The sequence below is a fragment of the Nonomuraea sp. NPDC048881 genome (assembly GCF_040649795.1).
Lineage (GTDB): Bacteria > Actinomycetota > Actinomycetes > Streptosporangiales > Streptosporangiaceae > Nonomuraea.
Window position 1 is genome coordinate 56,644 of sequence record NZ_JBEZGC010000013.1, and the last position, 55,912, is coordinate 112,555.

The 55,912-nt window shown below is 71.5% G+C and carries 52 protein-coding genes and 3 pseudogenes (1 of these 55 cut by a window edge); 19 read left to right on the forward strand and 36 right to left on the reverse strand.

The genetic code is table 11. The annotated features are described in order from the left end of the window. Nucleotides 1-426: 426 nt before the first annotated feature. Nucleotides 427-1,002, forward strand: coding sequence for a TSUP family transporter (locus AB0C33_RS36135; RefSeq protein WP_358295804.1), 576 nt, complete (start codon nt 427-429; stop codon nt 1,000-1,002). Nucleotides 1,003-1,083: 81 nt separating this feature from the next. Here the strand turns inward: AB0C33_RS36135 and AB0C33_RS36140 are convergent, their stop codons facing one another. Next, entirely contained in the window at nt 1,084-2,040 is a 957-nt protein-coding gene (locus AB0C33_RS36140) for a TetR/AcrR family transcriptional regulator C-terminal domain-containing protein (RefSeq protein ID WP_358295807.1), read from the reverse strand. Between the two features lie 65 nt (nt 2,041-2,105). Next, nucleotides 2,106-2,873 (reverse strand): SDR family oxidoreductase, encoded by a 768-nt coding sequence (locus AB0C33_RS36145; protein WP_358295810.1) that lies wholly within the window; start codon nt 2,871-2,873, stop codon nt 2,106-2,108. Between the two features lie 180 nt (nt 2,874-3,053). Here AB0C33_RS36145 and AB0C33_RS36150 point away from each other — a divergent pair, with 180 nt between their 5' ends. Both AB0C33_RS36150 and AB0C33_RS36155 read left to right on the forward strand, forming a co-directional pair. Then, on the forward strand, nt 3,054-3,248 hold the full coding sequence (locus AB0C33_RS36150) for a helix-turn-helix transcriptional regulator (protein ID WP_358295813.1): 195 nt from the start codon (nt 3,054-3,056) through the stop codon (nt 3,246-3,248). A gap of 72 nt (nt 3,249-3,320) precedes the next feature. After that, nucleotides 3,321-3,896 (forward strand): hypothetical protein, encoded by a 576-nt coding sequence (locus AB0C33_RS36155; RefSeq protein ID WP_358296294.1) that lies wholly within the window; start codon nt 3,321-3,323, stop codon nt 3,894-3,896. A 234-nt stretch (nt 3,897-4,130) separates the two neighbouring features. On the opposite strand, the gene AB0C33_RS36160 is transcribed toward AB0C33_RS36155, so the two are convergent. Further along, nucleotides 4,131-6,905: a hypothetical protein gene (locus AB0C33_RS36160; protein WP_358295816.1), complete on the reverse strand. Its 2,775-nt coding sequence runs from the start codon at nt 6,903-6,905 to the stop codon at nt 4,131-4,133. 520 nt (nt 6,906-7,425) lie between these two features. Between AB0C33_RS36160 and AB0C33_RS36165 the strand changes: the two genes are divergently transcribed. Then, nucleotides 7,426-7,821 (forward strand): DUF3224 domain-containing protein, encoded by a 396-nt coding sequence (locus AB0C33_RS36165; protein ID WP_358295819.1) that lies wholly within the window; start codon nt 7,426-7,428, stop codon nt 7,819-7,821. Between the two features lie 67 nt (nt 7,822-7,888). Here AB0C33_RS36165 and AB0C33_RS36170 read toward each other — a convergent pair whose 3' ends face one another. Next, nucleotides 7,889-8,116 carry a hypothetical protein gene (locus AB0C33_RS36170; RefSeq protein ID WP_358295821.1) on the reverse strand — a complete coding sequence of 76 codons (228 nt, stop codon included), beginning with the start codon at nt 8,114-8,116 and terminating at the stop codon, nt 7,889-7,891. A gap of 422 nt (nt 8,117-8,538) precedes the next feature. Here AB0C33_RS36170 and AB0C33_RS36175 point away from each other — a divergent pair, with 422 nt between their 5' ends. Genes AB0C33_RS36175 through hypF form a run of 5 tightly spaced genes read left to right on the forward strand, consistent with a single transcriptional unit; the run spans nt 8,539 to nt 12,643 of the window. Then, on the forward strand, nt 8,539-8,907 hold the full coding sequence (locus AB0C33_RS36175) for a helix-turn-helix transcriptional regulator (protein ID WP_358295824.1): 369 nt from the start codon (nt 8,539-8,541) through the stop codon (nt 8,905-8,907). Next, entirely contained in the window at nt 8,904-9,506 is a 603-nt protein-coding gene (locus AB0C33_RS36180) for an SIS domain-containing protein (RefSeq protein WP_358295827.1), read from the forward strand. Before AB0C33_RS36175 ends, AB0C33_RS36180 begins: the two co-directional genes overlap by 4 nt. Further along, nucleotides 9,503-9,718 (forward strand): HypC/HybG/HupF family hydrogenase formation chaperone, encoded by a 216-nt coding sequence (locus AB0C33_RS36185; protein ID WP_358295829.1) that lies wholly within the window; start codon nt 9,503-9,505, stop codon nt 9,716-9,718. Before AB0C33_RS36180 ends, AB0C33_RS36185 begins: the two co-directional genes overlap by 4 nt. Further along, nucleotides 9,715-10,377 carry an SIS domain-containing protein gene (locus tag AB0C33_RS36190; RefSeq protein WP_358295831.1) on the forward strand — a complete coding sequence of 221 codons (663 nt, stop codon included), beginning with the start codon at nt 9,715-9,717 and terminating at the stop codon, nt 10,375-10,377. The genes AB0C33_RS36185 and AB0C33_RS36190 overlap by 4 nt, the downstream gene beginning before the upstream one ends. Next, complete coding sequence (gene hypF / locus AB0C33_RS36195) at nt 10,367-12,643, forward strand: carbamoyltransferase HypF (RefSeq protein ID WP_358295834.1); 2,277 nt, start codon at nt 10,367-10,369, stop codon at nt 12,641-12,643. Before AB0C33_RS36190 ends, hypF begins: the two co-directional genes overlap by 11 nt. A 60-nt stretch (nt 12,644-12,703) precedes the next feature. Here the strand turns inward: hypF and hypE are convergent, their stop codons facing one another. The 13 genes from hypE to AB0C33_RS36260 form a co-directional block, all read right to left on the reverse strand. After that, nucleotides 12,704-13,843 carry a hydrogenase expression/formation protein HypE gene (gene hypE / locus AB0C33_RS36200; protein WP_358295837.1) on the reverse strand — a complete coding sequence of 380 codons (1,140 nt, stop codon included), beginning with the start codon at nt 13,841-13,843 and terminating at the stop codon, nt 12,704-12,706. Continuing rightward, nucleotides 13,840-14,967 (reverse strand): hydrogenase formation protein HypD, encoded by a 1,128-nt coding sequence (gene hypD / locus AB0C33_RS36205; RefSeq protein ID WP_358295840.1) that lies wholly within the window; start codon nt 14,965-14,967, stop codon nt 13,840-13,842. The genes hypE and hypD overlap by 4 nt, the downstream gene beginning before the upstream one ends. A gap of 11 nt (nt 14,968-14,978) precedes the next feature. After that, on the reverse strand, nt 14,979-15,248 hold the full coding sequence (locus tag AB0C33_RS36210; RefSeq protein WP_357707649.1) for a HypC/HybG/HupF family hydrogenase formation chaperone: 270 nt from the start codon (nt 15,246-15,248) through the stop codon (nt 14,979-14,981). A gap of 140 nt (nt 15,249-15,388) precedes the next feature. After that, the gene (locus AB0C33_RS36215; RefSeq protein WP_357707651.1) at nt 15,389-15,598 is read right to left on the reverse strand and encodes a hypothetical protein; all 210 of its coding nucleotides are present in this window, start codon (nt 15,596-15,598) and stop codon (nt 15,389-15,391) included. A 10-nt stretch (nt 15,599-15,608) separates the two neighbouring features. Beyond that, nucleotides 15,609-16,202, reverse strand: a complete 594-nt coding sequence (locus AB0C33_RS36220; RefSeq protein ID WP_358295843.1) for a DUF5947 family protein — start codon at nt 16,200-16,202, stop codon at nt 15,609-15,611. Next, nucleotides 16,199-16,735 (reverse strand): NifU family protein, encoded by a 537-nt coding sequence (locus AB0C33_RS36225; protein ID WP_358295847.1) that lies wholly within the window; start codon nt 16,733-16,735, stop codon nt 16,199-16,201. The genes AB0C33_RS36220 and AB0C33_RS36225 overlap by 4 nt, the downstream gene beginning before the upstream one ends. Beyond that, nucleotides 16,728-18,524, reverse strand: coding sequence for a nickel-dependent hydrogenase large subunit (locus tag AB0C33_RS36230; RefSeq protein ID WP_358295850.1), 1,797 nt, complete (start codon nt 18,522-18,524; stop codon nt 16,728-16,730). The genes AB0C33_RS36225 and AB0C33_RS36230 overlap by 8 nt, the downstream gene beginning before the upstream one ends. 33 nt (nt 18,525-18,557) lie before the next feature. After that, nucleotides 18,558-19,598, reverse strand: coding sequence for a hydrogenase expression protein HypE (locus AB0C33_RS36235; protein ID WP_358295853.1), 1,041 nt, complete (start codon nt 19,596-19,598; stop codon nt 18,558-18,560). Between the two features lie 56 nt (nt 19,599-19,654). After that, nucleotides 19,655-20,008 (reverse strand): hydrogenase maturation nickel metallochaperone HypA, encoded by a 354-nt coding sequence (locus AB0C33_RS36240; RefSeq protein ID WP_358295855.1) that lies wholly within the window; start codon nt 20,006-20,008, stop codon nt 19,655-19,657. Further along, a complete protein-coding gene (locus AB0C33_RS36245; protein ID WP_358295858.1) occupies nt 20,001-20,510 on the reverse strand; it encodes a hydrogenase maturation protease in 510 nt (169 codons plus the stop codon). Before AB0C33_RS36245 ends, AB0C33_RS36240 begins: the two co-directional genes overlap by 8 nt. A 20-nt stretch (nt 20,511-20,530) precedes the next feature. Beyond that, nucleotides 20,531-21,835: a hypothetical protein gene (locus tag AB0C33_RS36250; protein ID WP_358295860.1), complete on the reverse strand. Its 1,305-nt coding sequence runs from the start codon at nt 21,833-21,835 to the stop codon at nt 20,531-20,533. Between the two features lie 404 nt (nt 21,836-22,239). Next, nucleotides 22,240-22,806 carry a hypothetical protein gene (locus AB0C33_RS36255; protein ID WP_358295863.1) on the reverse strand — a complete coding sequence of 189 codons (567 nt, stop codon included), beginning with the start codon at nt 22,804-22,806 and terminating at the stop codon, nt 22,240-22,242. 145 nt (nt 22,807-22,951) lie between these two features. After that, a complete protein-coding gene (locus AB0C33_RS36260; RefSeq protein ID WP_358295866.1) occupies nt 22,952-23,449 on the reverse strand; it encodes a sigma-70 family RNA polymerase sigma factor in 498 nt (165 codons plus the stop codon). Between the two features lie 679 nt (nt 23,450-24,128). On the opposite strand from AB0C33_RS36260, the gene AB0C33_RS36265 reads away from it, so the two are divergent. Beyond that, the gene (locus tag AB0C33_RS36265) at nt 24,129-24,431 is read left to right on the forward strand and encodes an alpha/beta hydrolase (protein WP_358295868.1); all 303 of its coding nucleotides are present in this window, start codon (nt 24,129-24,131) and stop codon (nt 24,429-24,431) included. 417 nt (nt 24,432-24,848) lie between these two features. Here the strand turns inward: AB0C33_RS36265 and AB0C33_RS36270 are convergent, their stop codons facing one another. Further along, nucleotides 24,849-26,081, reverse strand: a complete 1,233-nt coding sequence (locus tag AB0C33_RS36270; RefSeq protein ID WP_358295871.1) for a hypothetical protein — start codon at nt 26,079-26,081, stop codon at nt 24,849-24,851. Between the two features lie 252 nt (nt 26,082-26,333). Between AB0C33_RS36270 and AB0C33_RS36275 the strand changes: the two genes are divergently transcribed. Beyond that, entirely contained in the window at nt 26,334-27,737 is a 1,404-nt protein-coding gene (locus AB0C33_RS36275) for a VCBS repeat-containing protein (RefSeq protein ID WP_358295874.1), read from the forward strand. A 151-nt stretch (nt 27,738-27,888) separates the two neighbouring features. Here AB0C33_RS36275 and AB0C33_RS36280 read toward each other — a convergent pair whose 3' ends face one another. From AB0C33_RS36280 to AB0C33_RS36305, 6 genes are all read right to left on the reverse strand, one after another. Beyond that, on the reverse strand, nt 27,889-28,158 hold the full coding sequence (locus tag AB0C33_RS36280) for a hypothetical protein (protein ID WP_358295877.1): 270 nt from the start codon (nt 28,156-28,158) through the stop codon (nt 27,889-27,891). Nucleotides 28,159-28,168: 10 nt separating this feature from the next. Beyond that, nucleotides 28,169-28,492: a hypothetical protein gene (locus AB0C33_RS36285; RefSeq protein ID WP_358295880.1), complete on the reverse strand. Its 324-nt coding sequence runs from the start codon at nt 28,490-28,492 to the stop codon at nt 28,169-28,171. Between the two features lie 275 nt (nt 28,493-28,767). Next, entirely contained in the window at nt 28,768-29,853 is a 1,086-nt protein-coding gene (locus tag AB0C33_RS36290; protein ID WP_358295883.1) for an LLM class flavin-dependent oxidoreductase, read from the reverse strand. Beyond that, complete coding sequence (locus AB0C33_RS36295; RefSeq protein ID WP_358295885.1) at nt 29,853-30,668, reverse strand: ABC transporter ATP-binding protein; 816 nt, start codon at nt 30,666-30,668, stop codon at nt 29,853-29,855. The genes AB0C33_RS36290 and AB0C33_RS36295 overlap by 1 nt, the downstream gene beginning before the upstream one ends. Beyond that, nucleotides 30,652-31,674 (reverse strand): glycine betaine ABC transporter substrate-binding protein, encoded by a 1,023-nt coding sequence (locus AB0C33_RS36300; protein WP_358295888.1) that lies wholly within the window; start codon nt 31,672-31,674, stop codon nt 30,652-30,654. The genes AB0C33_RS36295 and AB0C33_RS36300 overlap by 17 nt, the downstream gene beginning before the upstream one ends. Before the next feature lie 21 nt (nt 31,675-31,695). Then, complete coding sequence (locus AB0C33_RS36305) at nt 31,696-32,475, reverse strand: ABC transporter permease (protein ID WP_358295891.1); 780 nt, start codon at nt 32,473-32,475, stop codon at nt 31,696-31,698. Between the two features lie 150 nt (nt 32,476-32,625). Here AB0C33_RS36305 and AB0C33_RS36310 point away from each other — a divergent pair, with 150 nt between their 5' ends. Together AB0C33_RS36310 and AB0C33_RS36315 are read left to right on the forward strand one after the other, a co-directional pair. Next, entirely contained in the window at nt 32,626-33,252 is a 627-nt protein-coding gene (locus AB0C33_RS36310) for a TetR/AcrR family transcriptional regulator (protein WP_358295894.1), read from the forward strand. A 28-nt stretch (nt 33,253-33,280) separates the two neighbouring features. Beyond that, nucleotides 33,281-34,651 carry a hypothetical protein gene (locus tag AB0C33_RS36315; RefSeq protein ID WP_358295897.1) on the forward strand — a complete coding sequence of 457 codons (1,371 nt, stop codon included), beginning with the start codon at nt 33,281-33,283 and terminating at the stop codon, nt 34,649-34,651. A gap of 108 nt (nt 34,652-34,759) precedes the next feature. Here AB0C33_RS36315 and AB0C33_RS36320 read toward each other — a convergent pair whose 3' ends face one another. Genes AB0C33_RS36320 through AB0C33_RS36345 form a run of 6 tightly spaced genes read right to left on the reverse strand, consistent with a single transcriptional unit; the run spans nt 34,760 to nt 43,102 of the window. Further along, the gene (locus AB0C33_RS36320; RefSeq protein WP_358295899.1) at nt 34,760-35,974 is read right to left on the reverse strand and encodes an alpha-L-fucosidase; all 1,215 of its coding nucleotides are present in this window, start codon (nt 35,972-35,974) and stop codon (nt 34,760-34,762) included. Then, nucleotides 35,971-38,184, reverse strand: a complete 2,214-nt coding sequence (locus tag AB0C33_RS36325) for a right-handed parallel beta-helix repeat-containing protein (protein ID WP_358295902.1) — start codon at nt 38,182-38,184, stop codon at nt 35,971-35,973. The genes AB0C33_RS36320 and AB0C33_RS36325 overlap by 4 nt, the downstream gene beginning before the upstream one ends. Further along, nucleotides 38,181-39,551, reverse strand: coding sequence for a M1 family metallopeptidase (locus AB0C33_RS36330; protein WP_358295904.1), 1,371 nt, complete (start codon nt 39,549-39,551; stop codon nt 38,181-38,183). The genes AB0C33_RS36325 and AB0C33_RS36330 overlap by 4 nt, the downstream gene beginning before the upstream one ends. A 2-nt stretch (nt 39,552-39,553) precedes the next feature. Further along, nucleotides 39,554-41,221 carry an extracellular solute-binding protein gene (locus AB0C33_RS36335; RefSeq protein ID WP_358295907.1) on the reverse strand — a complete coding sequence of 556 codons (1,668 nt, stop codon included), beginning with the start codon at nt 41,219-41,221 and terminating at the stop codon, nt 39,554-39,556. 26 nt (nt 41,222-41,247) lie between these two features. Beyond that, on the reverse strand, nt 41,248-42,135 hold the full coding sequence (locus AB0C33_RS36340; RefSeq protein ID WP_358295910.1) for a carbohydrate ABC transporter permease: 888 nt from the start codon (nt 42,133-42,135) through the stop codon (nt 41,248-41,250). Next, nucleotides 42,122-43,102 (reverse strand): ABC transporter permease subunit, encoded by a 981-nt coding sequence (locus AB0C33_RS36345; RefSeq protein WP_358295912.1) that lies wholly within the window; start codon nt 43,100-43,102, stop codon nt 42,122-42,124. Before AB0C33_RS36345 ends, AB0C33_RS36340 begins: the two co-directional genes overlap by 14 nt. A gap of 189 nt (nt 43,103-43,291) precedes the next feature. Here AB0C33_RS36345 and AB0C33_RS36350 point away from each other — a divergent pair, with 189 nt between their 5' ends. The 6 genes from AB0C33_RS36350 (at nt 43,292) to AB0C33_RS36375 (ending at nt 52,773) form a co-directional block, all read left to right on the forward strand. Continuing rightward, on the forward strand, nt 43,292-44,311 hold the full coding sequence (locus tag AB0C33_RS36350; RefSeq protein ID WP_358295915.1) for a hydroxyacid dehydrogenase: 1,020 nt from the start codon (nt 43,292-43,294) through the stop codon (nt 44,309-44,311). Continuing rightward, nucleotides 44,308-45,387: a LacI family DNA-binding transcriptional regulator gene (locus AB0C33_RS36355; RefSeq protein ID WP_358295918.1), complete on the forward strand. Its 1,080-nt coding sequence runs from the start codon at nt 44,308-44,310 to the stop codon at nt 45,385-45,387. Before AB0C33_RS36350 ends, AB0C33_RS36355 begins: the two co-directional genes overlap by 4 nt. A gap of 112 nt (nt 45,388-45,499) precedes the next feature. Beyond that, complete coding sequence (locus AB0C33_RS36360; protein WP_358295921.1) at nt 45,500-46,834, forward strand: M60 family metallopeptidase; 1,335 nt, start codon at nt 45,500-45,502, stop codon at nt 46,832-46,834. Between the two features lie 276 nt (nt 46,835-47,110). After that, nucleotides 47,111-48,496: a M60 family metallopeptidase gene (locus AB0C33_RS36365; RefSeq protein WP_358295924.1), complete on the forward strand. Its 1,386-nt coding sequence runs from the start codon at nt 47,111-47,113 to the stop codon at nt 48,494-48,496. Continuing rightward, on the forward strand, nt 48,493-50,850 hold the full coding sequence (locus AB0C33_RS36370) for a polysaccharide lyase 8 family protein (protein ID WP_358295926.1): 2,358 nt from the start codon (nt 48,493-48,495) through the stop codon (nt 50,848-50,850). Before AB0C33_RS36365 ends, AB0C33_RS36370 begins: the two co-directional genes overlap by 4 nt. A gap of 3 nt (nt 50,851-50,853) precedes the next feature. Further along, the gene (locus tag AB0C33_RS36375) at nt 50,854-52,773 is read left to right on the forward strand and encodes a DUF2264 domain-containing protein (protein ID WP_358295928.1); all 1,920 of its coding nucleotides are present in this window, start codon (nt 50,854-50,856) and stop codon (nt 52,771-52,773) included. 794 nt (nt 52,774-53,567) lie between these two features. Here the strand turns inward: AB0C33_RS36375 and AB0C33_RS36380 are convergent. The 6 genes and pseudogenes from AB0C33_RS36380 to AB0C33_RS36405 form a co-directional block, all read right to left on the reverse strand. Next, a complete protein-coding gene (locus AB0C33_RS36380; RefSeq protein WP_358295930.1) occupies nt 53,568-53,792 on the reverse strand; it encodes a hypothetical protein in 225 nt (74 codons plus the stop codon). Further along, entirely contained in the window at nt 53,792-53,920 is a 129-nt protein-coding gene (locus AB0C33_RS36385) for a hypothetical protein (RefSeq protein ID WP_358295932.1), read from the reverse strand. The genes AB0C33_RS36380 and AB0C33_RS36385 overlap by 1 nt, the downstream gene beginning before the upstream one ends. Beyond that, a pseudogene (locus tag AB0C33_RS36390) lies at nt 53,917-54,384 on the reverse strand (transposase); the annotation flags it as partial. The gene AB0C33_RS36385 and the pseudogene AB0C33_RS36390, both read right to left, overlap by 4 nt. Before the next feature lie 81 nt (nt 54,385-54,465). Continuing rightward, a pseudogene (locus AB0C33_RS36395) lies at nt 54,466-54,579 on the reverse strand (SDR family oxidoreductase); the annotation flags it as partial. 38 nt (nt 54,580-54,617) lie between these two features. Continuing rightward, nucleotides 54,618-55,208 carry a hypothetical protein gene (locus AB0C33_RS36400; RefSeq protein WP_358295934.1) on the reverse strand — a complete coding sequence of 197 codons (591 nt, stop codon included), beginning with the start codon at nt 55,206-55,208 and terminating at the stop codon, nt 54,618-54,620. Between the two features lie 645 nt (nt 55,209-55,853). Further along, nucleotides 55,854-55,912 (reverse strand): annotated as a pseudogene (locus tag AB0C33_RS36405) (IS3 family transposase); its annotated part runs 102 nt beyond the window's last position; the annotation flags it as partial.

The following is a 55,912-nucleotide window of genomic DNA, read 5'->3' on the forward strand; positions in this document are numbered from 1 at the left end:
CGTGTCGTGACGGTGGAGGGCACCGATTCCGCTGGGCCATCGGGGTGATTCCGCCGAGCGGGGCACGCAGGCGCGGGGTCAGGGTGATCAGGGCGGCCGTCCCGCCCATTCGAGCGACGCGAACGTGGCCGCCACCCTCTCACCGCGGGTCCGCGAGAAGCGCAGCCATGACGACGGCCCCGTCCGCGGCCGTCGTCACCGCTGCTTGCCGCACTTCTTGACCGGCGCTCCGGGAGAACTCGCACCGGAGAGTACGGCGTCAGGTGAGTGTCTAGGGTTCCGCCGCCGCCCGGCCCGTTTCATGCAGGTCCGGCGGGTCTGGTCCGAGCGATACCGCCGGCGGCTCGGGAGGCCACCGGTCAACTGAAGGGACAAAAGCCTGGAGGTCGTGGTTCCCGCGAGCGTGGGAGCCGGAAAGGCCTCCTGGTGTGCCCGACCTTCGTGCTGTTCGTCCAGCACCTGCCCAGTGAGATCTCACGACAGAGCGCGTCGGCTCTTGAGCCGTCCACCGGCCTCCTCCCCACGCTGCTGACCGGCGGGCTCCTGCCGCCCTACGTGCCGGTCGAGCCGCTCAAGCGCGTTCTCGGTGCGTTCCTCATCGCCACCGTCTTCTGGCGGCGATTCCGGCCGCCGCGAGCGGTGCCGGCCGACAAGACGTTCGCTGCCGTCGGCGCCGGTTGCGGTCTCGCCTCGGCGCTGTTCGGGGCGGCAGGACCGGTCGCGGCCCCGTTCTTCATCGTCAAGGGCCTCATCGGCAGCGCGTACATCGGCACTGAAGCCGCCGCGTCCCTGATCGTTCAGCTGACCAAGATCGTCGCCTATGGCGCGGGCAGCCTGCTCTCGGTGCACGTGCTCCAACTCGGCTCGGCCCTCACCCCGGCCGTCCTCGCCGGAGCGTGGCTGGGCCGAAGAACCGTCGCCCGGATGCACGCCCAGGCCCTCGTGCTGGTCACCGAGGCCGGAGTAGCCGTCGCGGCGATCTTGTTGCTCCCCGGGATCTGAGCCAGGCTCATCCTGCATGGGGGCGGCGGCCCCACGCCGTGTGTACGGCGCTCCAGCACCTGACTCGCGCTCTCGTCCGCGTCACGCCCGCCAGGGCTCGCGGCCGGCTTGGCGCACGGGCTCGTCGATCAGCGTCACGATGCCCTCCAACAGGCGCTGGAGCCCGAACTCGAACAGGGTGTCCAGGTCGAGCGAGCGGGGTGGGACGAGTGCCAGGTTCGGGAACGCCGGGTTCTTCGAGAGCCCCATCAGGGCCGGTGTGCCCCGGGTGTCCATCCACTGCTCGTCGGTGATCCCCGAGTGGGCCGCTGCCTCAGCTTCGGCTTCCAGGCTCGAGGCCACCCCTCGGACGTACGCGGCCACGCAGACATGGATGTGCAGCCTCGTGGCTGCCTCCAGGCCGAGCCCGTCCAGGGCGCGCATCATCCATTCGCTGTGGGCCATCGCGCGGGAGGAAGGCAGGGGCCGGGTGAAGGAGACGGCCCGCGCCAGCCACGGGTGACGCTGGTACATGGCCCACTGCTGCCTGGCCGCCACCTCCAGGCAGCGGCGCCATCCGGGCGGCAAGGGCTCCGGGAGCGGGAACTGGCCGAAGGCGGCGTCGGCCATGAGCAGGATCAGGTGCTCTCTGCTGGATACGTGGCGGTAGAGCGCCATGGTGGTGACGTCCAGATCGGCGGCGAGACGGCGCATGGACAGCGCGGCCAGCCCCTCGACGTCGGCGACGGCCAACCCGGCGCCGACGATGCGGCCCCGGTCCAAGGACGCCGCCGGACGTCTGCGATCGTGCGGAGTCCTCGGGCGGGTGCCTGGGGTGTCGACGACCGTACCGATTCCGGGAACCGGCCGGGCCAGACCGGCTTGTCGCAAGGCGGTCAGCACCTTGGTGGCGGTGGCCATGGCCACGCCGAACTCCCGGACGATCTGCCGCGTGGAGGGCAGCAGATCCCCAGGGCGGAGCTCACCGCTCTCGACAGTCGGCCGGTTGGCGATGAAGGGTGTGGTCCGCCACCGCGACGAGCCGGTCTCGCGTGGCAAGGTCTGCTGAAGGCCGCAGATCCTGTGAAGTGCCCGTCAGAGGCACGGACGGGGCACGGTGGCGGTCAGCTGGGCTGGCCGGTGGGCATGATGGTGACCTGCTGGAGGTTCGCCCGAGGCGGCAGGCTCGCGATGAACCCGACGGTCTGCGCGACATCCTGCGGCGTGAGCCACTCCATCGTCTCCTTGGAGCCCTCCAGCCACGCCCGCGCGCCCTCGTCGGTGACGTGACTCTGCAGCTCGGTGCCGACGATCCCCGGCTCGATCGCCGAGACCCGCACGTTCTTGGCTCCCAGCTCGGCCCGCAGGTGCCGGGACAGGTGGGTGACGTACGCCTTGGTCGCGGAGTAGACGGCGAAGTTCGGGAAGATGTTCTGCGCCGCGATGGAGGAGGTGTTGATCAGGTCGGCCACGCCGCGCGTACCCGCGGCCTCGACGAGCTGGGGGACGAACGCGCCGATCACGTTCATCAGGCCCGTGATGTTGAGGTCGATCTGGCGCTGCCACTGGTCGGCGGCCAGCTCCTCGATGGGGGCGGGCAGCATGACGCCCGCGTTGTTCAACAGCAGGTCGGCGCCGCCCAGCTCGGCCGCGACCCGGTCGGCGGCGGCCCGCGCCGCCGCCGCGTCGGTGACGTCGGCCGCCAGTGCCAGGGCCTGGCCTCCGGCCTTCTCGATCCGGGCGACGAGGTCGTCCAGCCGTTCCGCGCGCCGCGCCACGACGACCACACGTGCGCCCAGTGCGGCCAGTCGCTCGGCCGAGGCCTCGCCGATCCCGCTGGACGCTCCGGTGACGACGGCCACGCGGCCGGCGAGAGGGGTTGCTGCGTTCATGGTGCAAGCCTTCCGAGTCGTCCGCGGCCCATCGCCGCGGTCCCTCACCAGCACACCAGCCCGCATCCCCTTCCCGGGGTGCCCGAACATGCCCTGCCCGGGCAGGTAAGCGCGAGGCAGGTACTGGCAGGGCCACCTCCGTGCACCTGGCCACTCGCTCGTCCCCGCACACTGGAGGACATGGACCGCAGTCGCGAACTCGCCGATTTCCTGCGCTCACGCCGTGCCCGGATCACCCCGGACCAGGCCGGGCTGCCCGCCGACGGCCGCGCGCGTCGCGTGTCCGGCCTGCGCCGCGGCGAGGTCGCCAGGCTGGCCGGGGTCAGCACCGAGTACTACACCCGGCTCGAACAGGGCCGCGCCGGTCACCCCTAGCCCGAGGTCGTCGAGGCGCTCGCGCGGGCCCTTCAGCTCGACGCCGCCGAACGCGAGCATCTCACCGACCTGCTGGCTCGCCCCACCCGCCACGCCCCCGTCAGCCCCCAGCGGGTCAGGCCCGGCCTCCACCTGATGCTCCAGACCCTCCATGAGGTGCCCGCCTTCGTCCTCGGCCGCCGTACGGACGTCCTGGCCGCCAACCGTCTGGCCCGCGAGGTGCTGACCGATTTCGAGGCCCTTGCCGTGCCTCAGCGCAACTTGGCCCGCTACTACCTGCTCGACCCCGAAGCCCGAATCCGTACCGGCGACTGGGAACGCGTCGCCGCGGAAACCGTCGCCATGCTCCGCCTGGAAGCCGGCCGCCATCCCGAGGATCGCCGGCTCGCTGACCTCGTCGGCGAGCTCACGCTGCGCTCGCCGGAGTTCGGCTCCTGGTGGAACGACCACCGCGTGCTGCGCCGCACGCACGGCACCAAGCACTATCGCCATCCCCTCGTCGGCGAGCTGCACTTCCACTACGAGTCCTTCCAGCCTCCGGGCGACCCCGACCAGACCTTGTGCGTCTACAACGTCGAGCCGGGCTCCCCGACCGCGCAGGCGCTCCGGCTTCTCAGCAGCTGGGTGGCGCCCACCGCCGCACCTTGACGGCGCACCTCGGGCAGTGGTGACCGCCTCCCCTTCGGGCGTTCGCCCAGGTCATCAACTGGCCGCCCATGGTGCAGCACATGTACCGCCACGTGCAGGACCGTACGAGCAAGCTGGACGTGTCCCGGAGCCGCGCGGCCCAGCTCCGCCCCGCCGCCACCGAGCCGCCACCGAGCCGCCACGGGGGTGGCCACCGAGGTGGCCACCGGGGGCGGCCACCTCGGAAGCACATGGCTAGCTCGCCAGACCCGAGTTGATCTCGGCGAGCACCTGGGTCGCCTTCGTGTAGCGGACGAGGTTGTCCAGCGTGGGCGGCTGCGCGAGGGTGGCCTGGGCGTGGCGGACGGCCTCGCCCACCGTCCGCACCCCCAGGGCCCGCGCGGTGAGGCCGTCCACGGCGGTGCCGGCGTTGATCCGGCGGCCGGCCAGGTTGAGCGTGGTGGCCAGCAGTTCGGCCCGCAGTGTGCGCGGCTGCGTCAGCGGCAGGGTGAGGACGGCGGTGGACTCCCGCAGGGAGAGCGCGCCGTTCGCGGCCGAGCCGTCGGCGCCGTCGAAGCGGTCGTCGGTGGCCTGGACGCGGGCGAGCGCCTCGGCGGTGCGCAGGTCGGGCCGCAGCGCCCAGAACGTGACCAGCCCCGGGTCGCGGCTGGGGGAGACGGTCGTGATCCGCGTTTCCACCGACGCGGCGGCGGCGCTGGTGGGGCACGGGCCGGAGCCGTCGGCGCTCAGCGAGACCGGCACGGTGACCGTCGCCGCGTCCAGGAGCAGCAGGCTCGGCCGTGCGGTGAAGCCGATCGTGCCGGTCCCCGTGCCGGCGGGCAGCGTGCCGATGGCCCAGCGCAGCGTGGTGGTGCCGTCGGTGTTCCTGCTCACGGAGCCGGGGCGGGGCCTGGCGCCCTGGTCGAGCGCGGCGCTGTAGTAGAGACCGGCGGGCAGCGTGGCGGTGAGCGTGGCGCCGGAGGCCGCGGCCCCGCCGGTGTTGCGGTAGGTCAGGGTATAGGCGGCGGCCTCGCCGGCGTTGACGGTGGCGGGCGCGGTGGCCGCCACGCCGATCACCGACCGGTGCACCGTGGTGGACACCTCGGCGGTGTTGTCGGACAGGGTGCCGGTCTCGGCGTATCCGCGCTCATTGGTCCCCGACACGGCCGCCTTGTTCGTCAGGACCGTCCCGTCCGTGGTCGCACAGGGGATGTCGTAGGTGAACGTCTCCCGCGCGGAGCCACCCGCCGGCACGTCGGACGTCGTGCGGTGGACGACGTCGCCGCCGGGCATCGTGTCGTCGATCTTCACCGCCGTGGCGGTGGCGGGTCCCTTGTTGCCCACGGCCACGGTGTAGGTGAGCCGGTCGCCGGGGGAGGCGTCCTGCCTGTCCACGGTCTTGGCGGCGGAGAGGTCGATCGGCGGGTTGAGACTCGCGGCGGCCTCGGCGGTGATCTCGGCGCTGCCCAGGCCGAGCACGCCCTTGTGCGCGCCGTCCTCGAACCAGGGGCTCTCGCGGAAGTTGAGGTTCAGGTGGTCCCAGTCGTTCCAGGAGGTGAGGGTCTGCTTGGGGGAGACGGGGCAGGACGTGGTGTCGGGGCCCATGATGATGTGGTTGACGTCCCCGGACTGGCTCGTCGCCCTGGTGCCGTCGCCATTCCAGTCGACCGGCTTGTTGGCCGGCGTGGTCAGCGCGACTCCGGGTCTCCCGGCCACCACCGTTCCGTACACGACCGTCGCGCTACCCGCTCCCGGCAGGGCGTCGCCCACCTCGTCGAGACCCTGGTCCTCGTTCATGGGGGCGCGCTCCTGGGGCTGGTAGTCCAGGGGGCGGGACGCGGTGGACGCCGTGGGGAACTGGTAGGAGTAGTTCATGACGCTCAGGTAGTTCGGCTTGCAGTTGACGCTGTCCAGGCCGCCGTGCTGCAGCCCGAGCGTGTGGCCGAGCTCGTGCATGAACGTGCCCGCCTCCGCCGCGGTCTGGCCGCCGTTGGCGGTGATCCGCGTGTTGTCCCACGCGCCGAGCGAGATGACGAAGTCGTTGCCGCCCGGCAGGGCGACGCGGGCCAGGTGGGCCAGGTCGACGTGCTGCTGGGTGTCGTCGCCCGCCTCGGCCTGGCCCGATGTGGTGCCGAGGCCGGTCAGCCCGTGCACCGACACGGCGTAGCGGAACGCCAGCCGCTTGGCGCCCAGGATGTTCTCGCAGTTGCGTGAGATCCGGTCGAGCACGTCGCCGAAGTTCCCGTCGCAGGCGATGGCGGGGTCGCCGAACTTCACATCGTCGAAGTCGTCCCAGCTGCCGGGGCTCTTGGTATCGAACGTGATCCGCTCCGCCTCGCCGGCCCGCTCGCCGGTATGGACGTGCAGGGTGATGCCGTGCGCCGCGAAGGCGGTCACCACCTGGCTGATGGCGTTCGGGTCCAACTCCCTGGAGCGCCGGCAGTACGACGCCAGGCAGAACATCGCGTCCAGCTCGACGAAGATGTCCTTCTTGTTCGGGTCGGCGCTGTACGGGGGCTGGTTCAGTGCGAGATCGACCGTGCCGTCCTGGTCGTAGTCGACGCCGTTGATCTCCCAGTCGTCCAGCAGCCCGTCCTGGTCGGTGTCACGGCCGGTGTGCACCTTCAGGGTGGTGGAGCAGGTGCCGATCGTCGTGTCGCCCGACAGCGTCGAGGTGATGTCGATCCGCAGGCCGCTCGCGTCACCGAGGCCCTCCGCGTACGCCGGCGGCAGGTCGAACTCCCCCTGCACCAGCCCCGTCTCGGCGGATAACAACTGCCGGTAGAACGGCGTGGCGTGCCAGTAGTGGAACCCGGCCTCCACCGTGGCGGTGAACCAGCCGCTCTCCTGACTGTCGTTGAGGAAGGTGATGCGGGCACGGGGCCGCTCGCCCTCCGCGAGCGACAGGGGCGAGGTCCCGAGGAACTCGCACTCACCGTGCACCGCGCTGTCGGCGTGCCCCGCGGGGGCGCCGAGCAGGGCGGCGACGACGAACAAGACGAGCGGCACGATCACGCGGCGGATACGCATGGGCCGAGTGTCGGCGCCCGCGCTCGTGCCGTCATGAGTAACCCCTACTCATCCTGTTCCGGTGGCGGCCACAAACTGGCCGCCATCCCTGCGGCGGTGGTTCCACAGCAGGGCAACAATGAAGGAGCCGAACATGTCCGTCCAGTCCGTCACTCAGCTGAACGTCCGGGGCGAGGCGAGGCGCGAGCCCGGTCGCCGCCATGTGCACCGGCGATGGCTCGACTGTCCGCGCAGGCTCCAGCAGTTCGTCAACGGCACGCCGGATCTTCCCCGGCCCACGGCTCTCATCAGCACAGCGTCATTCCTCGACCCGAACGCGAGATCCTGCTGCGCGCGTTGGTGCCGCGGTCGTTCGCGTTCGGCAAGCCGACCCGGATGGTGCAGATCGGCGAGTCGGCCGGCATCGAGCTCGCCCTCGTCGCGTCGAGCCTGCGCACCTCCGGCGTGGAGATCTACGGCGCGGCCAGGGCTTCAGGGGCCCTGGAGGGCTTGGCGGGACGGCAGGCTAGTCTTCAGCACCATGACCGACCAGCAGGAACAGCGCGTTGTCGAGGCCAGGTTCGAGATCACGGACTTCGACGAGGACGTGTACGAGACGCCTTCCGAGGGGCCCAGGATGACCCGGGTCACGATCCGCAAGCGATACCAGGGCGTGATCGACGGTATGGGGGTAGCAGAGGTGTTGACCGCTCAAGGGGATTCGGGCGGCGGTTACGTGGCGTCCGAGCGAATCGAGGGGACACTCGACGGTCGGCAGGGCACGTTCGTCATCCAGCATGCCGGGGTCGCCGACGGGGACGAGCAGAGCAGCCACGGCAGCATCGTCCCCGGCTCCGGAACGGGAGGCCTGGCCGGCATCCGTGGCCAGGCGATGGAACGCGAGTTCCAGATGCTCACCCTCACTTACACACTGTAAGACCCGTAAGGGAGTCGACAGCGGTAGGTACGGGCATGGGCTGGTACGCGCAGAGGTCTCCGGCGAATCAGTCGAGCGCTGCCCGGCCCGCGTCGGTGATGTGCCAGCGGTAACCGTTCGCAAGATCGTCCCGCTCGTCGCGGATCAGCCCCAGTTCGGCCAGCCGGGCGAAGAGCGCACGCTTTGTCAGGTCGCCCCACAAGATGTGCACGTCGCCAGTGATCACCGTGTTGTCCCGGATGCGCATCAGGAGCTGGTGCTGCCCCTTGGTGAGGTTGATCGGCGTGGCGTTCAACGCTGACCTCCGTGTCGCGTCAGTGGCGGGCCAGCGGATCGGCCACTGAAGGCAGCCTACGCCGGTGCACCGACAGGACGTCTGCGCTTTCCCCGTCGATTCCCCTGGGTCAGCCTGCAGGATTGTCCGGGGCGTCGCCGGGCCCCTCGCGCACCCGGCCGACCTTGACGTTCGCCGGGCCGACGTCGCGGTACGCACCATGCCTGCGGTACCCCCGGCGTGGGTCCGCTCGTTGCTGCGCTCGCCGTACGGGACGCAACCGATCGCCCGAGACCTAACCCTTGGCTTGCCTTCTGCCAGAAGTTGGCAAGGACGGCGTGCGGAACCGGGGAATCGCCCGGCATGGACGTTCTACTACCCCTTGGAGAGTGCGTTCCGCTGGCGGGGGAGTTCGTATGGAAGGCGGCGAGAGACGAGGATTGTTGTCCCCGATCCTGCTTCTCCTGATCTGGAACCGGCCCAGCCACGGCTACGACCTGATCGACCGGCTGGGGGAGCTGGGCGTGGCGGGGGCGGAGCCCGGCCATGTCTATCGGCTGCTGCGCGCCCTCGAACGCGACCAGTGCCTGGTCTCCTCCTGGACCGCCTCGCGTACGGGACCTCCGCGCCGGAGGTACGAGATCACCGCTTCGGGCCTGAGCGACCTGAAGGCCGCGATGATCCGGCTGCGCGACCTGGGGGACGTCCTGCGCGCCTGCGCGGCTCTGTGGGACGAGGGACACCGGCCGCCGTCCCACGACGCGGGGCCGTCCCGCTCCCGCGTCGCCTCGTGGCAAGGAGAGGTGGGATGACGCCTGTGTCGCCGGCCTTCGAGCGGCGGGTCGCCCCAGGACGGGCGCTCGCCGGGGAGGCCGCCTCGATCGCCCTGGCGTGCCGGGCCATGGCCCGGCGGTTCGCGTGGGGCGGTCGGCTGCTGGTCTTCGGCGACGGCGGCGCCTCGGCGGACGCCCAGCACGTGGCCGTGGAGTTCGTCCATCCGGTCATCGTCGGCAAGAGGGCCCTGCCCGCCCTCTCCCTCAGTCATGACGCCGCCCGGCTGACCGCCATCGCCGCGACCAGCGGGTTCGAGGAGGTCTACGCCGAGCAGGTGCGCCTGCTGGCCGCCGAGCACGACATGGCGCTCGGGTTCTCCTGGGACGGCGGCTGCGCGGACGTGCTGCGCGGGCTGGAGGCGGCACACGGGCTCGGACTGCTGACCGTCGCGCTCGTGGGCGGAGAAGGCGGAGAAGGCGGGGACGGCGGCGCCGTCGGCCGCAGCCCGGCCGTGCACCACGTCCTCGGCGTCCGGTCCGGCGACCCGTGCGTGGTGCGGGAGATCCACATGACGGTCTACCACCTGCTCTGGGAGCTGGTGCACGTCTTCCTCGACCAGCCGGAGGAGGCCCGATGACCGAGGAACCGGGGGAGCGGGTGTGCCTGACCTGTTCCGACCTCGCCCTGCCCATGCGCGTCGTCGAGTTGCTCGGAGACGGCCTGGCCATCGCGCAGGGGGCCGCCGGCGGCCCGCAGGAGATCAGCGTGGCCCTGGTCGAGGCAGGGCCGGGTGACGTCGTCCTGGTGCACGCCGGTGAGGCCATCGCGGTGGGAGGAGAGTGCGGATGAGCACGGCGGAAGGCGCCGGCGTCGAGGCCCTCTACCCGTCCCTGTACGTCCGGCCCACCGATCCGGATGCCCTGCTGGAGGAGGTGCGCCGCTCCTGCGCGGCCAAGGCGCACGAGATCGTCGCGCTGCGGGAGACGGTCGCCGGGCTGCACGGGGAGGAGCTGGCGCGCTGCGCGGCGCGGACGGCGGCGGCCTTCGAGTCCGGCGGGAGGCTGTTCGCCGTCGGCAACGGCGGCAGCGCCACGGACGCGCAGGCGCTGGCCCAGCTCTTCGCCCACCCGCCGCGCGGGCGGGCGCTCGCGGCGACCTGCCTGGCCGCCGACGCCGCCGTCGTCACCGCGCTGTCCAACGACGTCGGCTACGACTTGGCCTTCGCCCGCCAGGTCGCCGCCTTCGCCCGGCCCGGCGACGTCGTGGTGGGCCTGTCGACGAGCGGCGGCTCGGCGAACGTGCTGCACGCCTTCGCCGAGGCGCGTCGCCGCGGCGCCCTGACCGTCGGCCTGGCCGGCGGCGACGGCGGGCGGATGGCGGCCGACGGGCTGGCCGATCACCTGTTCGTCGTGCCGTCCCCGTCGGTGCACCGGATCCAGGAGGCCCAGGTGACCCTCTACCACGTCCTGTGGGAGCTGGTGCAGCGGGCGCTGACCGGTGGCGGCTGAGGGGCCCGGCCGGATCCGGATCAGGGTCGAGGGGCTGGTCCAGGGCGTGGGCTTCCGGCCGTTCGTCAGTGGCCTGGCCGGACGGCACGAGCTGGCCGGGTTCGTCGGCAACGATCCGCGCGGCGTGTTCATCGAGGCCCAGGGTGAGCCGTCGGCGCTGCGGGCCTTCGTCGCGGAGCTGGAGCGGCGGGCGCCGCCGTCCGCGCTGGTCGAGAGCGTCACCGTGGCGGACGCCGAGCCCGTCGCGGAGTCGGGTTTCCGGATCGTGGCCAGCCGCGGCGAGGGCGCCCGCCAGGTGTGCGTGCCGCCGGACACGGCGCCGTGCGACGCCTGCGCGGCAGAGATCGCCGACCCGGGCGCGCGCCGGCACGGCTACGCCTTCACCAACTGCACGGCCTGCGGGCCCCGCTTCACCATCGTCACCGACCTGCCCTACGACCGGCCCAACACCACGATGGCCCCCTTCGCCATGTGCGACCGCTGTGCGCGGGAGTACCGCGACCCCGGCGACCGGCGCTTCCACGCCCAGCCGGTGTGCTGTCCCGCGTGCGGGCCGTCGCTGCGGCTGCTGGACGCGGACGGCCGCCCCCAACCGGGCGACCCGGTCGGGGCGGCGGCGCTCTGGCTGGCGCGGGGCAGGATCCTGGCGGTCAAGGGCGTGGGCGGATACCACCTCGCGGCCGTGGCCGGGAACGAACAGGCGGTCGGCGCGCTGCGGGCCCGCAAACGCAGGGAGGGCAAGCCGTTCGCGGTGCTGGCCGCTGACCTGGCCGCGGCGCGCGAGCTGGTCCTGCTCACCCCGGCCGCCGAGCGCGTCCTGAGCGGACCGCGGCGGCCCGTCGTCCTGCTGCCGCGCCGGAGCGGGGCGCCGGTCGCCGAGGCGGTCGCGCCGGGCAACCGGGAGCTGGGGGTGATGCTGCCCGCGACGCCGCTGCACCATCTCCTGGCCGTACGGCTCGGCCGGCCAGCGGTCCTGACCAGCGGAAACCGGTCGGACGAGCCCATCGCGCACCGGGACGACGACGCCCTGGACCGGCTGTCCGGCATCGCCGACGGCTTCCTCGTCCACGACCGGCGCATCCACGTCCGGGCCGACGACTCGGTGGTGCGCCTGTTCCGCGGCCGGGAGCTGCCCGTCCGTCGCTCACGCGGGTACGTGCCCGCTCCCGTGACGCTGCGACGGCCGCCGTCCCGGCACGTGCTGGCCTGCGGCGGCGAGCTGAAGAACACCTTCTGCCTGGTCAAGGGCCGCCACGCGGTCCTGTCGCAGCACATCGGCGACCTGGAGGGCTACGAGACCCTGCGCTCGTACGCGGAGGGGATCGGCCAATTGAGCCGGCTGTTCGGCGTCCGGCCCCGGCTCGTCGCCCACGATCTGCACCCGGAGTACCTGTCCACCAAGTACGCGTCCGGCCTCGACGGCGTCGAGCTCGTCGGCGTGCAGCACCATCACGCCCACATCGCCTCCTGCCTGGCCGACAACGGCGAGGAGGGCCCGGTGATCGGCGTCGCCCTGGACGGCCTGGGCCTGGGCTCCGACGGCACCCTGTGGGGCGGCGAGCTGCTGGTCGCCGACCTGCGGGGGTTCGAGCGGGCGGGGCACCTGGAGGCGCTGCCCATGCCCGGCGGGGCGGCGGCCGTACGGCAGCCGTGGCGCATGGGCGTGTCCTACCTCGACGCGATCTACGGCGACGCGCCGCCGGACCTGCCCTTCGTCCGGCGGCACCGGGACCGGTGGGCGGCCGTGGCGGCGCTGGCCCGCACCGGGACGAACGCGCCGCTCACGTCGAGCGCGGGCCGGCTGTTCGACGCGGTGGCCGCGATCGCCGGGCTGCGCGACCGGGTGCTCTTCGAGGGGCAGGCGGCGATCGAACTGGAGCAGTTCGCCGAGCCTGGCGAGCGGGCCGCCTACCCGGCGGCGCTGTCCGGCGGGCCGGAGCTGGTCGTGTCCGGGACCGATCTGGTGCGCGGCGCGGTCGAGGACCTGCTGGCGGGCGTGCCGACGCCGCTGGTGGCCGCGCGCTTCCACAACGGCCTGGCCCGTGTCCTGCTGCGGGCGGTGCTGGCGCTGAGCGAACGGACGGGGCTGCGCGAGGTGGCGCTGTCCGGCGGCGTCTTCCAGAACGTCGTCCTGCTGGAGCGGATGGAGGCAGGGCTGCGGGAGGCGGGCCTGCGGGTGCTCCTGCACTCGCGGGTGCCGCCCAACGACGGCGGCCTCAGCCTGGGCCAGGCCGCCGTCGCCGCCGCCCTCGACCACGCCGGATGAACCTCGCCGGATGACCCACGCTCGGATGAAGCGCCGGATGAAGCGCCGGTCGGCCGCGGCTCAGCAGATGCGCGGCAGCGGGTCCCCGACGAGCATGTCGACGATCCGGGTGCCGCCGAAGGCCGTGTCGAGCAGCACGAGCCCCGCGGGCTCGGCACGCACCCGGCCGACCACGGCCGCCTCCGCGCCGAGAGGATGGCCGCGCAGCGCCTCCAGCGCCCTTCCGGCCTGCTCGCCGTCGACCACGGCGACGAACCGGCCCTCGCAGGCGACGTACAGGGGGTCGATGCCGAGCAGTTCGCAGGCGCCGTTCACCACCGGGCGGACCGGCACCGCCGACTCCTCCACCACGATGCCGAGCCGCGAGGAGCGGGCCAGCTCGTTGAGCACCGTCGCCACCCCTCCGCGCGTGGCGTCCCGCAGCACCCGCACCCCGGGGACGGCGTCGAGCAGCGCGGCGACGACGCCGTTGAGCGGCGCGGTGTCGGAGGCGAGGTCGGCCTCGATGTCCAGCTCCCCACGGGAGATCATGATGGTGACGCCGTGCTCGCCGATCGGCCCCGAGACGATGACGGCGTCGCCCGGCCTGATCGCCGACGGCGTCAGCTCCGTCTCCCGCTCCAGCACGCCCACGCCGGCGGTGGTGACGTAGCATCCGTCCGCCTTGCCGCGTTCCACGACCTTGGTGTCCCCGGTGACCACCTGGACGCCGGCGCGGTCGGCGGCGGCGGCCATCGAGGTGGCGATCCGCCGCAGGTCGGCGACCGGGAAGCCCTCCTCCAGGATGAAGCCGGCCGACAGGTACAGGGGCCGGGCCCCGCAGACGGCCAGGTCGTTGACCGTGCCGTTGACGGCGAGGTCGCCGATGTCGCCGCCGGGGAAGAACAGCGGGAAGACCACGAAGGAGTCGGTGCTGAAGGCCAGCCGCCCGCCCGCCACCCCCAGCACGGCGCCGTCGCCGAGCGGCTCCAGGATCGGGTTGCGGAACGCGTCCACGAACACGGCCTCGACCAGCGTGTGCGAGGCGCTCCCGCCCGCGCCGTGGGCCAGCGTGATGCGCTCCTCCCGCACCCGGGCCCGGCGTCCCCGGGCGCGCTCGATGCGCAGCAGCACCTCTTCCTCGCGGGTCGCCGGGCCGGCGGGCCCACCCGCCTCGTGGACGGCCCGCTCGGCCCATCCGGCGGTGCGCTCGGTCGTCATGCCGTGGTCGCCTCCTTGGCCCGCGTGCGGGTGAACCGGCCGAAGTTGTAGTACGCGGCGCAGGCGCCCTCGGAGGACACCATGCAGGTGCCGATCGGCGTCTCCGGCGTGCACGCGGTTCCGAACACCTTGCACTCCCACGGCTTGAGCACGCCCTTGAGCACCTCGCCGCACTGGCACGCCTTCGGGTCGGCCACCCGTACGCCCGGCACCTGGAAGATCCGTTCGGCGTCGTGGGCCGCGTAGGCGTCGCGCAGGCGCAGCGCGGAGTGGGAGATGAAGCCGAGGCCGCGCCACTCGAAGTACGGGCGCAGCTCCATCACCTTCCCGATCGCCTCCAGCGCCCGGCCGTTGCCCTCCCACGGCACCACCCGCGTGTACTGGTTCTCCACCTCGGCCCGCCCCTCGGCGAGTTGCCGCAGCAGCATGTGGATCGACTGCAGCACGTCCAGCGGCTCGAACCCGCAGCAGACGAGCGGCTTGCCGTGCTCCTCGGCGATGAACGCGTACGGCCGGCAGCCGATCACGGTGGAGACGTGGCCCGGCCCGATGAAGCCGTCGAGCCGCAGGTCCGGCGAGTCCAGGATCGCCTTGATCGCCGGAATGATCATGACGTGGTTGCAGAAGACGGAGAAGTTGCCGAGCCCTTCGGCCGCGGCCCGCAGCACGGTCATCGCCGTGGACGGCGCGGTGGTCTCGAAGCCGATCGCCATGAAGACGACCCGGCGGGCGGGGTTCTGGCGGGCGATCCGCAGCGCGTCGAGCGGGGAGTACACCATGCGGATGTCCGCGCCGGCGGCCTTGGCGTCCAGGAAGGAGCCCTCACCGCCGGGCACCCGCATCATGTCGCCGAACGAGGTCATGATCACGTCCGGTTCGCCGGCGATGGCGATCGCGTCGTCGACGCGTCCCATGGGGATCACGCAGACGGGACAGCCGGGCCCGTGGACGAGGTTCACGTTCGGCGGCAGGTAGTCCTCGACGCCGTGCTTGTAGATCGTGTGGGTGTGCCCGCCGCACACCTCCATGAAGGTGTAGCGGCGGCCGGGCTCGCACAGCTCCGCGATCCGCGCGGCCAGGGCCCGTGCCGTCCGGGCGTCGCGGTACTCGTCGACGAAGCGCATGCCGGCGCCTTTCACGTGATGTCGGATTCCGCGAGCGCCTGGAGCTCGTCGGTGTAGGCGGGGCCGAGGCCGTTCAGCAGCGCCAGCGTCGCCGCGGCCTCGCTCTCGTCGATCCTGGACATCGCGAAGCCCACGTGGACCAGGACCCAGTCACCGGGCCGGACCGGACCGTCCAGCAGGCCGACGCTGATCGCGCGGCGTACGCCGGCGACCTCGACGGTGGCCAGGTCGGCCCGGTCCGGCAGCAGCTCGACGATCTCGCCGGGGATGCCAAGACACATCGTTCCGGGATCACATCTGCTTGATCTTGATGTAGCGCCTCAGCGCCGGGAGTTCCTTCCAGAACATCCCCAGGAGCACCGCCCCGGCCAGCGCGGCCAGCAGCGTCGTACGTGGTCGCCGCATGTCTGTTCTTTCTTTCTCAGCCTGGCGGGAGGTTGGGCATGACAGGCAGGATCGGGTCGTGCTTCTTGGGGCTGATCCCCGTCGAGCGCCGGGCGTCGGCCGTGCCGTCCCGGTGGTGTCCCGCCTGCTGCTCGTACGCGCCGGGCCGGTTGCCCTGCTCGACGCCCTTGACGTGCGCCGTCGCGTCGGGTGCGACGTCGGGCTTGCCCACCTTGATGTGTGCCATGGTGCGGGTCCTACCCCCGGCGATGCCCTGCGTCGTCGAGCTGGGCGAAATACTGCGCGATCTTTGCCCATACCTGATCGCCGCCTGACATGCCGGTCCATTCACCTCGTACCAGGGCCATCAGCCGGTAGCAGTCGTCGATCGGGACCAGCCAGCACTCACCGGCCCCCCGTACGCCGTTGACGAGCAGCGCCTCGACCATCGGCCGCATGGTGCGCAGCTCCTCGGCGCGGGCGGCGACCGCCTGCCAGGCCGCGGCGTCCAGGTCGCTGCGGGTGCCGCCCAGCGGGCTCGGGTAGTGCGCGGTGGCCGAGCCGTCGGGCGCGGTGACGAAGAACGCCAGGCTCACGGGGATGCCGAGGTCGGCCGGCCGCACCCCGGTCAGCCGCAGCCGCCGTTCGGGCACCCGCAGGAAGTGGCCGTCGCCGTCCGGCTCGAACAGCAGCGCGCACGCCCGGCACGCGCACAGCACCTCCGCCGAACGCGTGTCCACGACGTGCCCGTGCTCGCCCCGGACCGGCGCCTCGCACAGCTCGCAGCGCGCGCCCGCGTCCCGGCGGCGCGCGGTCCGTCTGAGCAGGCGGCCGTGCGCGGTCGTGCTCACGCGGCGCCGCCGGGCCGGACCAGCAGCGCGTCGGCGGGGACGAAGGCGACCGGCGCGGCGCGGCTCACCTCGACCGTCTCCACCTCCGGCGCGACGGCGCGCACCGCCTGCTCGACGGCCAGCCGTACGGGCTCCGACCCGGACGAGCAGCCGCCCGTCAGCCGTACCCGCGCGACGTCGTCCGTCACGTCGGCGAGCCGCGCCTCCACCCCCTGGGCGCGCAGGGCGCCGGCCAGGCCGTCGAGCGCGCGCTCGACCCGCCGCCGGAGCGGCTCGGGATGGATGTCGTGCAGGACCAGCAGGTGGCCGAGCAGCTCGTCGTCGGCCAGGGCGGCGGCGACGGCGGACCCGGCCGGAGCCCGGTCCATGACCCGGGCCAGGGCCTCGCCGTAGACCTCGGCGAGGATGGCGACGGCGTCGAGCGCCGTCTCCGCCGTCGGGCCGGGCATGCCCTCCAGCCGCCCCAGGGTCTCCTCCAGCCGCTCCAGCAGGCGGGCCACCGCCTGGTCGTCCAGGCGGTCCGGCTCAGCCATGGCTCGCGCCGAACATCGGCGAGTGCAGCTTCTTCACCGTGCGTCCCTTGCCGACGTACATGTGCACGCCGCAGGGCAGGCAGGGGTCGAAGCTGCGCACCGCGCGCATGATGTCGACGCCCTTGAAGTCGTCCGGGCCGTTCTCCTCGAAGATCGGCATGTCCTGGACGGCGTCCTCGTACGGGCCGGGCGTGCCGAAGCTGTCGCGCGGGCTGCCGTTCCAGGGCGTGGGCGGGTACGGGTGGTAGTTGGCGATCTTGCCGTCCCTGATGACCATGTGGTGGGAGAGCACGCCGCGCACCGCCTCGTGGAACCCGACGCCGATGGCCTCCTCCGGCACGGCGAAGTCGGTGAACACCTTGGTGTCCCCGGCGCGCATGCGCTCCATGGCCTGCTCGACGAAGTACACCGCCATGGCCGCGGCGTAGGCCACGAAGTACACCCGGGCCCGGTTGCGTTCCAGGGCGTTGGACCAGGGCGGGATGCGCCACTCCAGGGTCGTCTCCGGCAGGTCGCGGCCCTTCGGCAGCGAGATCTGCACCGACGAGCCCGTCGCCTTCACGTACGGGGTGTCCACGATGCCCGACAGGGCGGTGACGTACAGGCGGGCGAAGGCGCCGCCGCCGGTGTCGAGCGCGAGGTGGTCACCGGTGCGCGGGTCGAGCCACCGGGGGCTCATGACCCAGCTGTAGTTGCCCTCGAAGTCGCGTTTCTGCGGCGCGGGCAGGGTCGTCTGGTTCCACGGGTGCCGCATGTCGATCGGGTTGCCGAGCGGGTCGTGCGTGACGAACGGCTCCTCGGCGGTCCAGTCGTCGTAGTACGAGCTGCCGAGCAGGATGCGGATGCCGAGGTTGATGTCGACGAGGTTGTTGGTGACCAGCTCGCCGTCCACCACGATGCCCGGGGTGACGAACATGGCCTTGCCCCAGTCGTTCATCGTCTCGTAGCGGTAGTCGACCACGGCCGGGTCCTGGAAGGCCCCCCAGCAGCCGAGCAGGATCCGGCGGCGGCCGACCTCCTCGTAGCCCGGCAGTGCCTCGTAGAAGAAGTCGAACACGTCGTTGTTCAGCGCGACGGCCTTCTTGACGAAGTCCACCACGCCGAGCAGGCGCGAGAGGTAGTCGGTGAACAACGTCGGCTCCGGCATCGTGCCGACCCCGCCCGGATAGACCGTCGAGGGGTGGACGTGCCGGCCCTCCATCAGGCAGAACATCTCCCGCGTGACGCGGCTGATCCGCAGCGCCTCCTTGTAGATGTCGCCCTCGAACGGGTTGAACGCCTCCATGATGTCGGCGATCGTGCGCTTGCCGTGGATCGCCGCCCCGGGCGCCTCGGTGGTCCTGGCCCGCGCCAGCAGCGTCGGGTTGGTCTCCTTGACCATCGCCTCGCAGAAGTCCACGAAGACCAGGTTGTCCTGGAAGATCGTGTGGTCGAACATGTACTCGGCTGCTTCGCCGAGGTTGACGATCCACTCGGCCATCGGCGGCGTCTTGATGCCGTACGCCATGTTCTGGGCGTACATCGAGCAGGTGGTGTGGTTGTCGCCGCAGATGCCGCAGATCCGGCTGGTGATGAAGCCCGCGTCCCTGGGGTCCTTGCCCTTCATGAACACCGAGTAGCCACGGAACAGCGAGGAGGTGCTGTGGCACTCGGCGACCCGCCGGTTGGCGAAGTCGATCTTCGTGTAGACGCCCAGGTTGCCGATGATGCGTGTGATGGGATCCCACGACATCTCGACGAGCTCTCCCGGTGGTCGCCGGTCGGGCGCTTCCTGCTCGGAGATGGCCATGTGCTGATGTGTCCTCTCTGGCGTCGCGGGCCCTTACGGGCGCCACCGCGGATCGAAGCCGCTGGTCAGCGCGTCACGGTTGTGCCGCCACCGCGGCTCGGCGTTCGCGGTGTTGTTGGTGATGCCGCGCATGCGGCGGATGAACGCCCCGTAGGGCTTGATCAGCATCGAGGACAGGCTGCTGCCCGGCGGCATGTCCATGAACGGCATGAACTTGTCGGGGAAGCCGGGCATCGTGCAGCCGATGCAGATCCCGCCGACGTTCGGGCAGCCGCCCACCCCGTTCATCCAGCCGCGTTTGGGCACGTTGCAGTTGACGACCGGGCCCCAGCAGCCGACCTTCACCTGGCACTTGGGCGAGTTGTAGTCCTTGGCGAAGTCGGCCTGCTCGTAGTAGGCGGCACGGTCGCAGCCCTCGTGCACGGTCCTGCCGAACAGCCACTGGGGACGCAGCAGCGCGTCCAGCGGCGGCGGCGGCGCCGAACCGGCCGCGTGCTGCAGGACCCAGGTGAGGGTCTCCATGAAGTTCTCCGGCTGCACCGGACAGCCCGGCACGTTCACGATGGGCAACCCGCCGGCCGACCGGAAGTCCCAGCCCAGGTAGTCGGCCAGGCCCATGCAGCCGGTCGGGTTGCCCGCCATGGCGTGGATGCCGCCGTAGGTGGCGCAGGTCCCGATCGCGACGACCGCCCAGGCGTTGGGGGCGAGCAGGTCGATCCAGGTGTTGAGGGTCATCGGCTCGCCCGTGTCCGGGTCGTTGCCGAACGACGTCCAGTAGCCCTCTCCGTTGATCCTCTCGTTGGGGACGGACCCCTCCAGGACGAAGATGAACGGCTCCAGCTCGCCGCGCGCCGCGGCCCGGAACGGGGCCAGGAAGTCCTCCCCGCCCAACGTCGGGGACAGGACCTTGTTGTGCAGGTGCACCTTCGGCAGCCCCGGCACGAGGCCGGTGACGACGTCCTCGATGGCGGGCTGGGACGCGGCCGTCACGGAGACGGTGTCGCCGTCGCAGCTCATGCCCTCGGAGATCCACAGGATGTGCATCTCGTCGAATCCGCTCTTCTGGTCGGCCATGTCACGTCTCTCCTTCACGTCAGCGGCCTGGTCTCCAGCCGGTGCCGGCGGGTCTGTCAGGCGGTTCCGGGAACCGGTTCGAACGTGATCGACTCCACCACGACGCGCTCGTCCGTGATGCTCTCCACGTCCATCCCGCCGCAGCTCCGGCAGGCGAGCAGGTCCGTGGCGGTGCGGGCCTCCTGCTCGGCGCCGCATCCCGCGCAGCGCATCAGGTACGGCACGGTGACGAGTTCGACGGTCGCGTCCTGCACGACCGTGCCCGCGGCGGCCAGGCGGAAGCCCGTGTCGATGACCCGCGGATCCACCGGGTGCCCGCCGACGAGGACGCGCACCGCGTTCACCCGGCGTCCACCGGCCCGTCCCAGCGCGGCCTCCACGATCGCGTCGCACAGCCCCAGTTCATGCATCGGTGGTCTCCTTCTCGATCTTTCCCGCCGCCTCCTGCCAGGCCAGCTCCGCGACGAGGCGGACGGCCCCCTCCACGGCGGCGGCCACCGGTTCGGACAGCTCCATCACCTCGTCCAGGACCGCGGGCCGGCAGCCCACGATCACGACCCGCTCGACGCCGCCGCCGAGGTGGTTCAGCAGCCGGAGCACGGCGTCCGGATGCAGCCCGTGCCCGTCGATCGCCACGTCGCCCCCGGACGGCCGGTCGTCGGCCTCGATGACGGCCAGCGTTCCCGGCGGGCCGTCGAGCGGGACGGCGTCGACCAGGATCAGGGTGTCGTAGCGGCCGTCCAGCAGCTCGTAGGCGAGGTGGACGCCGCGGATGCCGTAGTCGGCGACGTCGGCCGTCGCGGGCAGCTCCGCCCGGTCTAGGCGCCTGACCACCTCGACGCCGAAGCCGTCATCGCCCAGGAAGACGTTCCCGATGCCGGCCACGAGCACGTTACGGGAACCACCGGTCACGTTTCGGGAACCACCGGTGCTCATCCCGCCTCCAGGGGCTCGACCTCGTCGAGGGTGAAGTAGCGGTAGCGCCCGTACCAGCGGTTCAGATCGGCGCCCGGGTCGTCCTCGACGGTGACGGCCAGGTGCCAGGTGTCGTCCACGTCCTGGAGGACGTCCTCGACCAGGCCGGTCCTGCCGTCGAGGAACATGTCCTGGGGGTCGGTGCCCGACCGTCGCGGCCGGAGCCTGACCCGGCTTCCCTTCGAGACCTCCACCCCGGCGACCGTCACGCCGTCCACCGCCGCCGCGGCCCGGCGGGAACGGACCGCGCCGTGCAGCCGTGACAGCGCGGTGGGCGGCATGGAGTCGACGCGGTCGATGATCTCCGCGGCCCGCGCGTCGGTGGCGCGGGCCTCCCGCTTCTCGGCGTCGGTGAGCGTGAGGGTGCGCAGCGACAGGATCTCGTCGATCTCCGTGGCGTCGTGCAGGTCGCCGGGGCTCTCGGGGGCCACGCGCGGGTGGTCGTACAGGATGATCGGGGAGGAGAGCACGACGTCCCGCGCGCCGGGCGTACCGGCCAGCACGGGGAAGGTGCCTGTGTTGACACAGTCGCGGACCGCCGCCGCGGCCCATTCCGGCGGGTCGAGCAGGGAGACGAACGAGCCGCCGCGCGTGGCGAGCAGGGTGTGGCAGCTCAGGAGCGAGGCGCGCAGCGCGTCCTCGCGGGCGGCGTCGGCGGGGGTGGCCGGGTCGTCGTTCTCGACGCGGCAGCGCAGGCGCAGCAGCGGGGACGCCGTCGCGCACCGCGTGGCCGAGACGGCGACCGACGCCCGGATCGCCGACCGGCTGACGACGATCCGGCCGCCGTCCAGCGGCCGGATCTCCTCGCCCGCCGGCACGCCGACGGTGATCCGCCGCTCGCCCGCGAGCAGTTCGGCCGTGCCGGCACGCAGGTCGAACTCGCGCGGCACGGCCTCGTCGAAGCTCAGTTCCAGCGTGGGCCCGTCCCCCAGGGAGTCGACCGGCCGCCAGGCGCCGTCGGCGTCCCGGCGCTGCACCTGACGCCGCTGCTGGTGCAGGAAGCGGATCCGCAGCTCGACCGTGACCTCGCCGTCCGCTTCGAGCAGGCATTCCGTCTGCTGGACCCACGATTCGGCCGAGCCCGCCACGCCCGCGCCGGTGAGCCCCCGGGCCCGTGCCCAGGCGGGCGGCAGCAGCACGCCGAACTGCCACCGGACGCGGTTCTTGCCGGAGGAGCGGCGGTAGGGGTACAGCAGGTACCCCTCGTACAGGATCGCGTCGGCGATCGCACGGACGCTGTCGAAGGTGTCATCCGGACCCACGGTGTCCGGTATAGCAAGAGATGCCCACGTACGGTAAGTAAGCTTGTACAGTGTGTGCCGAAGTCACCTAGCGCTACCGGCGCCGGAGTGGCCACCCCCATCGGGGGCCGGGGCGGGCCCTGCTTGTGCCGGTCCTGACCCTGGCCGTTCCGGCAACGCGTTCCTCCTGGCCTCCCCCACGCACGACGGCAAGCAGCGCCCACCCCACCGGCCTGCCGTCCTGCTGCTGACCATCACCGCCTTCGGCACTTCCACCTTCGGCTGCCCGCGCATCGCCACGGTCGCCTCGGCCGCCACCTTCGGCTCAGCCGCCGCCGGTGTGCCAGGAGATCATGACGCTTCCGTTCGCCGCCGACGGCACAGAGCACCGGCCCGGGGGCTTCCCGGACCGGCGCTCTCGTGTGTCAGCCGCCGGCGCTGAAGGACCTCGCGCCGTTACCGTAGACGGTCATGTCCACCCAGGGGTGCGATTCCTGTATGCAGGAGACGTACGGGACCAAACAGAAGACGCCCTGGGTACGCTTGCGCCATTGGGCCGCTCCCCGGCCGCCGTTGCTCACGAGCGACTCGTGACCCTTGAACGACCAGCCCACCATGTAGACCTCGGCCCACCTGGTGTGGAAGTGGGCGCTGGTGATCCGGGAGCCGTCGCGGCAGTAGTCCATTCTCTGGAAATACTTCCAGAGCCATTGGCCGACGCGGTTCTTGCCGCCCCGGTAGCCGGTATAGATCCAGCAGGAACTCGCCATGATCTGGGTCCGTTCCTCCGCCGAGACGATGACATCGTTCTGGGCGAGCTTCGCGAGATAATCCTCGCTGGAGATGGAGTCCAGCGGTTCCTCGCCGTTCTCCGTGGTGGCCAGTTCGGTGTCGGGATCCGTAAGAGACGACGAGACCTTCTGGGACGTCCTGCTCTCCGCTCCCGCCGCGGGCGCGAACATCAAGCAGGCGAGCGCCGCCGCCAGCAGCACGACAAACGCATGCCGTACAGGCGGAATACGCCTTCGCAAGCTTCGCATGGCTGTCCTTTTCCGCGATTCCCAAGAATCGCATATCGGCCTGAACGAACGAACCTTTCACCGGTATTACGTTCCTGGACGGCGAGCTCGACAGAATTCATCGCCGATTTCCGGCCGGGCGGTTCATGGCCCGCCGCACGGGAGCGGTCGCACGGCGATACCGCATCTCGACGGCGGCGGCCGATTCGCCGCGCGCGACACCGATCTGTCCCCAGGTGGCGCCTTCCATTCGCAGGCGGACCACATGGCGGATCTCGGGGTCGAGCAGTGCGATCAAGGGTGCCGCGCGCCTGGCTTCGTCCCCGTCGGCCACGGCGTCCTCGAAGCCGTGGGGACGTGGCATGAGTGCCGCGTGGCGGCGTAACACCAGTTCGCGAGCCGTCCGGCGGTGGTGGTCGACCACGAGTCGCGCCGTGACGGTGGCGAGGAAGGGCCACGCCCGTTCCTCCTCCAGACCGGCGAAGGTGGCGGTACGCAGCAACGCGTCCTGGACGACGTCCTCCGCGTCCGCCCCCGCCCCCATGCGTAGCGCCAAGGCCAGCAGTCGCGGCCGGTACGCCATCAGGACATGCCAACGTTGTTCTGTGACATTCATGCCACGGCCCTCTCCGTTTCCATGCATACGAAAGAGCCCGGACAAAGTCGCCCCGTAAGATCGCAGACATGCGGAACCGCCGCACCAGGCCCACCGCCGGACGTTTCCGGGCCACCTGAGCTTGGCCCGATCGACCCCGGCCCGGCTTATCGCACGCGCCGGGCGGCCACCCCTATGACCGCCGATTCACACCCCGGACACACACCGACGTGCTCATGGCCGGCTCCCGCCCCCCTGCATTTCCCCTCCGTTCGAGGCGCCGGGCCGCCTCCGACCGGCCTTCGCTTCGGCTCTCGGCTCTGAACAGATCGAAGCACTTCGCGACCTTGTCCGGATCGAGCTGGGGAGCGCGCCGTCCGGATCCATGGGATTCCCGTCCGCTTGCCAGGGCACCGGGAGGTCAGGTGATTCCCGGCCACGCCCGTCACCACCCACCGAGCGACTGAATGATGCGCCGTTCGCATATCGAGCTGCCTGGCCTGGGCTGTGGTGGTGTGCGCTGATCATGCCGGAGGGGCGACACCAGCCGCCGTATAGGCTCTGACCTGGAGAATCAACTCCTCACTTGCAACCCGGCGAGTGTCTGTTGAGCGATCGTCTCGTCGGGTCCCGACCGCATCACGCTCGCCTCCATGACTGCGGCCTTGATCCGGTTGGATGACGGTGTACAGCCACGTACGTGGACCGCGAGCCCGGCGATTTCGCAGAGGTTCCCGTGGTCATGGTGCACGGCGGGCCAGGAGTCCCCGACCATCTCGCCCCGGTCGCCGGCGTCATCGACGACCTGCGCCTGGTTCGCCGCTACGACCAGCGCGGTACCGGTGGCTCGTGCTGGGAGGGAGAGCACACGATCGCCCGCCATCTTGACGACTTGGCGTTGTCGCTCGATGCGTGGGGACACGACCAGGCTGTGCTGAAGGATGAGGAGTTCGAGAGCGGCCCGGCGGCGGCTCGCACGGGTCCAGCTCGGCCTTCCCGGTGACCATGCCTTAGATGTACTGGAGGGCGACGTACCTGCGCGGGGTGGGTGGCCGTCGCCTGACGCCGGCTGATCTCGGTCGCCACGCAGCAGAGGCACGCCTCGCCCCGGCCGCCGCCCAGGGCGACGCCGCCGCTGCGCGGCTGCAGGAGCGCGCCGAGGACGAGGCCCTGGGCGCCTCCAGCATCCAACCACCACCACCGAGAGCCCCCGGCCCCCTCGAAACTCTACTGCGAAACGGCCGGGGGCTCCGTGTTCCTCAAGAGCTTCCCGCGGGCCAGCAGCAATACCGGTGGATTCTGCTCCATTGCCATTGGGACCTCAGGATGTCCGTGATGCTGCGCTCGACTTCGCCGGGACCCTTCACGTCTTACCGGGGAGCTCTGCAGAGCGTCGAGCCGGCATCCGTGATGCTGGGGATTACGCGGGATCGGGGCCGAGGTCGAGTGCCGGTTCGAGTCCGGGGAAGTCGCGGACGGCGGTGGCGAACTCCTGGAACAGCAACCACTGGTCCTTGGTGATGATCCAGTCCTTGGTGATGCTGCCCGTGACCGTGCCCATCGCGCGGACTTGGGCGTCGCCGCCGGTCAGTTCGAAGACCGGGCCTCCGCTGTCACCGTGTCTGGAGCTGTCGATCCGTTGCTTGGCCGAGACCAGGTTGCTGTAGCACTCCTGGTTGCCGTAGATGTCCTTGCCGCAGATCTCGCTGTACTTGTAGTCCACGGTTCGGCCGCACGAGGCTCCGGTGGTGGCGCCGGACATGCACAGGGACTGGTTCTTGTAGGTGAATCCCCAGCCGACCACCGGCTTGGTGTAGTCGCCGACGCCGGGGGTGCCGTCCCACATCCTGCCGTTGCCCTTGCCCGTGCTGACGAGGCCGGTGACGCGGATGAGCAGGAGGTCGTGGGCGACGTTCTCCTGCTCGGCGACGCCGATGACCTGGCCGGTGCCGTCGGTGAACACGTCGCCGGGAGCGCCGCAGTGCCCGGCCGTCAGCAGGTAGCGGGTCGAGCCGATGTACACGGGGAAGCCGCCGGTGCAGTTGTAGCCCAGGGCGGGGCTCCCGCCGCAGCCGGCAGCGCCGCCGAAGGTGGCGTTGGCGATCGCCACGCCGCCGTACCAGGGGAGGTCGTCGTCACAGCGGGACGTGAGCTGCAGCGGCTCCTGCACGACCACACGGACCGGGACCCCGACGTCCGGCAGCGCCTGCCGTACGAGGGCCATGTCTTTCTCTTCGACGGCGGCGGTGAGACCGCTCCCGTCGAAGGGCATCTGGACGGCGTGGACGCGCCCGCCCTTCTCGGCGCCCGAGGCGGCCCAGAGCCGGTCGGAGGCCGCGCTCAGTTCGCTCTCCGAGTACCGGGCCGGGCGCACCTCCACCGGGGCGATCTTCTCGGCCCGGTGGATCGCGGCCCGGATCGGGCCGGGAACCTTGCCCTTCCACCAAAGGATCACCCGTTCCTCGCCGAGTTCGACGCCCGCGTACCCGCCGCCGTCCACAACCTTCCTGATCTGGTCGGCGGCCGCCGTCAGAATGCTCTGCGGTGTGTCCTGTGGTGTGTTCGGGGTGGTCGCCGCGCGGACGGGAGTGGCGGCGGAGGTCATCGCCAGTGCCGCCATGAGGATGCCCGCGATCTTCGTCCTTGACTGCACGCTGCTCGGTCTCCTTCGTGGTTGCCGTCAGCGGACGAAGCTAGAAGCGTTGTCTTGTGATCGGGTTGGATCGGTCTTGCGAAACCCGGCAGGCTCGATGAACCGGCCCTTGGCCCCATCCATGCAGGTCAGGCCCGTTCCCGTGTGCCTGCGTGCGACCAGGTCCGGGCAGGTCGGCGCGTCCGATACGCTCGGCGGTCGTCGCCAGTCAGCCCCAACCCGGCCACAAGTCCCAAGCGGCATCCTCACCCCATGCGCGTGAACAAGATCGCCTGGTCGGCCGCGATACTCGCAGTGACCGTAGGGCTCACCACACCTGCCGCACCCGCCGCCGCGGCGCCTGCCATCGCCGTCAAGAGCGACTTCAACGCCGACGGCTACAACGACGTCGCCGTGGGCATGCCCACGTACCCGGGCTATCTCGGCACGAACAACAGCGGCATGATCGCGGTCCTGTACGGCGGCCCGAACGGCCTCAGCGGCGCCAGACAGCTCATCCGGCCCACGACCGGCTGCTCGGGTGAATCAGCCGGTGTCTGCCGAGGCTGGGGCAAAGGACTGACCTCCGGCGACGTCGACGGCGACGGCAGGACCGACCTGGTCACCGTGGGGCTCAGCGAGCGGCAGATCTTCTCCTGGACACCGGCCGGCATCACCCAGCAGGGCAGCTCCAGTTCGGCGTACTTCCAGGGGCTGACCGTCGGCAACGCCGACAACGACTCGCGACCCGACGTCGTGGGACTGTTCGCGACCGGCTGGAACGCCTCCTTCGGCGGCTGGTACAACGGCGGCGTTTTCGAAAGGACGCCGCTCAACGCCCCGAGCAGCCCTCGGCTGCAGTCGACGGCGATCGGCACCGTGAACGGCGATGACATCATGGAGGCGATGGTCCTGCTCGCCCCCACCTACGGATCGACCAGCCATGAGCTGTGGTACATCGACAGTCTGCGCGATCCGGCCCACACCCCCATGCTCATGGGCAACACGGCGGCCTGCGACACCCCCGAGGCGACCAAGCCTGTCTGCACCAAGAAGGACTCCCAGCTCGGCCTCGGCGACGTGAACGGCGACGGCTACCGCGACGTCGTCATGGTGACGCCCAGCACCGGCACGGTGCACGTCTGGTACGGCTCCTACTACGGCGCCGGCATGTACCAGCCCGGGTTCACGGCCCGCAACCTGTCCTGGCTGACCACGCTCGGGTCCACCGACATCACCGTCACCGTGGGCGACATCAACGGCGACGGACGCGGCGAGATCGCCATCGGCCTGCCCCGAGCGACCATCGCGGGCAAGGCGGCCGCGGGGGCCGTCGCGCTGATCCCCGGGACCGCCTCGGGCCCGGACGTCTCCGCTGCCCGGATCCTCACTCAGGACGGCATCGCCGCACCCGACACGGCGCCTTCGGCGGACCCGATCGCCGAGGACTCCGTGGCCGACGACCGCATGGGCGAGGCCGTCTCCATCATCGACGTCACGGCTGACGGCAAGGGCGAACTGATCGTCGGCGTGCCCGGCAAGAACGGCGGCAGGGGCATGCTGGCGGTGCTTGCCGGCACCGCCGCCGGGATCTCGTCCTCTGCGCAGTCCGTGCACGCGATTTCCACCGGGGTGAGCGCCGCGGATGCCCGCTTCGGCGCCATCATGCTGAGATAGCGCCACTGCGGGCGACGCCGATCCCTGCAGTTCGTGCTTTCGTGCCACGCCACGCCGCCATGTTCGGGCTGAAGGCCGGTTCGGCACTGTCCTGCGGAAGGACATGGACGTCCGCGGCCCTGCCGAAGGGGAGGGCCGCGGACTCTCGCGCCTATCTCACCCAGAGCTCGTAGCTGCCGTCGCCGTCTCCGTCGCAGTGGTAGTCGGCGTAGCCGTCCCAGAAGACGGCGACGATTCCGGCTGCCTGGCAGGTGGCCAGGTTGTCGTAGGTTCCGTAGTACCGCCAGCTGAGGAGGCCCGCCGCGCTGGATGACGCGGCCACGGTCCCGGCGGTGTTCGAGGGCGCTGCCAAGGCCGGCGGTGCGGCCAGCAGAAGCATGCCGGCCGCGCCCATCAGCACCATGATCTTCTTGCCGATCATCGTGGCCCTCCTAGTGGATTTCGGCGTAGTAGCTGGTGATGGGTGACCAGCCGCAGCCCAGGGCGAGCTCTACTTGGCCGCTGTCGGTGATGTTGGTCTGGGCGTCCCGCCACCAGATCCCCGCGCACTGCACGTGCAGGTCGGCGGTGCCGGGGCCGGTGCAGAAGACGTGCACCCTGTTGTCGGAGCCGACGTAGGGGGCTGCGCAGGACCCCGAGAGGGAACTGAGTGTGCTCGCCGTGGAGACGGTGGAAGCGGAAGCTGCGGCGGACCCTCCGTACAGGGAGAGTCCGACGCTGCTCACCACGGCGAGCGTGGCGAGAAGTCTGTTCATGATCTGAGCCCTTTCTGCGTGGGGACGGGATGTCCCATCCGCGGTGCGTGGTCCGCCCTGGAGCTCAGTTGTGCGATCGTTGATCATGGCTGCCTCTCAGAAGCGGAATGAGGGGACACCCCTGATGCTGATCCGGCAGTGGTCCGAAGTCTGTCGTGCAAGCCGTCGGCCAATTGCTCGACATTCAACGCAGCGTACGGCCCAGCCCCAGGACCGCGATGCTGACGAAGATCGTCGACGAGCGCCGCGGCGACTGACCAGCCTCCCATGGGGGCTCAGGCCGGAAGGGCCGCCGTCCGCGGCACGCGCGGCAGGACGTGCTCGCCGACCCGGTACGCCTCCTCCAGATGCGGCCATCCGGACAGCACGAACTCCTCCACCCCTGCCGCCGCGTATTCGTGGAACAGTGCCGCGACCTCGTCGTACGAGCCGACCAGGGCGGTGCCGGCGCCCTCGCGCACCAGCCCGACCCCGGCCCACAGCCCCGGGTGGATCTCCAGCTCACGGGTGCCGCCGGCGTGCAGGTCCACCATGCGGCGCTGGCCGACGGAGTCGTAGCGGGCGAAGCGGCGCTGGGCCTCGGCGATGCGGCCCGGGTCCATGCCCGTGAGCAGCCGGTCGGCCTCGGCCCAGGCGGCTTCGTTCGTGTCGCGGGCGATGACGTGCACGCGCAGGCCGTACCCGAGGGTGCGGCCGTGCGCGGCGCTGAGCGTGCGCAACCTGGCCACCCGCTCGGCGACCGCCTGCGGCGGCTCGCCCCACATGAGCACGACGTCGGCGTGGCGGGCGGCGACCTGCTCGGCGGCCGGTGACGCGCCGCCGAAGTAGAGCGGCGGCCTCGGGTCGAGCGGCGCGGGCAGGCCGCCGCTCTCGACCCGGTAGTGCTCGCCGTGGTGGTCGAACGGCGCGCCGTCCCAGGCGCGGCGGAGCACGTGCAGGAACTCGCCGGTCCTGGCGTAGCGGGCGTCGTGGTCGAGGAAGTCTCCGTACGCGCGCTGCTCGACGGGGTCGCCCCCGGTCACGACGTTCAGCAGCAGCCGGCCGCCGGAGATCTCCTGGAAGGACTGGGCCTGCTGGGCGAGCAGGGTGGGCAGCGCGTACCCGGTGCGGAAGGCGACCAGCAGTCGCAGCCGCTCGGTGTGCTGGGCCAGGGCCGCGCACACGATCCATGGGTCGGGGCAGCCCGCGCCGACGGGGGTGAGCGCGGCCTCGAACCCCGCCTGCTCGGCCGCCCTGGCCACCTGCGTCAGGTACGCGACGGTGGCCGGGCGGGCGGAGGGGCGGTAGGCGTCGGTGGTGGTGATGGCAGAGCGTACGTCGTGACCGTCACCGGTCGTGGGCAGGAACCAGTGGAAACGCATCAGGAAACCTCGGGGTCGGACGAAGCGGCCCGCCGGACGGCTGCGGCCACGGTCTCGCGTACGGACGGGAAGTCGGGATGGGTGCGCGGATCTGCCGCGCGCGGCAGCTCCGAGGGCTGGTCGAGCACGATCGTGCCCGGCCCGCGGCTCATCACCAGCAGGCGGGTGCCCAGGTAGACGGCCTCGTCGACGCTGTGCGTGACGAACAGCACGGTCTTGCCCGTGGCCTGCCACAGCCGTCGCAGCTCTTCCTGGAGCCGCTCCCTGGTGAGCGCGTCGAGCGCGGCGAACGGCTCGTCCATCAGCAGGATCGCGGGGTCGGGCGCGAGCGCCCGGGCGATGGCGGCGCGCTGCTGCATGCCGCCGGACAACTCGTACGGACGCCGCCCCGCCACCTCGCCCAGCCCCACGAGCGCGAGCAGTTCGTCGGCCCTGGCCGTCCTGGCCCGCTTCGGCACCCCTGTCATGCGCAGTCCGAACTCGACGTTACGCCGTACGTTCAGCCAGGGGAACAGCCGCGGCTGCTGGAACACCACGCCCCGGTCGGGACCCGGCCCCGCCACGGCCTCGCCGCCCACGGTGACCGTCCCGGAGGTGGGCGCGGCGAACCCGGCGACGAGCCTGAGCAGCGTGCTCTTCCCACAGCCCGAGGGCCCGACGATCGTCACGAACTCGCCCGCGCCGACGTCGGCCTCGATCCCGCGCAGCGCCTCCACAGGCTCCGCCTTCGACCAGCGGGAGCGCGGCCGGTAGGTGAGCGAGACGCCCTCCAGCCGCACCGCCGCCGCGGTGAGCGTGTCAGCTGGTGAAGGCATCGCGCAGGTCCTTGGTGGCCAGGCCCTTCTGGAAGACCTCCAGGGCGGGCACCTCGGGCAGCTTGTTCTGGGCCTTGAGGAACTCGGCGGCGCTGCGCAGGTTCTCGGCCAGCGCGCCCGGCTTGTCCGGGGTGCCCAGATAGGCAGAGCCGGCCTGCTCCTTGGCGTCCAGCAGGATCAGCTCGTCGATCTGCCCGGCGGCCTCGTCGGGGCTCAGGTTGAGCTGGCGTCCGACGGCCGCCGCCGCGGCCCGCTTGTCGGTGCGTACGAGCTTGACCGCCCGGTCCTGCTGCGTGAGCCAGGTGCGCAGCGCCTGGGGGTAGGAGGTGGCGAACTGGGTGCGGACGACGGCCAGGTCGGCCGTCAGCCTGCCCTTGGCGGCCAGCTCCTTGCTGGTGACCAGCACCTTGCCACCCTTGCGCAGCTCGCCGAGCACGGGCGTCCAGACGTAGGCGGCGTCGATGTCGCCGCGTGTCCAGGCGGCCTGGATGTCCGGCGGCTCCAGGTCGACGACGGTGACGTCCGACTCGCTCAGCCCGGCCTCCTGGAGCGCGGCCAGCAGGCTGTAGTGCGAGGTCGAGGAGAACGGCGTCGCGATCTTCCGGCCCTTCAGCTCGGTCACCGAGCCCGCCTGGCGGGCCACGAGCGCCTCGTTCTCGCCGATGACGTCGAAGATCCACGGCACCTGGTACGGGATGTTCAGCGGCGCGGACAGGCCGCGGGTGACCGGGCTGCTGCCGGCCAGGCCGATGTCGATGCTGCCCGCGACCATCGCGGTGTTCACGTCGCCGCCCGAGTCGAACTTGATCCAGCTGATCTTCGTGTTCGGCAGCGCGCTCTCCAGCCAGCGCTGGTCCTTGACGATGAGGTCGCCGTTCGGGATGAGCTGGTAGCCGATGCGCAGCTCCTTGGGGCTGCCGTCGGCGGCGGGGGTGGCGCCGGTGCCGGTGGAACAGGCCGCCAGGCACAGTGCGAGCGCCAGCGCGGGGATGAGGCGATGTTTCATGGCTGATGCCTTCGCAGGGGGTCAGGCCTTGCCGCGCCAGGGCACGAGCAGGCGCTCGGTGAGTTGGAGGAGGGTGTCGATGAGCAGGCCGGACGCGCCGATGACGAGCAGCCCCAGCACGACGACGTCGGTCTGGTTGTAGCGCTGGGCGTCGCGGATCATCCCGCCGATGCCCGGCACTCCGTTGACGGTCTCGGCGGCCACGACCGTGGTGTAGGCCACCCCGACCGCGACCCGGACGCCGGTGATCACTTCGGGCAGCGCCGAGGGCAGCACGATCCGGGACGGAAGCTGCCACCGCCCGGCCCCCAGCGACCTGGCCGCGTACAGGTAGTCCTCGTGCACCCCGCGTACCGCGTCGGCGGTGGCCACCGCTACGGGTGGCAGCGCGGCCACGAACAACAACGAGACCTTGGGCGGCTCGTCGATGCCCAGCCAGATGATCAGCAGGCTGAAGTAGGCCAGTGGCGGCAGCGTCCGCACGAACGTGATGAGCGGGTTGAGCAGGGCGCGCACGGTGGGCACCAGGCCGACGACCAGGCCCAGCGCGATGCCGCCGGCGATGCCGTACAGGCTGCCGAGCAGGATACGGCGCAGGCTGGCCAGCAGATGCTCCGACAGCAGGTAGCCGCCGTAGCCGCGCCGGCCGTCGTGCACGGAGGAGGTCAGGAAGAGCTGGTCCCACACCGACCCCGGGCTGGGGACGAACACCTCGGGCCACAGGTGGGAGGCCGCGACCGCCCACCAGATCGCGGCCAGCAGGACCACCCCCGCCACCCGCAGCCCGACCCCACGGATCACCGTCTCCGCCTCTATTCCACAATAAGCGACTGGTTTAGTGGGAATTAAGGTAGAGGATCCCCCGGGTGCACGCAAGAAGAACGACGCGCGGCCCCTCGGGTGAAAAACTTCCAGTTGCTGGAAAATTCTAGTACGAGTATATTCGCTCGCATGCAGGAAACGCGGCGGGAGCGGAAGAAGCGGGAGACCCGGCAGCGCATCGTGTCGGCGGCCATGGCCCTGTTCGAGGAACAGGGCTATGAGCAGACCACCGTGACGCAGATCGCCGCGGCGGCGGACGTCGATCCCAAGACGTTCTTCAACTACTTCCGCACCAAGGACGAAGTGCTCTTCGTCGACATGGAGCGGGACTTCGACGTGCTGGTCGGCGCCATCGCGGACTGCCGCCCCGAGGAGGGCCCCGGCGAGGTGCTGGCCAGGGCGGTCGAGCGGTACGCCGCCCACCGCCGGCCCAAGATCCCCGCCAAGGAGGCCGCGGAGCTGTCCGGCGTGACCCGGCTGGCCCTGACCACGCCCGCGCTCCAGGCCAAGGGGCTCTACCTGCTGCTCGACCTTCAGCAGCGCGTCGTCGGGGAGCTGCTGAAGGCTTTCCCCGGCCTCGACCCGATCACCGCGGCCGCGATGATCGGGGCCCTGATGGGCGCCGTCCAGCAGGCGGGCCTGGCCAGCGTCCAGCTCGGCCGGTCCCAGGAGGAGTTGTGGGAGGCCGCCCGGCACGGCGTCGAGATCGCCATGCGTGGTCTGCGCTCGGTGCCGCCGTCCACCCCGAGCCTTTGACGCATCACCGTGGACAGGAGCGACGATCATGGAGGAAAGCGTCCGGCGGCTCGCCCGCGACATGCGGCGCGCGGTACGGGAAGGCCCGGAGGCGATCGCACGGCGGCGGCGGGGTCGCCTGGCCGAGCTGGTGGCCCATGCCCGCGCTCACTCGCCCTTCTACCGCGAGCTCTACCATGACCTGCCGGAAGGGGCCGACGACCCGCAGCTGCTCCCGGTCACCGACAAGAAGACACTGATGGCCCGCTTCGACGACTGGGTCACCGACCGTGAGGTGACCCGAGAGCGAGTCGAGGAGTTCGTGGCCGATCCCGATGTGGTGGGCCATCGGTTCCTGGGCCGTTACCTGGTCACCACGACCACCGGCACCAGCGGGCAGCGCGGCCTGTTCGTGCAGGACGATCGGTGCCTGGCCGTGCACACCGCCACCGGCTTGCGCACCGGCGCCGGACTGTCGGCCCGCGACGTCCTGCGCACGCTCGCCCGCGCCGGCCGCACCGCCATCGTCACGGCGCCCAGGGGCCACTTCGCCACCCTCGCCGGGCCGGCGCGGGCGGCCCTGGAGCGGCCGTGGCTGGGCCGGTTGGTGCGAGTCATCCCGACCGACCAGTCGATGGAGGAGATGGTCGACGAGCTCAACCGGTTCGATCCGGCCGGCGTCGCCGGTTTCGTCGGGCTGCTCACGCTGCTGGCAGGGGAACAGGAGGCCGGCCGGTTGCGCATCCGCCCGGCGCTCGTCATCCCCGGCGGCGAGACGCTGAGCCCGCAGACCCGGGAACGCCTGGCCGCCGCGTTCGGGGCGAAGGTCCGCGCCGCCTACGCCTGTGGCGAGTGCGGCTTCCTCACCGCCGGCTGCCGGGAGGGCTGGTACCACGTCAACGGTGACTGGGTCGTCCTGGAGCCGGTCGACGCCGACCACCGGCCGGTGCCGCCAGGGCGGCTTTCACACACCGTCCTGATCAGCAACCTCGCCAACCGGGTCCAGCCGATCCTGCGCTACGACCTCGGCGACAGCGTCCTGATGCGTCCTGACCCCTGCCCGTGCGGCAATCCGCTCCCGGCCGTCCAGGTGCAGGGGCGGGCGGCCGATCTGCTCACCTTTCCCACCGGGTCCGGCGAGCGCGTCGGCATCTCTCCCATGTCCTTCAGCACCGCGCTGGCCGTTCCCGGCATGGAACAGTTCCAGCTCGTCCAGACCGCGCCCACCGTCCTGCGGGTACGCCTGCGGGCCGCCGGCGGCGCCGACGCGGACCGCGTCTGGCAGGCCGCCCACGACCGGGCCGTCCATCTGCTCGCCGAGCACAAGGCCGGTCACGTGACGATCGAGCGCGCCGAGGAGCCGCCGGAGCAGACGGCCGGAGGGAAGTACCGCAAGATCATCCCGCTGCCGCAGCCCTGACGGGCGCCGGACTCTCCGCCGCAACGGCAGCCGAAAGCGTGCACGTGGACACCGCCGCCACCACGACAGCTACGCCGACGGTTCACCTACGCCCTGAGGAACGCCGCACTAGGGCCTCAGGAACAGCTCGACGACCGGGATCGTCACGTCGGGGCGGGTGATCGGCAGCCGCAGGGTCAGGGTGTCCTCCGGCAGGCCGCGCAGGTAGTGGTGGAACGGCTCCTTCGGGTCGATCTCGACGAACGGCACCTCCGAGGCGTCGTGCAGGAACTGGGCGTAGGCCACCCGGCCGCCGAGGCCGGGCAGGTGCACGTGCTGCATCGGCCACGACAGCAGGTGCAGGTAGAGCCGGTCGCCGCGTCGGGTGTAGCGGCAGTCGGCCGGGGCCTCGAAGTCCGCGGGCCCCGCCCCGTGGATGGACCGGGCGTGCAGGCGCATCCACGCGCCGATCCCGCGCAGCCGTTCCAGGGCGCGCGGCTCGAACTCGCCCCGGGCGTTCGGGCCGACGTTCAGCAGCATGTTGCCGCCCCTGGACACGGTGTCGACCAGCATCTTCACCAGCAGCTCGACCGGCTTCCAGTCCTGGTTGTCGCGGTGGTATCCCCAGCTGCCGTTGAGCGTCTGGCACGCCTCCCACGGCCGGTGGCCGGGCACGCCGCCGGGCGGCATGACCTGCTCGGGCGTGGTGAAGTCGCCGCCGCCGAGCCCGAGCCGGTTGTTGACGAGGATGCCCGGCTGCAGCTCGCGGACCATCCGCTCCAGCTCGGCCGAACGCCACTCGTCGGGGCCCTTGGCGCCGAACCCGCGCCCGGCGTAGGAGAAGTCGAACCACATCGTGTCGATGCGGCCGTAGCGGGTCAGCAGCTCGCGGACCTGGCCGTGCAGGTAGTCGGCGTAGGTGGTGATGTCGCGTTCGCCGAGGTCCTCCTCCCGGCGGGGGTGGTAGAGGTCGTTGGGGAAGTCGGGGTGGTGCCAGTCGAGCAGGGAGTAGTACAGGCCGGTACGCAGGCCGCGCTCCCTGAAGGCGTCGAGCATGGGGGCGAGCAGGTCGCGGCGGGCCTTGAACCCGGTCAGGCCGGAGTCCCACAGGCAGAAGCCGTCGTGGTGCTTGCTCGTCACGACCAGGTACTTCATCCCGGCGTTGACGGCCTCGTCGGCCCAGGCGGCCGGGTCGTAGAGGTCGGGGTCGAAGTGGTCGAAGTAGCGGCGGTAGCGCTCGTCGTCCATCTTCTCGTACGACTGCACCCACTCGTGGCGGGCGGCCGCCGCGTAGATGCCCCAGTGGATGAACAGGCCGAACCGGGCCTGCGTGAACCAGCTCATGGGTGCACCATGACGGCCGACAGGCCGATCCGGCCGGTGCCGGTCCGCTGGATCCGCACGTACCGGCCCTCGGCGTCCACCGCGACCACGGACGGGCGCAGCGCCCGGCCCGGCAGCGGCACCCGTGTGGCCTGCGCGAAGTCGGGCGTGGCCGAGACCAGCAGCTCGGCGTCGGCCGTGGTCATGGAGGCGTCGTTCCAGATCTCCACCGTGCCGATCCGGTGCGGGCCGCCCAGATCGACCTGCCACCAGGAGCCGGGCGCGGACGTCGTCCTGGTGTCGGTCACCGTGGAGCCGTCGAGGGCGCCGGCGGCCGCCGCGGCGCCCTCGGTGGCGGACTGGGTGGCGCTGCCCGTCCTGGCCAGGTCGGGTTCGAGCTGCTCGACCGGGCCGGGGCTCGCGCCCGCCGCCGCGGCGACGGCGAGCGCCGCGTCGGGCAGCCGTTCCAGGGCGGTGTGGTTGTCCGCCTGCCGCGAGCCGCGGCCGGACAGTTCCGGCGCGGTGGTGTCGGTCCAGTTGCCGGTCGCGAGGTTGTCGATGCCGTACCCGGCCCAGTTGGAGATCCACTTGTAGCCGACGCGGGTGATCACGTTGCCTTCGACCGTGATGTGGGAGCTCTGCTCGTCGAGGTAGACGCCGTTGCCGTCGCGCTCGGTGTTGCCGTACGCCGACCGGTTGAGGTAGTTGCCGGAGATCACCGTGCCGGGCTGCGGGCCCTGGGTGTAGATCGCGCCGCCGTCGTGCTGGTCCTCGGCGACCATCATGGCGTCCACGATCCTGTTGCCGGTGATCCGGTTGTCGCGCATGTCCGGGTTCTGGGCCACCGGCTGGTTCCAGCCCCAACCGACCGACACGCCCGAGTACGGCAGCTTCTCCAGCGTGTTGTGGTCCACGCGCAGCCCGGACTCGTAGCCCGCCCAGACGCCCACCGCGTCGGTGAACTCGCGGCCGGTCCAGGTGATGGTGTTGCGGGCCACCGTGTTGCGCTCGCCGCGCAGCTCGGCCGGGGGATTGGGGTCGGTGTCGCCGACGTAGACCGCGCCCGACGACAGGTCGGTGAACGCCGAGCCGGTGACGGCCGAGTCCTTGGTGCCGCCCTCCAGGATCACGCCGGCGCCGCCGAGGCGCGCGAACGCGGCGCCGTCGACGGTCACGTCCCGGCCGCCGCGCACGACGACGGCCGCGGCCGGCTTGGTGTAGAAGCGGCCGGCGTGGTCCTCGGGGCCGGTCGCGCCGGTCAGGGTGAGGCCGCCCTGCGTGCCCGCGTACCCCTCGGCGGTGTCCGGCTGCCGGTAGGCGGCGTGCTCGAAGCCCAGCCCGGCGATCCTGACCCGGCTCGCGCCCTCCATACGCAGCAATGTCTCGGTGGCGGGCGCGATCACGTCGTCCAGTCGCTCGCCCGGCCGGGGCAGGTAGGAGACGGTACGGGCGGTCCGGTCGAAGACGAACTCGCCCGGCTCGTCGAGCAGCTCGGCGGCGTTCTCGAAGAAGGACACCTTGGAGTACCGGGAGGAGTCGACCGTCGTCGAGTCCCACGCGGGCCCGGTGCGGCCGGTGCCGCTCGCGGAGTTCGTCCAGCACGGCTGGACGAAGGTGATCACGTCGCCGTCCACGCGGTCGATCCTGCAGCGGTAGTTCCGCCACCTGACCTTGATGACCGCCTCGGCGTTCGCCGGGTCGGCCCAGCCCGCGACCCCGCTCTTCACCGCGCCGGTCATGCCCGTCTTCGTCGCGTCGCAGGTCGCGGCCGGGCACGACCCGCCGCGTGCCCGGACCGCGCGTACGCCGCCGACGAAGAGCTGCCGGGGCGAGAGGCCCTCGGGAACGGGCGCGACCTGGAGGCGTCCCTCCTGCCGCCAGCCGGTGATCGGCACGCCGCCCGACAGCACCGGACGGGCGCCGGGGGCGGCGGTCCAGGTCACCGTGTGCCCGTCGGGGCCGGAGTCGCGCCGGTCCAGGACGAGCGGCGCGGCCATCCGGTAGACGCCGCCCGCCAGGCGGACCTCGACGTCGCGGTCCATGCCGCCGGCCAGGGCCTCGCGGACCTTGTCCCGCGCGGTCTCCAGGGAGCACGGGTTGACCTGGTTGCAGGCCGCGGACCGGCCGTCCGGGGCGACGTGGAAGACCTTCGGGGCCGGGGCGGCCGGGGCGGCCGCGGGGGTCGCGGGGGGCAGGGCCAGGGTCAGGGCGAGGGCGATCGCGGTGTTCACATTCCCTCCAGCGGGGGGTTCTGGGTGCCGAAGAGCCAGGCGCGCAGGAATCCGTCCAGGGCGGGACGGTGGGCGGTGGCGGCGGCGTGGGTGATGAAGTCCTCGGTGGAGGCGTTGCCGTCCTTGTTGCGCTGCACCCACCGGCGCATGATCCGGTCGAACGTCTCCTCGCCGACCTCGGTGCGCAGGGCGTACAGGACGAGGGCGCCGCCGTCGTAGATGTTGTAGCCGCCGAGGCCCTTCGGCCTGCCGGGCGGGCCGTCCTTGGCGCGGACCTCGTCGAGCTTGGCGTACACGCCGCGCATCTTGTCGGCCAGCGGCTGGCCGCCGTGCTCCTGCGCCCACACGGCCGCGTAGTAGACGGCCGGGCCCTCGTTCAGCCAGGCGTCCTGCCACGTGGCGGGGGTCACGGAGTCGCCGAACCACTGGTGGACGAGTTCGTGCACCATCGTGTTGGAGTACGTGGGCCGGTCGAACCACCCGGTGCCGAACAGCGACAGCGTCTGGTTCTCCAGCGCGTCGCTGTACCCCGGGTAGATGTGCACCCCGTACGTGGAGAACGGGAACCGGCCGAACCTGGCCTCCGCCCAGGCGATCTGGGCGCCGGTCTCGGCGGCGATCGGCGCGTACCTGGCCTCCTGGCCCTGCGGGACGACGTGCCGCAGCGGGAGCGCGTGCGGGCCGGTGCCGTAGACGTACGTGCCCTTGACCACGGCGAGGCCGATCAGCTCCGAGGCCATCGGCTCGCGCTCCTCGAACGTCCACGTGCCGCCGTCGCGGCCGGTCAGCTCGCCGTTGGCGGTGGCGACGTACCCCTCGGGGGCGGTGACGCGGAAGGTCCAGGTGGCCTTGTCCGACGGGTGGTCGTTGACGGGGAAGAACGTGTCGGCCCTGCTGGACTGCGCGGCGGCGGCGAACCCGCCGTCGGGGCCGAAGCGCCAGCCGGTCAGGCCCGCGCGCGGCGCCTTGCCGTTGCCGTGGAAGCGCACCTCGGCCTCGAACGGGATGTGCTCGCGCAGCGGCTCGGCGGGCGTGACGGTCAGCTCCTGACCGCTCTGCCCGGGGGAGAGCGCCCAGGTGGCGGGCTCGCCGTCGACGGTGACGGCGTCGATCACGTGCCCGTCGGTGTCGAGGTTGAAGGACGACAGGGCCTGGGTGGCCGTCGCGGTGAACCGTACGACGCCGGAGAAGTCGTAGGTGACGGGGGTGAAGTCGAAGGAGACGTCGTAGTGGCGCACGTCGTAGCCGCCGTTGCCGAGCGTCGGGAAGAGCGGGTCGCCGACCCCGGGCGAGCCCGGCGACGGAGGTACGGCGGCGGCGGTGCCGAGCAGCGCGGCCGCGACGAGGGCGATGACGGTCCGCTTCATGGTCAGCCCGCCTTCGGTGACTGCTTGAGTGCTTCCTCGAACTCGGCGCGTGCCTGGTCGCCGCCCTGCGCCCGCCAGTCCTTGACCAGCTTGTCCAGGTCACTCAGCGGCGCCCGCCCGGCCACGATGGAGGTCACGCGGTCGGTGCGCATGGTGTACAGCGACTCGTACTTGTTCTCGTTGGCGGGGGAGTACAACCCGACCGTCGGGTCCTCCACGCCCACGGCGATCATCTTGCCGATCGCGTCGTGCATGATCTTCACGGCCTCCTTCGAGGAGGAGTCGAACAGCGCCTGCGTCGGCGCGGCGACGAACTTCCACGGCACGGCGGTGTCCCGCCCGCCCTGCTCGGTCAGCACCGGCGCGCCCTTGGCGTCGCGCGTGTGGTCGGTGCCCTCCAGGCCGTAGTTGAACAGCGTGTACTCCTCGCTGCCGAACGGCGAGGCGAAGAAGTCGGCCACCCGCAGCAGCTCCTTGGCCCGCTGCTCGTCGCTCTTCTTCAGCATGGTGATCGAGACGACGATGTTGTTGAGGAACGCCTCGGCCTTCGGGCCGACCGGCGTGAGCGGCCGCGGATCGGCCGTCGGCTCGATCTTCTTGGACGTCTGCAGGTAGCCGGTGGGCCCGAGGTAGGCGGGCAGGCCGTCGTAGACCATCGCGGCGTGGCCGGAGTTGAACTCGTTCTTGCGCTTGAGGCCGTCGAAGCCCTCCGAGCCGGGGTAGATGACGCCCGCCTCGCGGAGCTTGCGGACGTACTCGACGGCCGCCTTGTACTCCTCGGTCTCGATGGCGTGGACGAGCCTGCCGTTCTCCAGCCGCCAGGCGTTGGGGGCGCCGAACAGCTGCGAGAAGATCGACAGGCCGTACCCGCCGCCGACCATGGTGAGCACGCCCCACTGGTTGTCCTTGGGCCTGGTCACCTCCTTGAGCAGCTCGAACAGGCGGTCCATGTCGGAGATCTGCGCCAGGTCGGTGACGCCCGCCTTCGCGAACATGTCGGCCCGGTAGAAGCCGAGCCCGCCGACCATGTTGCGCGGGATGGGGATGCCGTACAGCTTGCCGCCGACGATGCCCTGCTTCCAGAACACCTGCGGGATCGCCGCCAGGTTCGGGTACTCCTTGACCGCGTCCCCGCCGAGCAGCGCCGTCAGGTCGGTGCACTGGCTGGCCGCGAACGCGGGCAGGTTGTTCACCCCCTGCGACTGGATGTAGGTGAACATGTCGGGCAACGTGCCGCCCGCGACCATCGTGTTGAACTTCGTCGGCCAGTCGTCGGACGAGACCGCCTGCACGTCGGCCGTCCCGCCGAGCCGCTTCTCCACCTCCTGCCACGCCGGGTTCTCCGCACGGCCGGGCGGCGGCGGCAGGAACGTCTGCACCGCGATCTTCACGGTCCCGCCCGACATCGGCGGCTTGGCGACGGCCTTGAACAGCTTGTCCGGATAGGTGAAGTAGCCCTCGGGCACGCCCGTGGGGCTGCCGGGCAGGTCGGGGGTGAGCGTGCCGGCCGGCGGCGTGTACGTCGGCAGCTTGATGGTCAGCCCCTGCGCCTTGGCGGCGGGCGCGGCGGACCCGCCACCGCAGGCCGCGAGGGCGGAGGAGGCGACGACACCCGCCGCCGTGGCGGCGCCGAGCCGGAGGAAACCTCGGCGCGAGACGCTTTCTCTCATGGGATCTTCCTTGGGGGGTTGGGGGGTCAGCCTTTGACGGCGCCGGTGAGCACGCCCTTGGTGAAGTAGCGCTGCAGGAAGGGGTAGACGAGCAGGATGGGCACGATCGCCACCACGAGCACGGCCATCTGGACCGCCTGCACGGGCGCCGGCGCCTCGGCGGCCGTCACGGTCTCCATCGAACGGCCCTGCAGGACGAACGTGCGCAGGATCAGCGGGAGCGGGAACTTGTCGGAGTCGTCGAGGTAGAGCAGGGCGTTGAAGAAGGCGTTCCAGTAGCCGACGGCGTAGAACAGCGAGATCACCGCGAGCACCGCCTTCGACAGCGGCAGCACGATCCTGACGAGGATGCCGAAGTCGCCCGCGCCGTCGATGCGGGCGCTCTCCAGCAGCTCGCGCGGCAGCCCCATGAAGAACGAGCGCAGCACGACCAGGTTGAACGCGCTCACCAGGCTCGGCAGGATCAGCGCGCCGAACGAGTCGATCAGGCCGACCTGCTTGACCAGCAGGAAGTTGGCGATCAGGCCCGGGTTGAAGAGCATGGTCAGCAGGGCGACCATCAGGATCCAGCGCGAGCCGGTCACCTCGCGGCGGCTCAGCCCGTACGCCATGCCGATGGTGGCGAGCATGCTGGCGAGCGTGCCGACGGCCGTCACCAGCACGCTGACCAGCAGCGCCCGCGTCACCACCCCGCCGCTGAGGATCGTCGAGTACGCCGCCAGGCTCGGCGTGGACGGGACCAGCACGAACCCGCCCGCCCGCGCGATGTCGGACTCGGCCGACAGGCTGGTGCCGATGACACCGACGAAGGGGTAGGCCACCAGCAGGACGACCGCGGTGAGGATCGCGCCCTTGAGGATCAGGCCGGGCGTGGAGGGCCGCTCCATCCAGGTCGGCCGGCTACTTGTCGCCACCGCGGTACACCCCCTCGTGGCCGAACAGGTGGGCCACCTTGTTCGCGCCGAGCACCATCGCGGTGCCGACGATGGTCTTGACCAGGCCGACCGCGGCCGCGGGCCCCCACTGGCCGTCCTTGACGCCGTTGAAGTAGACGAACGTGTCCAGCACCTCGCCCGCCTCGGGGCCGACGTTGTCGCGTTGGAGCAGGATCTGCTCGAAGCCGACGGACAGGATGCTGCCGAGGTTGAGTATCAGCAGCAGGATGATGATCGGCGTGATGCCGGGCAGCGTGACGTGCCACAGGCGGCGCCAGCGGCCCGCGCCGTCCATGGCGGCGGCCTCGTACAGGTCCTGGTTGATGGCGAGCAGGGCGGCGAGGAAGATGATCGTCGCCCAGCCGGCGTCCTTCCAGATCACCTGCAACGTCACCAGCAGCGGGAAGACGTCGGGGTCGGTCATCATGTCGTAGCGCGGCAGGCCGGCGCTCTGCAGGAAGTTCGGCAGCGCGCCCGCGCCGCCGAGGATCTGCTGGAACACCGAGACGATGATCACCCAGCCGATGAAGTGCGGCAGGTAGACCACGCTCTGCACGAACCTGCGCACCCTGTCGCTGACCACGCTGTTGAGCAGCAGTGCGAGGGCGATCGGTGCGGGGAAGAAGAGCACGAGCTGGGTGAGGGTGATCTTGAGGGTGTTGCCGAGGGCGTTCCAGACGCCGGGGTCGCCGAAGACGGTGGCGAAGTTCCGCAGCCCCACCCAGGCGCTGTCGATGAAGCCGATGTAGGGCTGGTAGTCCTTGAACGCGACCACGTAGCCGAACAGCGGCCCGTAGTGGAAGACCAGGAAATAGATCAGCCCGGGCAGCGTCAGCAGGAGCATCACCCGGTCGCGCCGGAGGCGCCGCCACAGCGAGAGCCTGCGCGGCCTCTCGCCGGACGGCGACGCTGTCCCGGCACGGGGGGCGTCGAGGGTAGCGGTCATGCGCTGGGTCCTTCCGGTTGGCGAGGAAGCTAGTAAGCGCTTTCATACTTCGTCAAGCCCCTGGGCGGAAGTCGTGCCGTTCTTGGCCCGCATCCTTGACCTTTACGCAGGTGAAGCCCTAGCGTGCCGCAGCAGTGCGTAGAACGCGCTTACTATCGGGAGATGGACGTGGGCAGACAAGAGGCGCCGGTGAGACCTCCGCACACCCGGCCGAGACCGCGCGCCGTGCTGGCGATGGCGCCTGGGGTGCGCGAGGAGGTGTTCGGGCACGAGGCCCTGCGCCGCCTCGGTGAGCTGACCGAGCTCCACGACCAGGTGCTGCACGAGGTCAGCTCGCCGGACGCCCTGCGCGCGCTGGCCGGGGCCGAGGTCCTGGTGACCGGCTGGGGCTGCCCGAAGATCGACGCCGGGCTGCTCGATCGCGCCCCCGGCCTGCGCCTCGTCGCGCACGCGGCGGGCACGGTCAAGACCTTCCTCGACCCGGCCGTCCTCGAACGCGGCGTCCGGGTCTGCAGCGCGGCCGACGCCAACGCGGTGCCCGTCGCCGAGTTCACCTTCGCCGCCATCGTCTTCGGCGCCAAGCGGGCCTTCACCCTGGCCCGCCGCTACCGGGAGCGCGGCACCCGGCGCGACTTCTCCGGCCTGCCCTGGCTCGGCACCCGCGGCGTCACGGTCGGCCTGGTCGGGCTGTCCAGGATCGGCCGGCGCGTCATGGGGCTGCTCGGCGGCCTCGACGCCGACGTGCTGGTCTACGACCCGTACGCCGACCCCGCCGGGATCGCCGAGCTCGGCGGCACGGCCGTCGACCTCGACACCCTGGTCAGACGGTCGCACGTGGTCAGCCTGCACGCCCCCGAGACCCGCGAGACCCGCCGCATGCTCGACGCCAGGCGGCTGTCGATGCTCCGCGACGGCGCCGTCGTCGTCAACACCGCCCGCGGCGGCCTGGTCGACACCGACGCGCTGGTCAAGGAGGTACGCAGCGGCCGGCTCGACGCGATACTTGACGTCAGCGACCCCGAGCCGCTCCCAGCCGGCCATCCGCTGTTCGACCTGCCCAACGCGTTCGTGACCCCCCATCTGGCGGGCGCGCAGGGCAACGAGCTCGGCAGGCTGGCCGAGTCCACGCTCGGGGAGATCGCCCGTTACGCCGCCGGGCTGCCGCTGCTGCACGAGATCGATCGCGGCGAGCTCGACCGAATGGCATGATCGACAGCGAGGAGGTGCCGGTGACCGAGCCGAGCCTGGCGACGATGGCCGACGTGGCGAAACGCGCGGGCGTCTCCAGCGCGACCGTGTCCCGGGTGATCAACGGCAACTACCCGGTCTCGGCGGTCACGCGCCAGCGGGTCGAGCGGGCCATCGCCGAGCTGGGCTACGTCGCCAACGCCCACGCCCGCGCCCTGGCCGGAGCCACCAACAGGACCGTCGGGATCATCATCAACGACGTGATCGACCCCTTCTACGCCTACATCGCCCGGGGCGTCGAGCGCGAGGCCACCAGGCACGGCCGCCTGTGCATGGTCTGCTGCACCCACGGCAGCCACGAGAAGGAGCTCGCGCTCATCGACCTGCTGCACGAGCAGCGGGCCGACGCCGTCATCCTGGTCGGCGGCGCCTACGAGGACCGCGCCTACGCCGCCCAGGTCGCCCGCCGGGCACGCGCGCTGCACGCCAGCGGCTCCACGCTGGTGCTGTGCGGCCGGCCGTCGCTCGGCGACGACGTGCCGACCCGGGTCGTCGAGTACGACAACGAGGGCGGCGCCTTCGCGATCACGGACCACCTCATCACGCAGGGGCACCGGAAGATCGTCTTCCTGGGCGGGCCGCCGAGCCTGTCCACGACCGTCGCGCGGCTCGCCGGGCACCGGCGCGCGCTCGCCTTCCGCGGCCTGCCCTACGACAAAGGGCTGATCCACCTCGGGCAGCTCAACCGCAGGTTCGGCTACGACAGGATCCGCGCGCTGCTGGCCGACAAGCTCGACTTCACGGCGCTGTTCTGCGCCAACGACACGGTCGCGGCGGGCGCGATGCAGGGGCTGGAGCTCGCGGGCGTGCCGGTGCCGGAGGCGGTCTCGGTGGTGGGCTACGACGACGTGCCGATCGCGCAGGAGCTGCGGCCGCAGCTGACGACCGTGCGCATCCCGCTGGAGGAGCTGGGCCGCCAGGCCGTGCGCCTCGGCCTAGACGTCGGGGACGACGACGACTACCTCTCGCCCGTGCAGACGATGGCCAAGGTCGGCACGAGCATCGTGGTCAGGGCCTCGGTCGCGCCGCTGCCGTAGGAAGCGCTTACTGATCATGGCTCTGGATTGCGGCGTGGAGCAGGGATAGAAAGCCGCAGAAAGATCTAGTAAGCCCTTGACCGGCATAGTAAGCGCTTACACAATCCCTGCCATGACCCCCCTCACACGCAGAACCTTCCTCGGCACCTCCATCGGCGCGGCCGGAGCGGTGACGGGCGCGGCCCTGCTCGGCTCCCGCCCGGCCCTGGCGCGCACGGTTCTGGCGCGCACGGCCGGCCAGGAGGCGCGGCACACCGTGACACTCAGGGCCAGGCCCGCGGCCGAGGGCGAACGCCTCCGGCTCCAGCAGGCGCTCAGGACCACCGAGTTCCACCCCACCCGCGTCCACCTGCCCGCCGGCACCCCGATGGCCGTCGAGGTGACCGCCCCCGACGGGGTGCTGCCCACCCTGTACGTCGGCGCACCCGACACCCACGCCGACGTCGCGTACAAGAACCCGCGCGCCTACCGGCTCACCGAGGGCGTCACCACCGTGACCGACCCCGGCGGCGGGCTCGTCTACCTGGCGCTGACCGGTGACGGGCAGCGCGCCAGGGTCAAGTTCCTGTCGGGCGGGGTGCGCGTGCCGACGTTCACACTGGGGGAGAGCACCGAGGCCGAGTTCCAGTCCCAGCTCGACACGCTGACCGCCGCACCGCAGGCCGAGCTGGTCTCGCCGCACGCCATCGTCACGATCACCCGCGACGGCATGCTCGCCTGGCGCGACCAGGACCACGGGGAACTGCTCCGGCTCCTGGAGACGATCATCGCCTCGCACGCCGCGATCTCCGGCCTGTCCGCCGCCGGACGTTCCCCGCTGCCCTTCCACCTCGTCGAGGCCCCGCGCATGCCCACGGGCGCCGGCGCGTACGCCACCCACGGCTGGACCGCCTACCCGCGCACCTACCTCGACCGGCTCATCGCCGTGGACGGGCTGCGCACCCGGGGCTGGGGCGTCTACCACGAGCTCGGGCACCAGCACCAGCAGATGGCCTACAAGCCGGAGGACCTGACCGAGGTGACGGTCAACGTCTACGCGCTGGCCGCGCAGCGCACGCTGGCGCAGCCGTCCAACCTCACCAGGCCAGACGCCAGGACGGGGCTCACGCCGTACCAGAGCGCGCTGGCCAAGCTGCCCGCGGCCGACTTCCGCAGGCTGGGGGCCTACGAGAAGCTCGTGCCGTTCCGGCAGCTCGAACTGGCCTTCGGCGAGGACTTCCACCCGCGCCTGCACCAGCTGGTCCGCGAGGAACGCCCGGCCTCCGACTACACCGAGTCCGCCAAGCGGTGGGGCAACCTCGCGATCTACACCTCGCGGATCGCGGGGGCCGACCTGTCGGGCTTCTGGACCCGCTGGGGCGCGCCGCTGACCGCCGAGTACCTGGCCCGGGTCGCCGCCCTCGGCCTCCCGGCCCCCGCCGCCGACCCCTCGACGCTCACCGACTAGGAGCCCCCCATGCCCCCTGCCCGCCCCACCCCCACACCCCCTGACGGGACCTCCGCCCGTCCCGCCTCGCCGTCCTTCGACGGGGGTTCCGCTCGCCCTGCCCCGGCGCCCCTTGACCGGGCCTGCGCCGGTCCCGTCGCTGCGTCCCTCGACGGGACGCCCGCTCGCCTCGCCCCGGCGACCCCCGATGGCACGTCCGCCCGTCCTGCCCCGGCGGCCCCCGGGCGGGCTTCCGGCCCGTTCCCCGATGGGGGGCTTTCTCGCAGGAGGGTGGTCGTGGGGTTGGCCGCGGCCGGGGGTGTGGCGTTGTCGGGCGCCCCCCGGGTCGCGGCCGCCGAGGTGCGGCGGGTCGCGGTGCCCGGGGCGCGCAGGGCCGTGGTGCTGCGGGGGCGGCCGGCGGCGGAGGCGGAACGGCTGCGCATGCAGACCGTCTACCGTACGACCGAGTTCGTGCCGACCGGCCTGTACCTGCCGCCCGGACGCCCCCTCACCCTTGAGGTACGCGCCCCCGACGGCCCCCGGCCCACCCTGCACGTCGGCGCCCCCGACACCAACCCCGACACCGCCTACCGGTACCCGCGCGCCCACCCGCTCACCGAGGGCGTCAACACGGTCACCGACGCGGGCGGCGGCATGGTGTATCTGTCGTTCACCGGTGACCGCAGGGCGAACGCGGTCGTGCGGTTCGGGCCGGAGGGCGTCCCGGCGCCGACGTACGTGCTGGCGCCGAGCAGCGGCTGCGGCGACCCGGCGCCGGCGACGCGGGCGGCGTGGCAGGGGCGCCCGGCCTTCGCCGCGCCCGTGTTCGCGCCCGAGGGCACCACGGAGGCCGAGTTCCAGGCGCAGGTGGACGCGTTCACCCAGGCGCCCTTCGTCGAGCTCGTCTCGCCGCAGATGATCGTGACCGTCCGGCGCGAGACCTTCCTCCAGGTGCGAGACCAGGACCACGCCCAGCTCATGACCCTGCTGGAGCAGGTCGAGGACGTCGAGGCGGCGATCTCCGGCCTGGACGGCTCCGCCCCGCTGCACGCCCCGACCCCGCTCGGCCGGCACCTGGTCAACGTACGCCCCGAATACGGCCCCAAGTCCACCGCGTACGCCACCCACGCCTACACCGCCTACTACGACGCGTACGCCACGACCCGCCTGCTCCTGCCCGACAAGGTGCGGACCACCGGCTGGGGCGTCTACCACGAGCTCGGCCACCAGCACCAGCAGATGGCCTGGCGGCCGGGCGAGCTCACCGAGGTCACGGTCAACATCTACAGCCTGGCCGTGCAGCGGCACTTCGGCATGCCGTCCAACCTGGTGACCAACAACGCCTACGAGACGGCGCTCGCCAAGCTGCCGGTCGCCGACTACGCCGGGCTCGGGGCGTTCGAGAAGCTGGTGCCGTTCCGGCAGCTCGAACTCGGGTTCGGCGACGACTTCTACCCTCGGGTGCACCGGCTGGTCAGGGAGGAGACGCCGCCGTCGTCCTCGGGGGACTCGGCGCGGCGCTTCACGCTGATGGCCATGTACTTCAGCCGCGTCGCCGGACGCGACCTCTCCGGGTTCCTGCGCGCGTGGGCGTTCCCGATCCCGGAGAGCGGGTACGCCGAACTGGCCGCGCTCGGCCTGCCCGCGCCGGACGCCGACCTGACCCGGCTGAGCGAGCGATGACCAGCCGCCGCGCCTTCCTCGGCGCCGTCGCCGCCGCGCCCCTGCTCACCGCGACCCCGGCCCGGGCCGGAACCATCCGCCGCACAGCGGCCTCGGGGGCGGACGTACCGGCGGGTCCCGCCGACTTCGCCGGGCTCCGGGCCAAGGCGGCCGAGCTGATCACGGGCGGCGACCTCGACCCCCGCGACCCGGCCTTCGCCGCGCCGCTGGCCCGCCTGGACGCGGCCGCCTCGGCGTACCGGACGTCGATGAACCTGGCTCCCGGACGTACGCACCTGTGGCCGGACCTCCCGCTGACCGGCGTGTCCGGCGACATCGCGACCAGCCACCAGCGCCTGCGCGCGCTCGCCACCGCCTGGGCGAGCCGCGGCTCGGCCCTGTACGCCGACGAGACCCTGGCCGCGCAGATCATCGGCGGCCTCGACTTCCTCTACGAGCGCGCCTACAACGAGGGCGCGCGCGAGACCGGCAACTGGTGGCACTGGGAGATCGGCGCCCCGCGCGCGCTGATGGACACCTGCGTGCTCATGCACGACGCCGTCGACGCGGGACGGCGGGCAGCCTGGATCCGCGCCGTGGACCGCTTCTGCCCGAACCCCGACCGCCGGACGAACCTCACGAACTTCGCCGAGACCGGCGCGAACCGGGCCGACAAGGCGCTCATCGTGGCCCTGCGCGGCATCGTCGGCGAGAGCTCGGACAAGATCGCGCTCGCCCGCGACGGCCTGTCCGACCGGCGCGACGCCGGCAAGCACACCCTGTTCGGCTACGTCACCTCCGGCGACGGCTACTACGCCGACGGCTCGTTCGTCCAGCACGACGTCGTGGCCTACACCGGCTCGTACGGCGTCGTCCTGCTCCAGTCGGTGAGCGCGATCCTCGGCCTGCTCGGCGGGAGCGCCTGGCAGGTGGACGACCCGGCGGTGCGGGTCGTGCTGGACGCGGTGGAGCGCACGTATGCGCCGTGGATCCACGACGGACTGATGATGGACAGTGTGCGCGGGCGGGCGGTGTCGCGGCAGTTCAACCGGGACCACGACTCGGGCCGTGACACCGTGGACGCGATCCTGCGCCTGGCGGCCGGCGCGGGGGAGCCGTACGCGGCGCGGTTCCGCGGGCTGGCCAAGGGGTGGATCGCGCGCGGCCGGTTCCTGGAGGGCGCGGACGTCGCGGCCACCGCGAGGGCCGTCGCCGTGCTCGCCGACGACGCGGTCGCCGCCGCGTCCCGGCCGAGCGGCCACCACGTGTTCGCCGACATGGACCGCGTCGTGCACCGCCGCCCCGGCTGGTCGTACGCGATCAGCCTGTCGTCGAGGCGGATCGCCCTGTACGAGTGCGGCAACGGCGAGAACTACCGGGCCTGGTACCAGGGCGACGGCGCGACGTACCTCTACCTCGACGCCGGCCACTACAGCGACGGCTACTGGCCCACGGTCGACTCCCACCGGCTCGCCGGGACCACCGTCGACACCCGCCCGCGCGACCCGGCCGTCTCCTCCGGCGGCACCGGCACGTTCCGCCCGAAGAACGCCTGGGCGGGCGGCGTCACCGCGGACGGGTACGGCGTCGCCGCGCTCGACCTGATGGCCGTGGGGACCACGCTCACCGCCCGCAAGACCTGGGTGTGCCTCGACGACGCCGTCGTCTGTCTCGGCGCCGGGATCACCAGCGCCGACGGCCGCGTGATCGAGACGGTCGTGGAGAACCGGCGCACCTCCGCCCCGCTCACCACCGGCGACGGCTGGGCGCACCTCGAAGGCGTCGCCGGGTACGTCTTCCCCTCCGGCCACCGGCCGCGCTCGCTCACCGAGCGCCGTGCCGACACCTGGCGGTCGATCAACGACGGCGCGAGCACGCAGGGCACGGACGCCACCGTGACCTGCGACTACACCACCCTCTGGCTCGACCACGGGATCAGCCCGTCCGGCGCGGACTACGCCTGGGTCCTGCTCCCGGGCGCCACACCCGACCGGACGCGCGACTTCGACCGCGTCGAGATCCTGGCCAACACCCCGACCGCGCAGGCGGTGCGCGCGCACGGCCGCTCGGCGGGCGGCGGCGAGCTGTTCGCGGCCACGTTCTGGGCGGCGGGGGAGGCGGGCGGAGTGTCGGCCTCGGCTCCCTGCGCGGTCCTGGTCCGGCGGGCGGCGGGACGGACGACCGTGGCGGTCTCCGACCCGGGGCGTACCGTGGCGGCGGTGACGCTCGTGCTTCCCCATCCCGCGCACGCCCTGGTCAGGGCCGACGACACCGTCTCGGTCACGACGGGCGAGCGGCCCTCCGTCACCGTCGATCTGGCCGGCTCCCGCGGCCGGTCCCACACCGCCGTGCTCGCCGTCGGCAAGAAAGGCTGAACGTTGATCCCTCCGTACCTGTCGCTGCCGCCGACCGACCGCGTGCTCTCCTCGCGCACCGGCTGGACCCGCGCGCACTGGGAGGCTCTCGCCGACCGGCTGCTCGGGGCGGTGACGCCGTACGCCTCCCCAGGTTTCGCGCAGATCCGGCTTCCGGGCCGGGCGAGCTGGTCGGGCGTGGCGCTCGACGGGCTGGAGGGGTTCGCGCGCACGTTCCTGCTCGCCGCGTTCCGCCTCGCGGGCGCGGCGGGCGACGTCCCCGACCTCGCCGAGCGGTACGCCAGGGGCCTCGCGGCGGGCACCGACCCCGGCAGCGGCGAGGCGTGGCCCGAGCTGACCGACTGCTCGCAGCAGATGGTGGAGGCCGCCTCGATCGCGGTCGCGCTGCACGAGACCCGGCCGTGGCTGTGGGACCGGCTCGACGACGGCGTACGGGACCGGGTCGCCCACTGGCTCGGCGGCTTCGTCGGCAAGCGCACCTGGGACAACAACTGGATGTTGTTCCAGACGGTGACGGAGGAGTTCCTGAAGTCGGTGGGCGGGCCGTACGAGCAGCGGGAGATCGACCGCGGTCTTGAACGCATCGAGGACTGGTACGCCGGCGACGGCTGGTACACCGACGGCGGCTCGCGCAACTTCGACTACTACTGCGGCTGGGCTCTGCACCTGTACCCGCTGCTGTGGACGCGCATGTCGGGCGACGCGGAGCGGGCCGGCGTGTACACGAGCCGCCTGCACGAATTCCTCACGACATATCAGCATTTCTTCGGTGCGGACGGCGCGCCCGTTCATCACGGCCGCTCGCTCACCTACCGTTTCGCCGCCCTCGCGCCCGTCTGGCTGGGCGCGCTCACCGGCGCCACCCCGCTCGCGCCGGGCCAGACCAGGAAGCTCGCCTCCTCCGTGGTCCGCCACTTCGCCGAGCGCGGCGTGCCGGGCCCCGACGGGCTGCTCTCCCTCGGCTGGTACGAGCCGTTCCTGCCGGTGACGCAGGCGTACTCGGGGCCCGCGTCGCCGTACTGGGCGTCGAAGGGGTTCCTCGGGCTGCTGCTGCCGCCGGACCACCCGGTGTGGACCGAGCGCGAGCAGCCGCTGCCCATCGACGAGCACGACGTCGTCGCGGCCGTCCCCGCCGCCGGGCTGCTCCTGCACGGCACCCGGCACGACGGGATCGTCCGCCTGCTCAACCACGGCAGCGACCACGGCGCGCCGCCCGACGACCCGCACTACGCCAAGCTCGCCTACTCCACCCGCACCGCCCCCGAGGCAGCCGAGCACGCCTGGGCCCGCGATCTCGACAACCACCTCGCGCTGGTCGCGCCCGGCGGCACCCCCTCGCGCCGTACCGCGATCACGCCGCTGACGTGCGCGGACGCCACCGCCTCCTCCTCCCATCGGACCGCGGGCGGCGCGCTCGTCACCAGCACCTCGGTCGTCCGCGGCCCCTGGGAGCTCCGCGTCCACGAGATCGCCGGCGGTGAGGGCGGCGGTGAGGGCGGCGGTGAGGGCGGCGGTGAGGGCGGCGGTGAGGGCGGCGTGCGTGAAGGTGGGTTCGCCGTGGCCGGGGACGTGCCGCCGACCGTGGCGACCGGGCGCGGATGGGCGATGGCGCGCCGCGCGGACGGCCTCACCTCCGCGATCGTCGCCCTGTACGGCTGGCGGCGGGCGAGCGTCGAGCGCGAGGTCGAGTCCAACGCGTTCGGCCCGCACTCTGCCGTCCCGTGCCTGCACGCCGACGAGCCCGGCCTGCACGTCTCGCTGGTCGTGCTCTCCGGCGACGCCGTGCACCCGGCCGCCCTCCGCGACGCGGTCACCGTGGACGTCTCCGCCCGCGAGGTCGTCATCGGCTTCCCCGACGGCACGTCCACGACCTTGACACGGTCTCCTGACCCGGACCCCAGTGCCAGATCCAGAAGCTCCTGAACGCGGTCGGCGCGGCCACCGGAGGCCACGCCGGAGCGGGGAACATCCGCTAGCCCTCCGGTGGGAAGGCCGGCTGGTCTTGACAAGATCACTCCCAACAGGGTCGGGATCGGCGCCTGTGATCGCGGGCGTCGATGACTGTCTCTCTCGTACGAGCGGATGGGGACTGGGGACCCGCTGGGGACCACACGCCCTGTTCATGCCCGCGCGACCTGCAGGCCGACGAATGGCGTGCCAGAAATCGCAGGTCAAAGGCCGTTCTCAAGAAATCGGGAACGGCCTTTCCGCGTTCTCCCGGGGACCATGTGGGGACAGACCTGGTTTCGCATGGCTGCGTGATCATGCAGAGCGCGGGCTGAGGCGCCTGCCGGCAGGCACGATGGTTGCGCTGAGGTGCTTGCGTGGTTGCTGTTGGTGATCGGCTGCCTGGCGAGTTCCGGTACGAACGTGGCCATGGCCGACCCGACTGTGATCGCTCCGTCCAGTGCCGCCTGGCCGTCCTTCACGCTGATTGGGGCGTACGAGATGTGGATGTGCCAGATTCGCCGATCAGTGGTGACGGCTGCGCCCTCGGAAGCACCAGCGGGGATGGTCATCCGAGGGTGAGCAGGCGCTTCGGCGGGCTGCGTCGGTGTCAGCGCCGAGCCGACGTTCGAGGACGGTGATCTGGCGACGCAGGAGTGTCCTTCCTCGAGGCCCACGGAGAGCAACCGCAGTACGGCGAACGCGTTCGTATGGTGAGGCGACCGGGGTTCGGACCGCGGGTCTGCCTTTGATCGCTGTAGTTCACTGGCTCACTGCGGATGCACCGGTCGCTCGATGGCGGCTCGGATCGCGGCGAAGTGCTCATGGGCTCGCGTGGTCATTTCTGCCGTCGCATTGAAGGAGACCACGCCGAATGATGTCCGGTCGGCCCAGGCGCAGAAGTACGTCGTGGTGAGCCAGCACATCGTCTGTCCCTCGTAGGGCCAAGGGTTCAGCGTCTCCGACTTCCTGGCGGTCTTGCCGAACGACGGCATCAACCACTGTTTGAAGATCGCGTCCGGCTGACGGATTTGCTGACCGCGTAGCCTCTCTTCCTCAGGCCCTGGAGGAAGACGGCGAAGCCGTCCTCGACGGTGTCGTCGAACGTGTGACGCAGCGTCATGCCCTCAACGTGATCAGGGAGCAGATTGCCGTGGCGGCACGAACGGCGGGCAGGCTCAGGCGGGCCTCACTGGTCGCTGGTTGGGGTGAGCCGCTGGGTGAGGAGGTGGGCGCGGCCGGCTTGGGGCGGAGCGCAGCAGGCACGAGACCCGCCGTGCTCAGGGCGACGCCCGCAGCGATCCCCAGCGCGAGTAGCGCGGCTCCGGTCAGTACTGAACGGCGACGCTGCGCGTCCTTGCCACCCGCGGCGGGGGCCTCCATGGTCGCTCTCCGATCGCGCGGGAAAGCGATCATTATTGGGCGATATACCAGGATGAACGGCTTGAGCGCTTTGGCGACGGCGTCCCAGTGCTGGTGGGCGGCATACGGGAACGAGGCGCGCAACAAGTGCACCACGCATGTTTGGACCACCGTTCGCGGCCAGACGGTCTCGATGGCCTGCGGAAGGCCCTTGAGCCCGTCGCAACCACCATCAGCGCACCGCCGACGCCGCGGTTCTTGACGACGGTGTCGGGCAGGCCGGCGGCGTCAGAGCCTGGCTCCCGGTGGGGCCGGGGCGTTGACGCGGATGCCGTCGCCGGCCAGTTCCAGCGCCCAGCTGCGGGGGAGTTGTTCGAGGACGGCCTTGGACGCGGCGTAGTGGGCGGCGCCGGGCAGCGGCAAGAACCCGCCCGGCCTGTGGCAGCCCTGCGAGGGCGTCATGGTTTCAAGGGCGGGATCGTCTCGATGATCTCTTCGACGGCTTTGGCGCGCAGCTGCGAGCCGGACAGGCCAGGATGTCTCCGGCCTACAGAGTCCTCCCACACCTTGGCCAGGCCCGGGCGGACCTCCAGCCAGACCAGAGCCATCCCCACCATCTTGGGCCGGAAGTCATCGGGCTCGATCCCCGCAGGATTCACCATCAGGACGGCCTTGTCGAACGCATATATCGCCTCTTTGGCCTTCATCTCCATGGCGCGGATCACCGCCAAGTGCAGCAGCGCCCGCCAGTGCCTGTAGATGCAGGCCTTTTCGATCTCCATGGCCGCGAGGCTCTCCGAACCAGGAGTGGCAAGGCGCCTCTCAGCCTCCTGGTAGTGCTTCTCCCCGTGGGCGGCGTTGTTGAGGCAGACCTCCAGGAGGCGGCGTGCCCCCTGGACCCGCACTTCCCACCGCCGTCGCTTCACGGCCGGATCGACTTCGTCATCGGCCGGCTTGGCTTCGGAGTCACCGGACACCAGCAGGACAAGCAGCAGCACACCCCCGAGGAGCGCCAACACACCAAGCGCCTCGTTCACATCCTCGCCCACCTCATTCACAGTAGAGGCAGGTCCATTCCGTGTGAACCTAATCTCGTAGAGGCAAGCAGGCAAGAAGCCCCCAGCGTCAGAGCCTTGCGCGGATGCAGACGCGCACCTGTCGGTGGCTCTGACGGATGGGCGTCGGTCTGAAACTACGGACGAGCCCATGGGTTCCTCGAGGCGCCTGCGCTCATGGAGCGTCGAGAGCGGCCCTCCGGACTGAAGGAACAGTGCGCCATCGGAATGACACGAGTGGGGGCCTCAGCACGCGAAACTGCCGCTCGGCGACGGCACCATGCAAGGATCGGCTCCTTCACCCCGCGATCAGGGAGGCTTCGGGGGGCAGAGAGATTGGAACGGAATTCGGCGATTACGGGTTCTCCCAGGTCAGTGACTCCGCAGTGCGCTCCTCAGGCGGGCCTCGGCCTGGGCGGGGCTACCGAGGCGTCCAGCGTGCTCGCTCATGGCGGATTCGTAGCGGTTGAGCAGAGCCTCGGCGAGGACGTGCCACGGGGCGAGGAGTTCGTCGGTGAGCTGCTGCCGGCGCTCGCCTGCGGCCTGCTCGGCGAGGGCGGCGATCTCGTTGACGCGTTGGCGTACTGCCGGTAGGAGAACAACATCGCGGGGAAGACCTCGCCGGCGACAGAGCTTCCGGTGATCGTCAACGAACTGAAAGCGGCTCACCAGTTCGTCTCTCCCGCGAAATGCTTGGC

What these genes read in the sequence shown, in the direction of transcription:
- AB0C33_RS36145 (WP_358295810.1), bottom strand. Translation starts at nt 2,873, where the DNA reads ATGAACGCAGCAACCCCTCTCGCCGGCCGCGTGGCCGTCGTCACCGGA.
- AB0C33_RS36150 (WP_358295813.1), top strand. Translation starts at nt 3,054, where the DNA reads ATGGACCGCAGTCGCGAACTCGCCGATTTCCTGCGCTCACGCCGTGCC.
- AB0C33_RS36160 (WP_358295816.1), bottom strand. Translation starts at nt 6,905, where the DNA reads ATGCGTATCCGCCGCGTGATCGTGCCGCTCGTCTTGTTCGTCGTCGCC.
- AB0C33_RS36165 (WP_358295819.1), top strand. Translation starts at nt 7,426, where the DNA reads ATGACCGACCAGCAGGAACAGCGCGTTGTCGAGGCCAGGTTCGAGATC.
- AB0C33_RS36180 (WP_358295827.1), top strand. Translation starts at nt 8,904, where the DNA reads ATGACGCCTGTGTCGCCGGCCTTCGAGCGGCGGGTCGCCCCAGGACGG.
- AB0C33_RS36185 (WP_358295829.1), top strand. Translation starts at nt 9,503, where the DNA reads ATGACCGAGGAACCGGGGGAGCGGGTGTGCCTGACCTGTTCCGACCTC.
- AB0C33_RS36190 (WP_358295831.1), top strand. Translation starts at nt 9,715, where the DNA reads ATGAGCACGGCGGAAGGCGCCGGCGTCGAGGCCCTCTACCCGTCCCTG.
- hypE (WP_358295837.1), bottom strand. Translation starts at nt 13,843, where the DNA reads ATGACGACCGAGCGCACCGCCGGATGGGCCGAGCGGGCCGTCCACGAG.
- hypD (WP_358295840.1), bottom strand. Translation starts at nt 14,967, where the DNA reads ATGCGCTTCGTCGACGAGTACCGCGACGCCCGGACGGCACGGGCCCTG.
- AB0C33_RS36210 (WP_357707649.1), bottom strand. Translation starts at nt 15,248, where the DNA reads ATGTGTCTTGGCATCCCCGGCGAGATCGTCGAGCTGCTGCCGGACCGG.
- AB0C33_RS36215 (WP_357707651.1), bottom strand. Translation starts at nt 15,598, where the DNA reads ATGGCACACATCAAGGTGGGCAAGCCCGACGTCGCACCCGACGCGACG.
- AB0C33_RS36225 (WP_358295847.1), bottom strand. Translation starts at nt 16,735, where the DNA reads ATGGCTGAGCCGGACCGCCTGGACGACCAGGCGGTGGCCCGCCTGCTG.
- AB0C33_RS36230 (WP_358295850.1), bottom strand. Translation starts at nt 18,524, where the DNA reads ATGGCCATCTCCGAGCAGGAAGCGCCCGACCGGCGACCACCGGGAGAG.
- AB0C33_RS36235 (WP_358295853.1), bottom strand. Translation starts at nt 19,598, where the DNA reads ATGGCCGACCAGAAGAGCGGATTCGACGAGATGCACATCCTGTGGATC.
- AB0C33_RS36240 (WP_358295855.1), bottom strand. Translation starts at nt 20,008, where the DNA reads ATGCATGAACTGGGGCTGTGCGACGCGATCGTGGAGGCCGCGCTGGGA.
- AB0C33_RS36260 (WP_358295866.1), bottom strand. Translation starts at nt 23,449, where the DNA reads ATGAATGTCACAGAACAACGTTGGCATGTCCTGATGGCGTACCGGCCG.
- AB0C33_RS36275 (WP_358295874.1), top strand. Translation starts at nt 26,334, where the DNA reads ATGCGCGTGAACAAGATCGCCTGGTCGGCCGCGATACTCGCAGTGACC.
- AB0C33_RS36280 (WP_358295877.1), bottom strand. Translation starts at nt 28,158, where the DNA reads ATGATCGGCAAGAAGATCATGGTGCTGATGGGCGCGGCCGGCATGCTT.
- AB0C33_RS36285 (WP_358295880.1), bottom strand. Translation starts at nt 28,492, where the DNA reads ATGAACAGACTTCTCGCCACGCTCGCCGTGGTGAGCAGCGTCGGACTC.
- AB0C33_RS36290 (WP_358295883.1), bottom strand. Translation starts at nt 29,853, where the DNA reads ATGCGTTTCCACTGGTTCCTGCCCACGACCGGTGACGGTCACGACGTA.
- AB0C33_RS36295 (WP_358295885.1), bottom strand. Translation starts at nt 30,668, where the DNA reads ATGCCTTCACCAGCTGACACGCTCACCGCGGCGGCGGTGCGGCTGGAG.
- AB0C33_RS36300 (WP_358295888.1), bottom strand. Translation starts at nt 31,674, where the DNA reads ATGAAACATCGCCTCATCCCCGCGCTGGCGCTCGCACTGTGCCTGGCG.
- AB0C33_RS36310 (WP_358295894.1), top strand. Translation starts at nt 32,626, where the DNA reads ATGCAGGAAACGCGGCGGGAGCGGAAGAAGCGGGAGACCCGGCAGCGC.
- AB0C33_RS36315 (WP_358295897.1), top strand. Translation starts at nt 33,281, where the DNA reads ATGGAGGAAAGCGTCCGGCGGCTCGCCCGCGACATGCGGCGCGCGGTA.
- AB0C33_RS36320 (WP_358295899.1), bottom strand. Translation starts at nt 35,974, where the DNA reads ATGAGCTGGTTCACGCAGGCCCGGTTCGGCCTGTTCATCCACTGGGGC.
- AB0C33_RS36330 (WP_358295904.1), bottom strand. Translation starts at nt 39,551, where the DNA reads ATGAAGCGGACCGTCATCGCCCTCGTCGCGGCCGCGCTGCTCGGCACC.
- AB0C33_RS36335 (WP_358295907.1), bottom strand. Translation starts at nt 41,221, where the DNA reads ATGAGAGAAAGCGTCTCGCGCCGAGGTTTCCTCCGGCTCGGCGCCGCC.
- AB0C33_RS36345 (WP_358295912.1), bottom strand. Translation starts at nt 43,102, where the DNA reads ATGACCGCTACCCTCGACGCCCCCCGTGCCGGGACAGCGTCGCCGTCC.
- AB0C33_RS36355 (WP_358295918.1), top strand. Translation starts at nt 44,308, where the DNA reads ATGATCGACAGCGAGGAGGTGCCGGTGACCGAGCCGAGCCTGGCGACG.
- AB0C33_RS36360 (WP_358295921.1), top strand. Translation starts at nt 45,500, where the DNA reads ATGACCCCCCTCACACGCAGAACCTTCCTCGGCACCTCCATCGGCGCG.
- AB0C33_RS36370 (WP_358295926.1), top strand. Translation starts at nt 48,493, where the DNA reads ATGACCAGCCGCCGCGCCTTCCTCGGCGCCGTCGCCGCCGCGCCCCTG.
- AB0C33_RS36380 (WP_358295930.1), bottom strand. Translation starts at nt 53,792, where the DNA reads ATGCCGTCGTTCGGCAAGACCGCCAGGAAGTCGGAGACGCTGAACCCT.
- AB0C33_RS36385 (WP_358295932.1), bottom strand. Translation starts at nt 53,920, where the DNA reads ATGACGCTGCGTCACACGTTCGACGACACCGTCGAGGACGGCTTCGCC.